Source organism: Sphingobium sp. FW305-3-2-15-F-TSA7, from assembly GCF_058787155.1.
In genome coordinates, this window is the sequence record NZ_JBYSZM010000026.1 from 54,750 (window position 1) to 97,754 (window position 43,005).

At 65.5% G+C, this 43,005-nt stretch carries 34 protein-coding genes (1 of these 34 cut by a window edge); 28 read left to right on the forward strand and 6 right to left on the reverse strand.

From position 1 onward, the window contains the following. The 4 genes from gap to AC3WN8_RS19945 form a co-directional block, all read left to right on the forward strand. A protein-coding gene (gap, locus tag AC3WN8_RS19930) for a type I glyceraldehyde-3-phosphate dehydrogenase (protein WP_492671222.1) crosses the window boundary here: on the forward strand, window positions 1-14 show its 3' end. Its footprint begins 997 nt before the window's first position; the window shows 14 of its 1,011 coding nt (coding positions 998-1,011); its start codon lies beyond the left edge, outside the window; its stop codon occupies window positions 12-14. A gap of 2 nt (window positions 15-16) precedes the next feature. Further along, window positions 17-484: an MOSC domain-containing protein gene (locus AC3WN8_RS19935; protein ID WP_492671223.1), complete on the forward strand. Its 468-nt coding sequence runs from the start codon at window positions 17-19 to the stop codon at window positions 482-484. Next, window positions 484-1,683 (forward strand): phosphoglycerate kinase, encoded by a 1,200-nt coding sequence (locus AC3WN8_RS19940; RefSeq protein ID WP_492671224.1) that lies wholly within the window; start codon window positions 484-486, stop codon window positions 1,681-1,683. Before AC3WN8_RS19935 ends, AC3WN8_RS19940 begins: the two co-directional genes overlap by 1 nt. A gap of 132 nt (window positions 1,684-1,815) precedes the next feature. Continuing rightward, window positions 1,816-2,721, forward strand: coding sequence for a fructose bisphosphate aldolase (locus AC3WN8_RS19945; protein ID WP_492671225.1), 906 nt, complete (start codon window positions 1,816-1,818; stop codon window positions 2,719-2,721). Between the two features lie 55 nt (window positions 2,722-2,776). Here the strand turns inward: AC3WN8_RS19945 and AC3WN8_RS19950 are convergent, their stop codons facing one another. Continuing rightward, complete coding sequence (locus AC3WN8_RS19950) at window positions 2,777-3,151, reverse strand: hypothetical protein (protein ID WP_492671226.1); 375 nt, start codon at window positions 3,149-3,151, stop codon at window positions 2,777-2,779. 85 nt (window positions 3,152-3,236) lie between these two features. On the opposite strand from AC3WN8_RS19950, the gene thiE reads away from it, so the two are divergent. Next, window positions 3,237-3,920 (forward strand): thiamine phosphate synthase, encoded by a 684-nt coding sequence (gene thiE, locus AC3WN8_RS19955; protein ID WP_492671227.1) that lies wholly within the window; start codon window positions 3,237-3,239, stop codon window positions 3,918-3,920. Window positions 3,921-3,965: 45 nt separating this feature from the next. Here the strand turns inward: thiE and AC3WN8_RS19960 are convergent, their stop codons facing one another. Then, entirely contained in the window at window positions 3,966-4,232 is a 267-nt protein-coding gene (locus tag AC3WN8_RS19960; protein ID WP_492671228.1) for a hypothetical protein, read from the reverse strand. A gap of 110 nt (window positions 4,233-4,342) precedes the next feature. Beyond that, on the reverse strand, window positions 4,343-4,825 hold the full coding sequence (locus AC3WN8_RS19965; protein WP_492671229.1) for a peroxiredoxin: 483 nt from the start codon (window positions 4,823-4,825) through the stop codon (window positions 4,343-4,345). Window positions 4,826-4,918: 93 nt separating this feature from the next. On the opposite strand from AC3WN8_RS19965, the gene AC3WN8_RS19970 reads away from it, so the two are divergent. The 22 genes from AC3WN8_RS19970 (at window position 4,919) to AC3WN8_RS20075 (ending at window position 35,980) form a co-directional block, all read left to right on the forward strand. Beyond that, window positions 4,919-5,479, forward strand: coding sequence for a YqgE/AlgH family protein (locus tag AC3WN8_RS19970; RefSeq protein ID WP_492671230.1), 561 nt, complete (start codon window positions 4,919-4,921; stop codon window positions 5,477-5,479). Window positions 5,480-5,588: 109 nt separating this feature from the next. Next, complete coding sequence (ahcY, locus tag AC3WN8_RS19975) at window positions 5,589-6,998, forward strand: adenosylhomocysteinase (RefSeq protein ID WP_492671231.1); 1,410 nt, start codon at window positions 5,589-5,591, stop codon at window positions 6,996-6,998. Window positions 6,999-7,191: 193 nt separating this feature from the next. Next, window positions 7,192-10,287, forward strand: a complete 3,096-nt coding sequence (locus tag AC3WN8_RS19980) for a TonB-dependent receptor domain-containing protein (protein ID WP_492671232.1) — start codon at window positions 7,192-7,194, stop codon at window positions 10,285-10,287. 111 nt (window positions 10,288-10,398) lie between these two features. Beyond that, window positions 10,399-12,204 (forward strand): tetratricopeptide repeat-containing sulfotransferase family protein, encoded by a 1,806-nt coding sequence (locus AC3WN8_RS19985; RefSeq protein ID WP_492671233.1) that lies wholly within the window; start codon window positions 10,399-10,401, stop codon window positions 12,202-12,204. A gap of 44 nt (window positions 12,205-12,248) precedes the next feature. Further along, a complete protein-coding gene (locus AC3WN8_RS19990) occupies window positions 12,249-15,476 on the forward strand; it encodes an amidohydrolase family protein (RefSeq protein WP_492671234.1) in 3,228 nt (1,075 codons plus the stop codon). A gap of 254 nt (window positions 15,477-15,730) precedes the next feature. Next, complete coding sequence (locus AC3WN8_RS19995) at window positions 15,731-18,079, forward strand: PAS domain-containing sensor histidine kinase (RefSeq protein WP_492671235.1); 2,349 nt, start codon at window positions 15,731-15,733, stop codon at window positions 18,077-18,079. Next, window positions 18,076-18,522 carry a tRNA (adenosine(37)-N6)-threonylcarbamoyltransferase complex ATPase subunit type 1 TsaE gene (gene tsaE / locus AC3WN8_RS20000; RefSeq protein ID WP_492671236.1) on the forward strand — a complete coding sequence of 149 codons (447 nt, stop codon included), beginning with the start codon at window positions 18,076-18,078 and terminating at the stop codon, window positions 18,520-18,522. Before AC3WN8_RS19995 ends, tsaE begins: the two co-directional genes overlap by 4 nt. After that, complete coding sequence (locus AC3WN8_RS20005; protein WP_492671256.1) at window positions 18,519-19,502, forward strand: aminoglycoside phosphotransferase family protein; 984 nt, start codon at window positions 18,519-18,521, stop codon at window positions 19,500-19,502. Before tsaE ends, AC3WN8_RS20005 begins: the two co-directional genes overlap by 4 nt. Next, on the forward strand, window positions 19,499-20,263 hold the full coding sequence (locus AC3WN8_RS20010) for a nucleotidyltransferase family protein (RefSeq protein WP_492671237.1): 765 nt from the start codon (window positions 19,499-19,501) through the stop codon (window positions 20,261-20,263). Before AC3WN8_RS20005 ends, AC3WN8_RS20010 begins: the two co-directional genes overlap by 4 nt. Further along, window positions 20,256-23,258: a double-strand break repair protein AddB gene (gene addB / locus AC3WN8_RS20015; RefSeq protein ID WP_492671238.1), complete on the forward strand. Its 3,003-nt coding sequence runs from the start codon at window positions 20,256-20,258 to the stop codon at window positions 23,256-23,258. Before AC3WN8_RS20010 ends, addB begins: the two co-directional genes overlap by 8 nt. Next, a complete protein-coding gene (addA, locus tag AC3WN8_RS20020) occupies window positions 23,259-26,648 on the forward strand; it encodes a double-strand break repair helicase AddA (protein WP_492671239.1) in 3,390 nt (1,129 codons plus the stop codon). A 50-nt stretch (window positions 26,649-26,698) separates the two neighbouring features. After that, window positions 26,699-27,049, forward strand: a complete 351-nt coding sequence (gene trxA, locus AC3WN8_RS20025; RefSeq protein WP_492671240.1) for a thioredoxin — start codon at window positions 26,699-26,701, stop codon at window positions 27,047-27,049. 38 nt (window positions 27,050-27,087) lie between these two features. Next, the gene (locus AC3WN8_RS20030) at window positions 27,088-27,630 is read left to right on the forward strand and encodes a GNAT family N-acetyltransferase (RefSeq protein ID WP_492671241.1); all 543 of its coding nucleotides are present in this window, start codon (window positions 27,088-27,090) and stop codon (window positions 27,628-27,630) included. Between the two features lie 76 nt (window positions 27,631-27,706). After that, window positions 27,707-28,030: a TrbC/VirB2 family protein gene (locus AC3WN8_RS20035; protein WP_492671242.1), complete on the forward strand. Its 324-nt coding sequence runs from the start codon at window positions 27,707-27,709 to the stop codon at window positions 28,028-28,030. A 3-nt stretch (window positions 28,031-28,033) separates the two neighbouring features. After that, window positions 28,034-28,318, forward strand: a complete 285-nt coding sequence (locus AC3WN8_RS20040; protein ID WP_492671243.1) for a VirB3 family type IV secretion system protein — start codon at window positions 28,034-28,036, stop codon at window positions 28,316-28,318. Further along, window positions 28,297-30,669, forward strand: a complete 2,373-nt coding sequence (locus AC3WN8_RS20045; protein WP_492671244.1) for a VirB4 family type IV secretion/conjugal transfer ATPase — start codon at window positions 28,297-28,299, stop codon at window positions 30,667-30,669. Before AC3WN8_RS20040 ends, AC3WN8_RS20045 begins: the two co-directional genes overlap by 22 nt. Then, window positions 30,669-31,931: a type IV secretion system protein gene (locus tag AC3WN8_RS20050; RefSeq protein WP_492671245.1), complete on the forward strand. Its 1,263-nt coding sequence runs from the start codon at window positions 30,669-30,671 to the stop codon at window positions 31,929-31,931. Before AC3WN8_RS20045 ends, AC3WN8_RS20050 begins: the two co-directional genes overlap by 1 nt. Next, window positions 31,928-32,662 carry a VirB8 family type IV secretion system protein gene (locus tag AC3WN8_RS20055; RefSeq protein ID WP_492671246.1) on the forward strand — a complete coding sequence of 245 codons (735 nt, stop codon included), beginning with the start codon at window positions 31,928-31,930 and terminating at the stop codon, window positions 32,660-32,662. Before AC3WN8_RS20050 ends, AC3WN8_RS20055 begins: the two co-directional genes overlap by 4 nt. Further along, on the forward strand, window positions 32,659-33,345 hold the full coding sequence (locus tag AC3WN8_RS20060) for a TrbG/VirB9 family P-type conjugative transfer protein (protein WP_492671247.1): 687 nt from the start codon (window positions 32,659-32,661) through the stop codon (window positions 33,343-33,345). The genes AC3WN8_RS20055 and AC3WN8_RS20060 overlap by 4 nt, the downstream gene beginning before the upstream one ends. Beyond that, window positions 33,345-34,445, forward strand: a complete 1,101-nt coding sequence (locus AC3WN8_RS20065; protein WP_492671248.1) for a TrbI/VirB10 family protein — start codon at window positions 33,345-33,347, stop codon at window positions 34,443-34,445. The genes AC3WN8_RS20060 and AC3WN8_RS20065 overlap by 1 nt, the downstream gene beginning before the upstream one ends. After that, window positions 34,442-35,446 carry a P-type DNA transfer ATPase VirB11 gene (gene virB11, locus AC3WN8_RS20070; RefSeq protein ID WP_492671249.1) on the forward strand — a complete coding sequence of 335 codons (1,005 nt, stop codon included), beginning with the start codon at window positions 34,442-34,444 and terminating at the stop codon, window positions 35,444-35,446. Before AC3WN8_RS20065 ends, virB11 begins: the two co-directional genes overlap by 4 nt. Before the next feature lie 84 nt (window positions 35,447-35,530). Then, entirely contained in the window at window positions 35,531-35,980 is a 450-nt protein-coding gene (locus AC3WN8_RS20075; protein WP_492671250.1) for a hypothetical protein, read from the forward strand. A 306-nt stretch (window positions 35,981-36,286) separates the two neighbouring features. Here the strand turns inward: AC3WN8_RS20075 and AC3WN8_RS20080 are convergent, their stop codons facing one another. The 3 genes from AC3WN8_RS20080 to AC3WN8_RS20090 are packed head-to-tail and all read right to left on the reverse strand — an operon-like array spanning window position 36,287 to window position 38,016. Beyond that, window positions 36,287-36,829: a phage tail protein gene (locus tag AC3WN8_RS20080; RefSeq protein ID WP_492671251.1), complete on the reverse strand. Its 543-nt coding sequence runs from the start codon at window positions 36,827-36,829 to the stop codon at window positions 36,287-36,289. 54 nt (window positions 36,830-36,883) lie between these two features. Then, on the reverse strand, window positions 36,884-37,429 hold the full coding sequence (locus tag AC3WN8_RS20085; RefSeq protein ID WP_492671252.1) for a phage tail protein: 546 nt from the start codon (window positions 37,427-37,429) through the stop codon (window positions 36,884-36,886). A 44-nt stretch (window positions 37,430-37,473) separates the two neighbouring features. Next, on the reverse strand, window positions 37,474-38,016 hold the full coding sequence (locus AC3WN8_RS20090; RefSeq protein ID WP_492671253.1) for a phage tail protein: 543 nt from the start codon (window positions 38,014-38,016) through the stop codon (window positions 37,474-37,476). 461 nt (window positions 38,017-38,477) lie between these two features. Here AC3WN8_RS20090 and AC3WN8_RS20095 point away from each other — a divergent pair. Then, window positions 38,478-43,005 (forward strand): beta strand repeat-containing protein (locus AC3WN8_RS20095; protein WP_492671254.1); only part of this gene is annotated, 4,528 nt, incomplete at its 3' end.

A 43,005-nucleotide genomic window follows, 5' to 3' on the forward strand; every position in this document is an offset into this window, starting at 1 on the left:
CGGCGCTGATCTGACGATGGCCGGCCGCCTGCTGGGCATTGCGCGCCATGGGCGGCCGCGCGGACCGATCGAGACTGTGGAATCCGTCCATGTCTCGATCGATGGCGGAATTGACGGCGATTTCCGCGGGACGGTGAAGCCGGGCGGCAAGGGACGGCGACAAGTCTCGCTGATCCGCAAGGACGACTGGGCGGCCGCCAATGCCGAACTTGGCACCGAGATCGACTGGTTCGCGCGCCGCGCCAATCTGCTGGTCGAAGGCATCGCGCTGTTCGAAGCCGAAGGCGCGATCGTGCGGATCGGCGATGATCTGAAGCTGCTGATCACACAGGAATGCGATCCGTGCAGCCGCATGGACGAGATATCGCCAGGCTTGAAAACGGCATTGACGCCGGGCTGGCGCGGTGGTGCGCTGGCGCGCGTGATCGTCCCCGGAGAGATCCGGGTCGGCGACCCAATTGAAATCGAAATCGGAGACACATGATGGCGGCGTATCGGACGATGGACGAGATGGGCGACATCGCCGGCAAGCGCGTGCTTGTGCGTGAGGATCTGAACGTGCCCGTGGCCGATGGCCGTGTGACCGACGATACCCGGATGCGTGCGACGCTGCCCACCGTGACTGAGCTTGCCGATCGCGGGGCGATCGTCCTGGTCCTGGCGCATTTCGGACGGCCCAAGGGGCAGATCCACCCGACCATGTCGTTGGCGCTGCTGACGCGCGCCTATGCTGGGGTGCTTGGCCGCGAAGTCCGCTTCATCCCCGATTGCCAGGGTGAGATCGCCCAGTCCGCCGTGGCGGGCATGAATCCGGGCGAGATCGCGATCCTCGAAAATACGCGCTTCCACGCCGGCGAAGAGAAGAACGATCCCGAGCTGGTCGCTGGCATGGCCGCGCTCGGCGACTTCTACGTCAACGACGCTTTCTCCGCGGCGCACCGCGCCCATGCCTCGACCGAGGGGCTGGCACGCGCCTTGCCCGCCTTTGCCGGACGCCAGATGGAGGCCGAGCTCGACGCGCTCGGCAAGGCGCTGGGCAATCCCGAGCATCCGGTGGCTGCGGTCGTCGGTGGCGCCAAGGTTTCGACCAAGCTCGACGTGCTGCGCCATCTGGTCGCCAAGGTCGATCACCTGATCATCGGCGGCGGCATGGCCAATACCTTCCTGGCCGCGCGCGGCGTCGATGTCGGCAAGTCGCTGTGCGAGCACGATCTGACCGGCACCGCTGAGGAGATCCTCGACGCGGCGGACAAGGCGAACTGCACCGTCCATCTGCCCTATGACGTCGTCGTCGCGACCCAGTTCGCACCCAATCCGCCGACGCGCACCGTCAATGTCCACGAAGTCGCTGCCGACGAGATGATCCTCGACGTCGGCCCTGCCGCGGTCGAGGCGCTCGCGGATGTGCTCAAGACCTGCCGGACCCTGGTGTGGAACGGCCCGATGGGCGCGTTCGAAACCCCGCCTTTCGACACCGCGACCGTCGCGCTGGCGCGTACCGCCGCCGCGCTCACCAAGGAAGGCTCGCTGGTGTCGGTCGCCGGGGGCGGGGACACCGTCGCCGCGCTCAACCATGCAGGCGTCGCCGGGGATTTCACATTCGTATCGACCGCCGGTGGCGCTTTCCTCGAATGGATGGAGGGCAAGGTGCTGCCCGGCGTGGCGGCGCTCTCGCCGCGTTGAGACTCTTTTCAGGCGTTCGTCGATAAGGCGAATGCCCGTGCTGGCGCGGCCGCTCGTCGCGCGGTCGTTGCCGATGCCGATTCGCGCGGCTATCAGCCGCGGCAGACTCGTTTGTACGATAGAGGATAATTCATGCAGACCTCCGAAATGACCACCCGGATCGCTCAGGGGCAGGGCTTTATCGCCGCGCTCGACCAGAGCGGCGGATCGACCCCCAAGGCACTGAAGGGCTATGGCGTCGAAGAGGGGGCGTGGTCGACCGACGAGGAGATGTTCGGCCTGATCCACGCCATGCGCAGCCGCATCATCACCTCGCCCTGCTTCAATGGTGAGAAGGTGCTCGGCGCGATCCTGTTCGAACGCACGATGGACGGCCAGGTCGATGGCAAGCCGACCCCTCAGGCGCTGATCGAGCGCGGCGTGGTGCCGTTCATCAAGATCGACAAGGGGCTGGAGGACGAGAAGAACGGCGTCCAGCTGATGAAGCCGATGCCCGAGCTCGACGTGCTGCTCGCCCGTGCCAAGAGCCTTGGCGTGTTCGGCACCAAGGAACGTTCGGTGATCAACCTCGCCAACCGCGAAGGCATCGCCGCAATCGTGGCGCAGCAGTTCGAAGTCGCGCAGCAGGTGCTCGCTGGCGGCCTCGTGCCGATGATCGAGCCCGAAGTGAACATCAAGAGCGCCGAGCGCGCGGGCGCCGACCAGATCCTGCTCGAGGAGACCCTCAAGGCGCTGGACGCGATGCCGGGCGACGACAAGGTGATGCTCAAGCTCTCGATCCCGGAAAAGGCCGGCCTGTTCGATCCGCTGGTCGATCATCCGCGCGTGCTGCGCGTCGTCGCGCTTTCGGGTGGCTTTGCGCGTCCCGAGGCATGCGTCGAGCTCGCGAAGAATCGCGGCATGATCGCGAGCTTCAGCCGCGCGCTGCTGCAGGATCTGCGCCACCAGATGAGCGACGACGAATTTGACGGCTCGCTGGGCGGCGCGATCGACGAGATCCACCGCGCCTCGACCGAGAAGTCGCTCGTCGCGGCCTGATGGGCCCCGGGCTCGCCGGCCTTATGCCGGCGGGCTCTCCCGGCGCGGGAATTGCTTAGAATCCGCCGTCGAATTTGAAGGTGAAGCGATAGTCGCGCGGCTTGATCCGCTTGATATATTTCCCCGGCGCGACCGAGACGAGCGTCAGCGCGCCGTCCGCCACCTGCACGGGTTTGCCCGGGACCAGGTCGAACGTGCGTTTCCATCGGCCGCCGCGCACCGTGGCGCGCAGCACCACGCGTCCGGCCCAGACACAGTCCGCATTTGCGGGACAGCGGCTGTCCTCGATCACGCGTTCGGGCCGTACCGTGATGCCGTCGACATAGACCGACTGCCCCAGCCGGGCCGGCCCTTCATGCGGTCGCGCGGATGCGCTGGTCGCGCAGAGGGCGAGCAGCGGCAGGACGGAGAGGCGAAGCATCATGGTCATGCCCCACTCTCTACAGCGCGTGCCTGAGCGGCATGTGAACGCGATACGGCTTCCGCAAAGCGCGCCGGCACGATAGGGCGGCGGGATGGAAGAAAACGACATCGTACTGGATCCCGGTTTTGCGTCGCGCTTCGAGCGCGATCAGCGGCGGCCGCCTTGCCAGCTCTATCTGATCTCGCCGCTCGATGTCGGCGGGAACTTCCCCGAACGCCTCGCGCGTGCACTGGATGCCGGGCCGGTTGCCGCCTTCCAGTTCCGCGTGAAGGATATCGATCAGCATGCGGCGACGCGCCTGGCCGAACCGCTGCAACGCATCTGCGCGGATCGCGACGTCGCTTTCATCGTCAATGACAGTGTCAGCCTGGCCAAGCGGATCGGCGCCGACGGTGTGCATCTGGGGCAGGGGGACGGCGATGCACGCGATGCGCGCACCGAACTCGGCCCATCGGTCCAGATCGGCGTGACCTGCCATGACAGCCGTCATCTGGCGATGGAGGCCGGAGAGGCGGGCGTCGACTATGTCGCGTTCGGGGCTTTCTATCCCACTGCGACCAAGGAGACGCGGCATCGCCCCGATCCGTCGATCCTGAGCTGGTGGACGACTCTGTTCGAGCTGCCATGCGTCGCGATCGGCGGAATCACCCCCGAAAATGCGCCTCCACTCATTGCGGCCGGCGCCGACTTCCTGGCCGTCAGCGGGGCAATCTGGAACGTCGCCGGCGGAGAAGCCGACGCGATCAAGGCATTTGAAGCGGTTCTGAAGCGGTAACGCGCTTACGAAGCCGGAGCTCGAACCCCGGCTTCGCACATCACGTCATTTGGTCGATTTTGGGGATTTGGCCGATGTGGAGCCGGCCCCGTTCGAGCGTTGGCTGAGCTTCGTCGCGCCATAGGCTGTCGCCGCCGCGGCAGCGACGACGCCTGCACCGACGGCCGCCGCGGTCCAGGGATTTTCCTTCGCGGCGTTCACGGCAGTGTCGAGATATTCCTTGCCCTTTTCGAGCACGGCATCGAACTGCGAATGATCTTGCGCAACCGCGCCGGAGGATGTGTCGAGCGTACCGGTTTCTATCGTCGCCATGGCGTGTCTCCCATCTGGAACTGCACCGGCCTCAACGCACCGGTTCGCTGAAATGTCCCTGCCGCGCGATGGGCGGTTGCCGATTTACGGCAGGGACCTTTCGGATGGAATTATAGCTGGCCGAGCATGTGTTCGGCGGAGCTCACCCGATATTCGCCGGGTGCTTCGATGTTCAGTTCCTCGACGACGCCGTCATTGACGATCATCGAGAAACGCTGGCCGCGCTGACCCAGGCCGAACTTGGAGCCGTCCATTTCGAGACCCACGGCCTTGGCGAAATCGCCATTGCCGTCGGCGAGCATCGTCACGGCATTGTCGGCGCCTGCCGACTTGCTCCACGCGCCCATCACGAACGCGTCGTTGACGGCGGTGCAGGCAATGGCGTCGACGCCCTTCGCCTTCAGCTCTTCGGCCTTTTCGACATAGCTCGGCAGGTGCCGGGCGGAGCAGGTCGGCGTGAAAGCGCCGGGAACCGAGAAGAGCGCGACCTTGCGGCCCTTGAAGAAGCCGTTGGTGTCGACCTGTTCCAGGCCCTGTTCGCCGGGAATGGTGAAGTTGACATCGGGAAGCGTGTCGCCGGGCTTGATCGTCATCGCATGTTCTCCTTGGCAAATAGGTTCCGAAAACCGGCGGGGCGTTCAGCACCCGCATTGGCCGGTCGCCGCCAGCGCTCTATAGGGTGCGACATGGATATGCCAGCCTATCTCTCGGGTCAGTTCCTGCTCGCGCTCCCCGGTATCGGCGATCCGCGATTCGAGCGGGCCGCGATCGCGATGTGCGCGCACGACGAAAACGGCGCGCTCGGAATCGGCCTTGGTGCGCTTGTCGAGGGGCTGGGCTTTCACGATCTGCTCCGCCAGTTCGAGATCGATCCCGGCGATGCGGAGGATCGGCCGATCCATCTGGGCGGGCCGGTCGAGCCTCGGCGCGGTTTCGTGCTGCACAGTCCCGATTGGGGCGGGCAGGACAGCGTCGACGTTGCCGGACAATGGGCGCTGTCGGGTACGATCGACGTGCTGCGCGCGATCGCCGAGGGCAGGGGGCCACGCCACTGGGTCGCAGCGCTCGGCTATGCCGGCTGGTCGCCCGGCCAGCTCGACGAGGAAATGACGCGCCATGGCTGGTTCGCGGTGCCGGCGACCGATGCGCTGCTGTTCGATCTGTCCGCCCGCCAGCGCTGGGCTGCGGGCTATGCATCGGCCGGCATCGACTCCAGCCTATTGTCTCCGATGAGCGGCCAGGCATGATATAAAGACATCTTTATATTTGCGTTTGAGGGGCGCCACGGCTATTTGGCCGGCGATCGGCCGCCTGTTTTCTTCGTACGCGCGGCCATATGACATCAGGAGATTTTTCGTGGCCACCGCACCTGTCGCCGACTTCAACGACTATGTCGTCAAGGACATCACGCTTGCCGATTTCGGCCGCGCGGAGATCAACATCGCCGAGACCGAGATGCCCGGACTGATGGCGCTGCGCTCGGAATATGGCGCCGCACAGCCGCTGAAGGGCGCGCGCATCACCGGCTCGCTGCACATGACGATCCAGACCGCCGTGCTGATCGAGACGCTGACCGCGCTCGGCGCCGACGTCCGCTGGGCGACCTGCAACATCTTCTCGACCCAGGATCACGCCGCCGCCGCCATCGCCGCGTCGGGCGTGCCGGTCTTCGCGATCAAGGGCGAGAGCCTGGCCGAATATTGGGACTATGTCGGCTCGATCTTCGATTGGGGCGACGAGACCTGCAACATGATCCTCGACGATGGCGGCGACGCCACCATGTTCGCGCTGTGGGGCGCGCGCATTGAGGCCGGCGCGACGCTGCCCGAGCCCGAGAATGACGAGGAAGTCGAGTTCCAGCGCGCATTGAAGGCGTTCGTCGTGCGCAAGCCCGGCTATCTGACCGCCACGGTCGAAGCGATCAAGGGCGTCTCGGAAGAGACCACGACCGGCGTCCATCGCCTCTACGCCATCGCCAAGAAGGGCGAACTGCCTTTCCCCGCGATCAACGTGAACGACAGCGTCACCAAGTCGAAGTTCGACAATCTCTATGGCTGCAAGGAATCGCTGGTCGACGCGATCCGTCGCGGCACCGACGTGATGCTGGCCGGCAAGGTCGCCTGCGTCGCCGGCTTCGGCGACGTCGGCAAGGGCTCGGCCGCGTCGCTGCGCAACGGCGGCGCGCGCGTGCTGGTGACCGAGGTCGATCCGATCTGCGCGCTGCAGGCCGCGATGGAAGGCTATGAGGTCGTGACGATGGAGGAAGCGGTGACCCGCGCCGACATCTTCTGCACCGCGACGGGCAATGCCGATGTGATCACCGCCGATCACATGAAGGGCATGAAGAACATGGCGATCGTCTGCAACATCGGCCATTTCGACAGCGAGATCCAGATCTCGGCGCTGTCCAACTATAAGTGGACCGAAGTGAAGCCGCAGGTCGACCTGGTCGAGTTCCCAGACGGCAAGCAGATCATCATCCTGTCCAAGGGCCGCCTGGTGAACCTGGGCAACGCCACCGGCCATCCCAGCTTCGTGATGTCGTCGAGCTTTACCAACCAGGTGCTCGCCCAGATCGAGCTGTGGAGCAACTCGAACGCGTATCAGAACGAAGTCTACGTCCTGCCCAAGCATCTCGACGAAAAGGTGGCGATGCTCCATCTGGAGAAGCTGGGCGTGAAGCTGACCACGCTGACCAAGAAGCAGGCCGACTATATCGGCGTGCCGGTCGAAGGTCCGTTCAAGCCGGATCACTACCGCTATTGATGGCAATACCGCCGTTCGCGGCGGGGCCTATTGCGCCGCAACAAAAAATGCCCGGCATGGCTTTCGCTATGCTGGGCATTTTTGTTGCAATTGAGCAACATGGTTTCCGCAATTGTGCGACCGGATCATTTTGTTGTTGGCGACGGCTTTTGGAGGACTAGTCTTTTCCTATCCTACTGGGAAGGATAACCATATGCTAAGCATTCATCAGCTTTCGCTGACTGCATCCGCTATTGCAATTGCACTCGTCGCTCAGCCGGTCCTCGCACAAGACTCGGCTCAGACACTTCCACAGACCGATCAAGAAGAAGCGAGCGGCGATAACGTCATCATCGTCACCGGTTCCCGTATCCGTCGCCCCAATTTCGACACCCCGTCGCCCGTGGCCGTCGTCACGCGTGATGAGCGGATCCTGGCCGGATCGACGTCCACGGCGGACGCGATCCAGGGTTCGACCGTCACGTCGGGCACGTCGCAGATCAACGGTTCCTTCCTCGGTTTCGTTTCCGAAGGCGGCCCGGCGGCCAACACGATCGGCCTTCGAGGCCTCAGTTCCTCACGGACATTGGTCCTGCTGAACGGCCGCCGGCTTGCACCGGCAGGCGCAGGGCCGCAACTCGTGTCCGCCGATCTGAACGTGCTGCCCAGCACGATCGTCGATCGAGTCGAAATATTGAAGGAAGGCGCTTCGGCGGTCTATGGTTCCGACGCCATCGCCGGTGTCGTGAACATCATCACCGATGCCAGGTTCGACGGTCTCTCGCTCGACGCCTTCACCAACCAGCCGATCCAGCATGGCGGCGGCGGCCGCAACTATCGTTTGTCGGCGACGGCCGGCAAGGTCTTCGATCGTGGCCATATCACCGCGGCGTTCGAATATCGCGAAACGACCGGCCTGCGCGTCGGCGACCGCAAGGCATTCGCATGCCCGCGCGATCTCTTCTTCAATCCGACGACGGGCGCGGAGGTCGGACAGAAGGATCCGGCAACCGGACAGCTTCAGTGCTTCCCCTACACGACCGGTGGCGGCACCGGCATCGCCAGCGGCTATGGCATCGCGCAGAGCTTCACCGTGCCCGCCAGTCGCCTCACCTATCGGAACGGCAACATCAACACGATCGCCGCCGTCAATGGCATCGATCGTGTCGGTCCGAGCCCGACTCAGTTGCGAGATCATCTCCTGTCGCCGATCCGGACCTATACCGGCTATCTGAATGCCGCGCATGAACTGGGTGTGCTCGGGGACGCCGAGATCTACGGCGAAGCGCTGTTCACTCGCCGCGAGTCCTTTCAGGACAACACTTATCAGCTCAATCTCAGCGGTGGTGGCCTTTCGGCGGACAACCAGATCTATGGTGGTAGCTATTACGGCACGCCGATCTCGGTCTATGGCTATCCGACCAGCCCGTTCTTCCCGAATTCGCTGGCGGCCGCGGGCTACAACATCTTTACGCCATTCATTGTCCCCACCCGGACGACGCGCAGTTCCCAGCGGGTCGACTTTGCCCGCGGCAATGTCGGCATCAAGGGCGATACGGGATTGGGGGATTGGCGCTACGACGCGAACTTCCAATATTCGTACACCCGTGCGCGTTACAGCGTGCAGCAGATCGACGTGACACGGTTGAACAACGTGCTTCAGACCGTCATCGCGCCGGCCGGCACGCCGGCGAACCTGATCACGATCGCGGAGCCGGGCCAGGCCGGCGCCGGCAATGCCTATACATGCGCGTCGAACGTCAGGAACGGGGCGATCATCGCCGGTGCGAGCTGCGTGCCGCTCAATCTCTACAGCCCCTCGATCCTGCTCAACGGACAGATTCCGGACAATGTGTTCGATTATCTGTGGACCCACCATGTCGGTCATACAACCTTCAAGCAGAAGACATTCTCGCTGAACTTCGATGGTACCTTGTTCGAGCTTCCGGCCGGCAAGGTCGGTGCGGCGATCGGCTACGAGCATCGCACCGATTTCATCAACGATCGTCCGTCCGCCGCGGCGCTGGCCGGTACGCTGTATAATTACAGCTCGGCGGGCAACACGCGCGGCAGCGACGTCGTCGATGAGGTCTATGGCGAGCTCAACATTCCGCTGCTCAAGGACAAGCCCTTCTTCTATCGTCTGGAGCTGGCGGCGTCGGGTCGTTATACCCACTACCGGTCGTACGGCGCGGAAACCACCTACCGCTTCAATGCGAACTGGGCGCCGATCGAAGAGATCCGGTTCCGCGGCAGCTATGGCACGTCATTCCGTGCGCCCAATCTCTACGAGCAGTTTGTTGCGGATCAGACGGGTTTCTATGGCGGTAACGTCGATCCGTGCAGCGGCTTCGGTGCGCTCGCTACGTCGTCCACGGTCTACAAGAATTGCCTGGCGGTGCTGACGCCCATTCTGGGCGCCAATGCGGTGGACTTCATCGCGACGTCCGGCCCGACGGTCACGACCAAGGGGGGCGCGGGCCTGTTGAAGGCGGAGCGTTCGCGCTCCTGGGGCGGTGGTGTGGTGCTGACTGCGCCGCGCACCGTCGCCGATCTCCAGCTTGCGGTCGATTATTTCGACGTGCTGGTGAGGGACGAAGTGACCGTGCTCAACAACCTCGTCCTGAACCGCTGCTATGAAGCCGACGATTTCGGGCCGAACAACCCCTATTGCGCGTTGATCAGTGCTCGCTTGCCCGCAAGCGATCCGCAGCGTGGCAATCTGGACGCGTTCGACAACCCGTATCTGAACGTGGCGCAGCAACGTGTGCGTGGCATCGATTTCGATCTGCGCTATGCGACCGATGCGTTTGGCGGCAAGTTCGTCGCGCACGCCCAGGCGACACGGATGATCAGGCAGATCTTCCAGCTGTTCGCCACCGACGATCCGGTGGACTATAACGGTACGCTCGGGGTTCAGGGGGCGGGTGCGGGGCCGAAATGGGTCGCTTCGCTCGATCTTCGCTACACATTGCCGTCTGACAAGGTGATCCTGCGTTACGGCGTGGATTATGTCGGACCGCAGGATTCGAGCGATGACGAACTGGCGGTGGCTCCGTTCCTAGGCCCGGTCGCGACCGATCTCCGCGCCGAAGCCTATTGGGAGCACAGCATTTCCGTCCAGTTCCGTTGGAAGGATATCGGCCAGGTGACCTTGGGCGTGACCAACCTGTTCAACACCAAGCCGCCGCGGATCAGTTCCTACCCGACGTCGGCGGGGCAGTTCACGCGCATCGGCAATTATTTCAACTCCAGCAATTACGATATTCTGGGACGGCAATTGTATATGAACGTCACCCGTACATTCTGATCGGGTCTTCGATCCGATACTTGCTCGGGCGGCGCCGATGCGCCGCCCGTCTTGTATGGAAACGATCAGGCTCTAGGATCGCCAGAGCTGTTCAATGGTACGGAGAGTGATGTGGCGGGTGTGCGGGGGCGAGCCGCTGTCGATGTCGATCTGGTTCTGAGAGACATTGTCGCGTCGATCGATCGCAATCCCGGCCAGGCGTCAGCGCGTATCCGTGCGCTGATCCGCGACTATCCCGATCTGGCCGTCGCGCATCGCGTGCTTGCCGCAGCGCTGCGGCGGCTTGGCAATGTGCGTGAGGCCGAGAGCGCAGAGCTCAAGGCGATCGCGATCGGGTTGCGCCATCCCGCGGTCGCCGCGGCCGAGCGTGCGATCGCCGACGCGCGGCTGGAAGAGGCCGAACGGTTGATCCGACCCTATCTGCGCGAAAATCCGGAGGATGCCGGCGGTGCGCTGATCCTGGGGACCATCGCCGAAAAATGCGGTGCGACGAAAGAGGCCGAAAATCTGTACCGGCGTGCCTTCGCGCTGGCGCCTGCCTATCTCGAAGCCCGCATCGCGCTGTTCAAGCTGCTTAATCAGACCGGCCGTCAGGACGAAGCCATGGCCGTGCTCGACGATGTGCTCGATCGCGATCCGAACCATCTCCCGGCCTTGTCGCTGAAGGGCAATCTGCTGCTCCAGTCGCGCCGGATGGACGAAGCGCAGACCGTCTATCGCCGGCTGGTCCGCGCACATCCGGACGATGGCCGGGGCTGGATGGGGCATGCCTTCGTCCTGAAGACGATCGGTCGGCTCGATGAGGCGATCGCCGCCTATCGCGAGGCGGTCCGGCTGGAGCCGCAGCGCGGCAATGCCTGGTTCGGGCTGGCGAACCTGAAGACGGTGAAGTTCGATCGCGACGATATCGATCGGATGAAGGGTGCGCTCGATCACGATGATCAGGACGATGACGATCTGCTTCACCTGCACTTCGCGCTGGGCAAGGCGCTTCACGATCATGGCGATTTCGACGAGGCATTTGCGCATTATGCGCGGGGCAGTGCGCTGCGCCGTGAAAAGACGCCCTATGATCCCGAAATATTGCACGCCAATGTGCTGAAGGCGGAGGCGGTGTTTACCCCCGAATTCTTCGCGGCGCGGACGGATGCCGGTTTTCCGGCGCGCGATCCGATCTTCATCGTCAGCCTGCCGCGATCGGGATCGACCCTGGTCGAACAGATATTGGCCAGCCACCCGGCGATCGAGGGCACCGAGGAATTGTTCGATCTGGAACGGATCGCGCGCGAACTGGCGCCCCGGGAGCCGGCGGGCGGCTATCTGGACAGGATCGCGGACCTTTCGCGCGTGGCGCTGCACGAGCGTGGCAAACATTATATCGAGGCGACGCGCCGCCACCGTCATACCGAACGGGCGCTCTTCACCGACAAGATGCCCAGCAACTGGGTGTTCACCGGGCTGATCCATAGCATCCTGCCCAATGCGAAGATCGTCGATGTTCGTCGTGATCCGCTGGGCTGCGGCTTCGCCAATTTCTCGCAGCATTATAATTGGGGGATCAACTTCTCCTACGATCTGACCGATATTGGCCGCTATTATGCCGATTATGTCCGCATGATGGATCATTTCGATCGAGTGCTGCCCGGCAGGATCCACCGGGTGATGTACGAGGATCTGGTCGACGATCTCGAAACCGAAGTCCGGCGGTTGCTCGACTATCTCGAGCTTCCGTTCGATGAAGCCTGTTTGCGCTTCTTCGAGAATAAGCGGGCGGTTCATACGCCCAGTTCGGAACAGGTGCGCAGGCCAATCAACACCGAAGGCCTTCACACCTGGCGCAATTATGAAAAATGGCTAGGTCCGCTGAAGGATGCATTGGGGCCGGCATTGCACGGATACCGGTCTCCGGCCTCTTAGACTTTGATCACCAGTCTTTCCCAAACCTCCCTAGGATGAAATCCATGCGCTACCCCCATATCCTGTTGGCCGCGACGGCGTTGTCGGCGCCGATCGCCTTGCTTGCCCAGCCGGCCGCCGCGCCACAGGAAGCGACGAAGAAATGGGACGTCGCCAATCCGCCCGGCCTGAAGGTGCGCCAGATCCCGATCGACGTGACCGAAGGCACATGGATGGACGTCGATGTCAGCCCCGACGGGAAGACCATCGCTTTCGATCTGCTCGGCGACATCTACACCATGCCGATCGCGGGCGGCGCGCCGACGCGCATCGCGGAGGGCCTGCCTTATGAGATGCATCCACGCTTCTCGCCCGATGGCCGGCGCATCGCCTTCACATCCGATCGCGGCGGCGGTGACAATATCTGGATCATGAATCTCGACGGATCGGACAAGCGCCAGCTGACCAAGGAGGATTTCCGCCTGCTCAGCCAGCCGAGCTGGAGCCCGGACGGCCGCTTCATCGCGGCGCGGAAGCATTTCACCACCAGCCGCTCGCTCGGCACCGGCGAGGTCTGGCTTTACCATGTTTCGGGCGGCAACGGCGTGCTGCTCGTCAAGCGCCCCAATGAGCAGCATCAGAAGGAACTGGGTGAGCCTATCTATTCGCGTGACGGCCGCTATGTCTATTATGCCCGCAACACCACGCCCGGCCCCATCTTCGAATATGCGCAGAATTCGAACGCACAGCTCTTCGCGATCGAGCGTTACGAACTGGCCACCGGCGAGGTCGAGACCGTCGTCTCGGGCGCCGGCGGATCGGTGCGGCCGACGCCGTCGCCCGACGGCAAGTCGATCGCCTTCGTCCGCCGCGAGCGCGCCCGCTCGAAGCTTTACGTCAAGGATCTGGAAACGGGCGCAGAACGCAAGATCTACGACGCGCTCGATCAGGATGTGCAGGAAACCTGGGCCGTTCATGGCGTCTATCCCAACATGGCCTGGACTCCGGATTCCGGGTCTCTGGTTTTCTGGGCCGGGGGCAAGATCCGCAGGGTGAATGCCGATGGCGGCGACGCGCGCGAGATTCCGTTCCACGTCGCGGATACGCGGAGCCTGATCGATCCGCCGCGCCCGCCGGTCGCGGTGGCGCCCGACAGCGTCGTGACCAAGATGCCGCGCTATGCCGCGGTCTCACCCGATGGCCGCCAGGTCGTTTTCGAAACGCTCGGCAAATTATGGGTGAAAGACATGGCGACGGGCCAGCCGCGCCGGCTGACGCGCGGCGAGGCGGGCGAGCGCGAATTGTGGCCGTCCTGGTCGCGCGACGGCAAGAGCATCGTGTTCGTCGCCTGGACCGATACGGGACTCGGCCAGATCCGCACCGTCGCGCCCGCGGGCGGTGCGGTGAAGACCGTGGTGGCGCAGGGCGGTCATTATGCGCGTCCGCGTTTCTCGCCGAGCGGCCGCACCATCGCGTTCGAAAAGAATGACGGCGGCCAGCTCACTTCGCCGCGCGGCGAGGTCGATCCCGGCATCTACCGCGTCGCCGCGGCAGGTGGCGCGGCGACGCGTGTCGTGAATGGTGCAAGCGGGCCGCAATTCGGCAGCGACGACGATCGGCTGTTCATGACCGAAGTGTCGCAGGGCAAGCGCCAGCTTGTCTCGACCGACCTGACGGGCGGCGGCAAGCGGGTCCATGCCACCGGCGAACTCGTCAATGCCTATGAAGTCTCGCCCGACGGCCGCTATTTCGCGTTTCGCGAGAATTACGAGGCCTTTGTGACGCCGATGATGCCGGGGACACAGGATGTCGGCACCAGCGCCAAGGGCGGCGCGCTGCCGGTCACGCGGGTCAGCGGCGACGGCGCGGATTACATGAACTGGAGCAATGGCGGCGAGCAGCTTCACTGGAGCCTGGGGCCGACGCTGTTCACCGCGCGCACCGATGCGCTGTTCGCGTCGGCTCCGCCCGCGGGCGATGCCAAGCCGCCCAAGTTCGAGCCACCCAGGACCGGTGTCTCGCTGTCGATGACGGTTCCCGCGGCGCGTCCGTCGGGCAGCGTCGCGATCACCGGCGCACGCATCGTCACGATGCGCGACGATGCCGGCGGGATTGTCGACGACGGCGTGATCGTGATCGAGCGTGATCGCATCGCGGCGATCGGCCCGCGCGGCCAGGTGCAGATCCCTGCGGAGGCGAAGATCGTCGATGCCGCGGGCAAGACGATCATTCCGGGGCTGGTCGATGCGCATGCCCATGGTCCCTATGGCGAGGACGAACTGACCCCGCAGCAAAACTGGTCGAGCCTCGTCAATCTGGCGCTGGGCGTCACAACGACGCACGATCCGTCGAGTGATGCCGCCTTGGTGTTTCCCGCCTCGGAGATGCAGCGTGCGGGCATGCTCGTCGCGCCGCACACTTTCTCGACCGCCGACGTCATCTATGGCGCGAAGAGCCCGACGGGTTATGCGCAGATCGACAGCCTCGACGATGCGCGTGCGCATGTCCGCCGGCTGAAGGCGCAGGGCGCGCACAGCGTCAAGAACTACAACCAGCCGCGCCGCGACCAGCGTCAGCAGGTCGTCGCCGCCGCACTCGAGGAGAATATGCGTTCGGTGGCGGAGGGCGGCTCGCTGTTCGGTTTCGACATGGCGCTGATCGCCGACGGCAACACCACGCTCGAGCATAATATTCCGCAGGCGGTGCTGTACGAGGATGTGCTGAGCTATTTCTCGCAATCCAAAGTGGGTTACACGCCCACTCTGGTCGTCACCTATGGCGGGCCGGCGGGTGATCCCTATTGGCGCGCGCATACCGACAATTGGAAACATCCGTTGCTGACCCGGCATGTGCCGCCGAGCCTTCTCGCCGCGAACAACGCGCGGCGGACATTGGCGCCCGAGGAGGACTATGTCGACGACGACAATGCCCGCGAGGCGCGCAAGCTCGCTGCGCGCGGCGTGCCAGTCGCGATCGGCGCGCATGGGCAAGAACCCGGCATCGCTGCGCATTGGGAGCTTTGGTCCTTCGTCCGCGGCGGCATGACTCCGGTCGAGGCGCTGAAGGCGGGCACCATCGGCTCGGCGCGTTCGCTCGGCTATGATCGCGATGTCGGGTCGCTCGAAGCCGGCAAGCTTGCCGATCTCGTCATCCTCGACGCCGATCCCACCGAGAATATCCGCAACAGCGACAAGGTGTCGAAGGTCATGATCGGCGGGCGGCTTTACGATGCCGCGACGATGAATGAGGAGGTCACGGGCAATATCCGGCGGCTGCCATATTTCTGGGAATAGTCATGGTTGTCGAGATTGCAGCGGTGCGTGGTTGTTCTAGACCAAGATCACTTCAGATTGAATCAATCTGAAGTGTGAATCTTGGTCTCAACCATTTGAATAGAGCCTGATTCACGCCATCGGTGGAAGCGCGTAGCGCTTCCACCTCAAGCGATCAGGCTCTAAGAAATTGTTTGGGAAAGCGTGCTCTCGCGCTTTTTCAAACAGGCTCTAAGAACAAGGGCGATGAGTGTGCCTGATTTCATGGACCGGCCTTGACCGAATCCGGCTTCGTGCCTGTCGTCGCCGGCATCGTGCTGGCGCTGTGGCTTGCTGCCTCCACATGGGCGGTGGTGACGGGGCTCGCGATGCGTCGGCGCGCGCGTCATGCCGGCATGCAGGCCAATCGGCTTCAGCAGCTTCTCGATTCCGCCCCCGCGCTGCCGATGATGGTGCGCCCCGATGGACGGATCGAAGCCCCCGAAAGATTGGCGGACTGGCTGGGGCTCGGCCGTATGCCCAATTTCCTGGCGGACCTCACCACGCCGGAGGGCGGCCTGAGCGAGGAGGATTCGGCGGGGTTGGTCCGCGAGGTCGCGATCGCGCAGAAATCGGCGCGCGGCTTCGTGCGTGCGGTGCGCGCGCGTGCTTCGTCGCGCACCTTGCTGATCCGTGGCGCGGTCGCGACCGCCGATCTGTCCGCGCCGGGCGGCGTGATCCTCTGGTTCTTCGATGCGACCGAAAGCCAGGCCGAGATTGGCCGGCTTGGCAGCGAAGCGGCGCGGCTCGCCAAGGCGTTCGAGGCGCTGTCCGGGTTGATCGAGGCGTCGCCCTTTCCGATGTGGCATCGCGGGCCGGATCTGCGGCTGACTCTGGTCAACAGCGCTTATGTGAAGGCCGTCGAAGGGATGAGCGCCGCCGATGTGGTCGAGCGCGGCCTGGAACTCGTCGAGGCGAGCGGTGGACGCACCCCGTTCGCGATGGCGGCGCAGGCGCGCGAGAAGAACGAGGTGCTGACGCGCACCGTGCCCGCGACGATCGGCGGTGCGCGGCGGACGATGCGCGTCGTCGATGTGCCGCTGGGCGATGCCGGGGTCGCGGGCTATGCCATCGACATCGAGGAGACCGAACAGGTGCGCGGCGCGTTCCGGCGTTTCCGCGATGCGCAGCGCAACATGCTCGACCTGCTGTCGGCCGGCGTCGCGCAATTCGGCCCCGACCGCGCGCTCGTCTTCTGCAACCAGCCTTTCCAGCGGATTTTCGCGATCAAGCCCGAATGGCTGATCGATCGTCCCGAATTCGACCGGATCCTCGAACGCATGCGCGAGGCCGACCGTGTGCCCGAGAGCCGCGATTTTCCCGGCTGGAAGGCGGAGCGGCGCGGATGGTTCACGTCGACCGAAGGCGCTGCCGAGGAAAGCTGGCTGCTGCCCGGCGGCACGCACCTTCGCGTCGTCGCCCAGCCTTTGCCCGATGGCGGATTGCTGCTGATCTTCGAGGATCGCACCGAACAGGTGCAGCTCGAAAGCGCGCGCGACACGCTGCTGCGGGTGCGCACCGCGACCTTTAACAATCTGTTCGAAGCGATCGGCGTATTCGCGGCCGATGGGCGCCTCAATCTCTGGAACAAGCGGTTCCGCGAGATCTGGGATTTCGAGGAGGAATTCCTCGCCACCCATCCGCGCATCGACGTGCTTGCGGATGTCGCGGCGGAACGGCTGGCCAACCCGAAGCGCGCCGGACTCATCCGCGAGCTGGTCCGCACAGCGACGGCGGAACGGCGCCAGCGCAGCGGACGCGTGTCGCTGTCCGACGGCCGGCATTTCGAATTCGCCGCGGTGCCGCTGCCCGACGGCAATGCGCTGTTCACGATGCTCGACATCTCCGACAGCCGAAAGGCTGAGCAGGCCTTGCGCGATCGTGCCGAGGCACTCGAACAGGCCGATCGGGTGAAGACCGCGTTCGTCGCCAATATGAGCTACGAATTGCGCACGCCGCTGACCTCGATCGGCGGCTTCGCCGAAATGCTGAACGAGGGTTATGCCGGCGAACTCGGCGATCAGGCGAAGGATTATGTGTCCGCCATCCTCGACTCGGTCGCACGGCTGGGCGTGCTGATCGACGGCGTGCTCGACCTGACCCAGAGCGAAGCAGATGCATTGTCGCTCGATATGGCCCCGGTCAATCTGATCGCCGTGGCGCAGCAGGCGGCCGACGAGGCGCGGCCGGCCATGGTCGCGAAGGGCATGGATTTCGCGGTCGAACTCGATCCGTCGCTGGGCGGGATCAAGGGCGATACGCGGCGCCTGCGTCAGGCGGTGGGGCATCTGCTCGCCCATGCGCTGGCGAACACCGGGACTGGCGGGCGCATCCTGCTGCATGGCGGCGGCGATGCCGCAGCGGCGCGGATCGTGGTGTCCGATGACGGACCGGGCATGACCTCCAGCGAGCAGGCGCGCGCCTTCGATCCGTTCAGCCGGGCGGAGCGGATGCGTGACGGCGACGATGCGCTGGGCATGGCGTTGCCGCTCGCGCGTCAGTTCGTCGAGGCGCATGGCGGCACGCTGACGCTCTATTCCGAGCCCGGCAGCGGCACGATGACGACGATCGAGCTGCCGCGATGATCCCGCTCGCCGACGAGGCCGCGACGCTTGCGCTGGGCGCGGCGCTGGCGCGGGTTGCGCGACCCGGTGACGTGATCGCGCTGTCGGGCGATCTCGGCGCCGGCAAGACGACACTCGCGCGCGGGCTGCTCGCGGCGCTGGGACTGGAAGAGGAAGCGCCGAGCCCGACCTTCGCGATCGTCCAGCCCTATGGCCCGCCCGAAACCCGCTTTCCGGTCGCGCATGTCGATCTCTACCGGATCGAGGATCCCGACGATATCGAGGAACTCGGCCTCGACGATCTGCTGCAGGATTCGCTGCTGCTGGTCGAATGGCCGGAGCGGATGGGCGGGCAGTCATGGCCGCAGGCATTGCAACTCGCCTTGGAGAGGACCGCGGACGGCGCGCGCGTCTTGACAGCCACCGTGCCCGCGTCTTGGGAGAGCCGATGGCCGCCGATATGATTCCGCCCGAGGCAGCACCTGCCTTTCTCGATGCGCATGGCTGGGGAGGGGCGGAGATCCGCCCGCTCGCCGGTGATGCGTCGTTCCGACGCTATTTTCGCGTGCATGCGCCCGGGCGCCAGGCCGTGCTGATGGATGCGCCCCCGCCGCACGAGGATCCGCGCCCCTTCATCCAGGTCGCCGAGCATCTGGCGAGCCTCGGCTTTCGCGCGCCGGAGATCCTGGCGAGGGACATGGCGAACGGCCTCGTCCTGCTCGAGGATTTCGGCGACGCACGCATGCGCGAAGTGATCGACGCCGCGCCCGAGGCCGAACATCGCATCTATGCCGATACCATGCGGCTGCTCGCGCAGCTTCATCGTCATGAGGCCATGGATGTGCCGCCATATGACCGGGCGCAATATCTACGCGAAGCGAAGCTGCTGACCGAATGGTATTGCGGAGCGATCGGCATCGTGCCCGACGAAGCGGGATATGAAGCCGCGTGGGACGCCGTGATGGGCGATCTCTATCTCGATCGGCAAGTGACGGTGCTGCGCGACTATCATGCCGAGAATATCATGCTGATCGAGGGGGTTGAGGGGCTCGACGGGCTCGGCCTGCTCGATTTCCAGGACGCGCTGGCGGGCCATCCGGCTTATGACGTCGTCTCGATGCTTCAGGATGCGCGCCGCGACGTGGCCGAGCCGCTCGAAGCGCAGATGCTGGCGCTCTATAAATATGAAGCGGGGGCAGGGGCTGAATTCGACACCGCCTATGCCCTGCTCGGTGCGCAGCGCAACGCCAAGATCATCGGCATCTTCACCCGGTTGTGGCAGCGCGACGGCAAGCCGCGCTATCTCGATTATCTGCCGCGCGTCTGGGGCTATCTCGAACGCGATCTGGCCCATCCAGCGCTTGCGCCGGTGCGAGACTGGTTCGATGCGAATATTCCGCCGGAAAAGCGCGGCGGCGCGCTGATGGAGATGGCAGCGCAATGAACCGCGCCAAGAAGACATTGTCGCTGCGGCCCGACACCAGCGCGCCGCGGCTGGACACCGCGATGGTCATGGCCGCCGGGCTGGGCAAGCGTATGCGTCCGTTGACTGCGACGCGCCCCAAGCCGTTGGTCGAGGTGGCGGGCAGGAGCCTGCTCGACCGCACCTTCGACCGGCTGCGCTCGGCCGGGGTGACGCGTGCCGTGGTCAACGTCCATTATCTCGCCGACGCCCTCGAAGCGCACCTGCGCAACGCGGTGAAGGACATCGAGATCACGCTCTCGGACGAGCGTGACCTGTTGATGGAAACCGGCGGTGGCCTCGTCAAGGCGCTGCCGCTGATCCCGCAGGATCCCTTTCTCTGCGTCAACAGCGACAATCTCTGGATCGACGGGCCGACCGACGCGATCCGGCTGCTCGAACAGCGCTGGAACCCCGACGAGATGGACGCGCTGCTGCTACTGGTGCCGCTGGCGCGCGCCAATTGCCATGGCGGTCAGGGCGATTTCCATATGGATCCCGACGGCCGGATCACCAGCAGGCGCAAGCGCGGCAAGGTGGCGCCCTTCGTCTATACCGGCGTTCAGATCGTCTCGCACCGGCTGTTGCGCGATCCGCCCGAGGGGCCGTTCTCGACGATGATCTTCTGGGAACGCGCCATCGCCGAAGGACGGCTTTACGGGCTGGTCCATCAGGGGCTGTGGTTCGACGTGGGCACGCCCGGCGCGGTCAAGAAGACGGAGGCGATGCTCGCCGATGGGTGAGCGGACCAAGCCGGCCGTCTTCACTATCCCGCATCACCGGGCCTTTGCCGACGCGCTGGCGGAGGGGCTGTTGCGGAGCCACGCCGAAGGCCCGCTGGGCCTGGCGCAAGGCATTGTCCTCGTTCCCAACAACCGCGCCGCGCGCGCGGTGACCGAAGCGTTCGTCCGCCGATCCGAGGGCGGACTGCTGCTGCCGCGGCTCGTGCCGATCGGCGACGATGCGCTCGACGAGCGGCTGGGCAGCGCGCTCGATCCGATCGGCAGCGCCGAACCTATCCCGCCAGCGGTCGAACCGATGCAGCGCCGCATGATGCTGGCGCGACTGGTCCAACAGGAACGGGCGCGGGCCGGTGAGCCGGTGGACGCGGCGGAGGCGCTGCGGCTGGCGACCGATCTTGCGCGCACGCTCGACCAGATGCTGGTCGAGGGCGTCGCGCCGCGCGAACTGCGGACCTTGGAAGTCGCGGGCGAACTGTCGTCGCATTGGCAGAAATCGCTGACATTGCTCACCATCATCCTCGATCATTGGCCTGGGGCACTGGCGCGGATCGGCAGGATCGATCTGGCCGATCGTCGCAATCGCCTGCTCCAGCACGTCGCCGCGCGCTGGCGGGATGCGCCGCCGCCGGGTTTTGTCGTCGCCGCCGGCATGACCAATCCGCCGCCCGCCGCCGCGACGCTGCTACGCGTGATCGCGCGGATGGAGCGAGGCATGGTCGTGCTGCCGGGGCTCAGCCTGGACGACGAGATGCCCGATCTGGAATGGGACGCGCTCGGCCCCTTCGAACGCGATCCGGTGACGGAATTCCGGCGTCGGTCGATCGAGACGCATCCGCAATTCCATTTGAAGCTGCTGCTCGACCGGATGGGTATGGCGCGCGGCGAAGTCGAGACCTGGCGCTGGGGTGGCGGGCATGACGCGCGCGCGCCGCGCAGCAAGGCGATCGCCAATGCGCTGACCCCGGCCGAATTCTCGGACAAATGGGGCGATGCGGAAACGGTGCGCAACCTGCCCGGCATCCGTGCGCTCGAAGCGGCGACGCCCGCCGAAGAGGCACAGTCGATCGCGATCGCGCTGCGCGAGGCGCTGGAGACTCCGGCACGGACGGCAGCACTGGTGACGCCGGATCGCGCGCTGGCAACGCGGGTCTCCGCGCATCTCAAGCGCTGGGGCATCGATGCCGACGATTCGGCGGGGCAGCCATTGTCGGTCAAACCCGAAGGCGCGCTGCTGCTCGCGATCGTCGAGGCGGCGGCGGAGCGCTTCGCGCCGGTACCGCTGCTCGCTCTGCTTAAACATCCGCTGGTGCGCAGCGGCGAGGATCGGCTGGTCTGGCTCGATTGGGTCCGTCTGCTCGATCTGGCGCTCAGGGGACCGCGGCCGCCAGCCGGATTGAGCGGGATCGACGATTTCCTGGCGGGGGGCACCGAACGCGAGCGACGGGTGCGCGCGCGTGCGCAGCCTGGCTGGGCGGAGATCCGGGCGCTGCTCGCGCCGCTCGAAGCCGGCTTCGGCGCGGCGGCCAGCCTGTCGGCGGCGGTCGAGGCCATCCGCGAGGCGGCGACACGGCTTGCCGGCGATGCGGCCTGGTCGGGCAGCGCGGGGCGCGAGGCGGCCGATCTGCTTGCCGATCTCGAAACCCATGCGCCCGATGGACCGGAGGGTGTGCGCGCCGATGCGATCGCGCCGATGCTGCGGCGGATGATGGACGAGGTCGCGGTGCGCCCGCCCCAGGGCGGCCATCCGCGCATCTCGATCTGGGGCGCGATCGAAGCGCGGCTGCAACAGCCCGATCTGATGATCCTCGGCGGATTGAACGAAGGCGTCTGGCCGGGCCTGCCCAGCCCCGATCCCTGGCTGGCGCCGCGCGCGCGCCATGAACTGGGACTGCCCAGCCTGGAACGGCGGATCGGCATCGCCGCGCACGACCTTGCCGGCGCGCTCGGCGCGCCGCAGGTGATCGTGACGCGCGCGCGGCGCGACGCCACCGCGCCGACGATCGCCTCGCGCTTCTGGTTGCGGATGGAGGCCATGGCGGGCGAGATGACCCGGCTGGAAGAGGCTGGCGCATGGGCGCGCGCGATCGACCGGCCCGACGATTTCACGCCGGCCGCGCAGCCCGCGCCGACGCCCCCCGTCAAGGATCGCCCGACCGCGCTCAGCGTGACCCAGGTCGATCGGTTGAAGGCCGATCCCTATGCCTTCTACGCGCTCAAGATGCTCGGGCTGCGCGCGCTCGATTCGATCGATGCCGATCCCAGCGCGGCTTGGCGCGGCACCGCGATCCATGCGGTGCTGGAGGATTGGGCGAAGCAGGGGTGGGCGCCGGGCGCGTTGCTGCCCATCGCCGAGGCACTGTTCGCGCGCGCCGAAGTGCATCCCTTGCTCCGTGCGCTCTGGCAGCCGCGCGTGATGGAGGCGCTCGACTGGATCGCGCGCGAGATCGAGACCGGGCGCGGCGAAGGGCGTGAGCCGTGGAAAGCGGAGGCCTGGGGCAAGGCGGAGATTGCCGGCATCGATCTTGACGGACGCGCCGATCGCGTCGACCGGCTGGCCGATGGCGGCTTTGCGGTTATCGACTACAAGACCGGCAAGCCACCATCGGACACTGCGGTGGCGGAGGGGTTCGCGATGCAGCTCGGCCTGCTCGGCCTGATCGCGGAGCGTGGCGGCTTCGACGGCATTTCGGGCAAGGCGGGGGCGTTCGAATATTGGTCCCTGGCCAAGGATCGCGGCCAGTTCGGATCGCGGCGTTCGCCGGTGCATCCCGAAGCCAAGGGCGGCAAGGTCGCGACCGCCGATTTCACCGCTTTGGCGGAGCGGACCTTTGCCGCCGCCGCCGCGCGCTGGTTGACCGGCAGCGAACCGTTCACCGCGAAGCTGCATCCCGAGCATGCCCCCTATGGCGACTATGATCAGCTGATGCGGCTGGACGAATGGTATGGGCGCGAAAGGACGACGGCATCGCCGGCCGTCGCAGGGGGAGAGGGCTAGATGGCGTCTCCCGTCGCGCTCAAGGGCAATCAGAAGCTGGCGTCCGAACCGCGCGAGAATGTCTGGCTGTCGGCATCGGCCGGCACCGGCAAGACCCAGGTGCTATCCGCGCGCGTCATGCGGCTGTTGCTGAGCGGCGCCGATCCGTCGTCGATCCTGTGCCTGACCTTCACCAAGGCGGGCGCGACCGAAATGGCCGATCGCATCCATGCCCGGCTTGCCTCCTGGGTGCGGATGAAGGGGCCGGAACTGTTCGCGGAACTGGAGGCGCTGGGCGAAACCGGCACGCCCGAATTGATGGCGACGGCGCGCAAGCTGTTCGCGCGCGTGCTCGATGCCAGCGGCGCCGGGCTGCGCATCCAGACCATCCACAGTTTCTGCCAGACCCTGTTGTCGGGCTTTCCGGTCGAGGCGGGCTTGATCCCCGGATTCAGGCCGATGGAGGGGCGCGAGGAAGCCACGCTGGCGCGTCAGACCATGGCCGACATGCTGGTCGCGGCCGAAGCGCGCGGCGAGACCGGCCTGACCGACGCCCTGCGGGTGCTGAGCCTCAGGCTGGGGGAGGGGGGCGCCGAAAGCTTCCTCGCCAATTGCGCGCGCGCGCCCGATGCGATGGAGGCGCTGGGCGACGATATCGGCGACGCGGTGCGCACCGCCCTCGACGTGCCCGATGGCGATGTCGAGGCGATCATCGCCGATGCGTGCGCCGGTTTCGAGGACGAGCTGGAGTTCGTCGCGGAAGCAAACGAGGTTTGGGCGACCAAGAACGGGCAGGCGCGCGCAACGATCGTCCGCGGCTGGATCGGGCTCGATCCGGCCGAACGCGCCGAACGGCTGGGGGAGCTTCATCTGGTCTGGGCCAAGGCGGATGGCGATCCGCGTTCGTTCAAACCGGGGCAGGCACCGCAGGTTGCGGGCTATGAGGATGCGGCGATGGCGCTGCACGGCCAATGCGCTGAACTGCTCGGCCTGCGTGCACGCGCCGGACTGGCCGCATTGCTGGCACAGGGGCTGGAGGCGGGGCGGACCTATGCGCGTGCTTATGCCGAGGCCAAGCGCGCCACGGGCGTGGTCGATTTCGACGATCTGATCCGGCGCACCGTCTCGCTGCTCGGCCAGTCGCATATGGCAGAATGGATCCGCTACAAGCTCGATCAGGCGACCGATCATGTCCTGGTCGACGAAGCGCAGGACACCAATCTCAATCAGTGGACGATCATCCGGGCATTGGCCGAGGAGTTCTTCGTCGACGATCCCGACGACCAGAACCGGGTACGGACGATCTTTTCGGTTGGCGATTTCAAACAGGCGATCTTCGGTTTCCAGGGCACCGATCCCGTCTTCTTTCGCGCTGCACAGGACTATTTCTCGGCGCGCGCGCGCGAGGGCGGGCGTGAGGTCCATAGGCTCTCGCTGACCGAATCCTTCCGGTCTACCGCACCGGTCCTCTCGCTTGTTGATCGGGTCCTCGCGGAACTTGGTGAGGGCGCGCTCAGCGGCATGATCGATCTCGAGCCGCATCGCAGCGCCGTCCCGGGGCCGGGACGGGTGACCCTGTGGAGCCCGGTCTCGCCGGAAGCCGCGGCGGAAAGCGATATCGACGGCGACGAAAGCTGGCTGTCGGATTCGACGCGCAATTTCGCGACGCTGTTGGCGCGACAGATCAAGGCCTGGCTCGATGCCGGGCTCTGGATCAACAATCGCGGCCGGCCCAAACGGCTCGAACCGCAGGATATCCTGATCCTCGTACGCCGGCGCAGCGAACTCGCCTCGCTGATCGTCGCGCGCCTCCATGCCGAAGGTGTGCCGGTGGCGGGCGTCGACCGGTTGCGGCTCAATGCACCGCTCGCCGTTCGCGACCTGCTTGCCGCCGTGCGCTTCGCGACCCAGCCCCAGGACGATCTCAACCTTGCCGCACTGCTGGTATCGCCGCTGGTCGGCTGGTCGCAGGACGATCTCTATGTCGCGGCGCATGGGCGCAGGGGATCGCTTTGGGGGCATCTCGGCGATCGTCAGCCCGCCGCTTTGCGTGAGATGCTGCGCCGCGCCGATTTCACGACGCCTTACCGTTTTCTCGAAGAGATATTGTCGGGGCCGCTCGACGGACGGCGCAAGCTGCTGCGGCGGCTGGGGCAGGAGGCGCGCGACCCGATCGAGGAACTGATGAATGCCGCACTCGGCTTCGAGCGCGATGCGACACCGACATTGCAGGCGTTCCTCGATCGGTTCGAACGCGAGACCGAGGATATCAAGCGTGATCCCTCGCAGCCGCTCGACGCCGTCCGCGTGATGACCGCGCATGGCGCCAAGGGATTGCAGGCGCCTTTGGTCGTGCTGGCCGATGCGACGGTCGATCCGGGATCGAGCCCGCGCGGCCGGCTCGACTGGCCGGTGATCGACGGCGCCGATCCTGTGCCGGTGTTCCGGCCGCGCAAGGATGAATTGACCGGCAGCCTCGCCGACGCGGCGGCGCTCGCCGATGCGCGCGAGATGGAGGAACATTGGCGGCTGCTTTATGTCGCGCTGACCCGCGCCGAGGAATGGCTGGTCGTCGGTGGTGCGCTCGGTCCGCGCGCCAAGGGTGTCGCGCCCGAGAAAAGCTGGCATGCCGCGGTCGAGCGGGCCATGGCCTCGCTCGAGGTCGAGGCGGTGGAGGAAGCGCCCTGGGGCATGGTCCGCCATTTCGCCGGCGGCGATGCGGTGACGGGCAGGGAGGTTTCGGGGGCGCGGATGATCGAGCCCGCGCTTCCCGATTGGCTGCGCCGGCCCGCACCGGTCGAAGCGCGTCCGCCGCGTCCGCTGGCGCCCTCGTCGCTGGGCGACGATGATGCGGCGAGCCCACCGCCCGGCATCGGCATGCGTGCCGCCGCCGAGCGCGGCCGGCATCTCCATGCGCTGTTCGAACGTCTGCCCGAAGTCGCGCCCGCCGATCGCGAGGCCGGGGCGCTGCGCTGGCTGGAACTCAATGCCGGCGTGGCCGATGCCGGCGAACGCGGCGCGATCGTCGCGGCCGCACTGGCGGTCATCGATCGCCATCCCGACCTGTTCGCGCCCGGCGCGCTTGCCGAAGCGCCGATCGCGGCAGTGGTCGGCGGCGATGTGATCGCGGGCACGGTCGACCGGCTGATCGTCGGCGACGACGTCGTCCGCCTCGTCGATTTCAAGACGGGGCGGCGCGTTCCATCATCCGCCGATGCCGCGCCGGTCCATCATCTGCGGCAGATGTCGGCCTATGCCGAGGCGCTGCGCGTGATCTTTCCGGGGCGGCGGATCGAGGCGGCCCTGCTCTATACGGCAGGGCCGACGCTGATGCCGCTCGATCCGGCGCTGCTTGCGCGCCACAAGCCCGGCTTGCAGGACATGGAGCAAAGCTTGGGTCAAAGCCGTTGAGCGAACGGTACAGTGTTCCTAGATAGGGTCCGACAGAAGGAGTCCGGCAAATGGCCACCAAAGCGATCAGCGATTCGAGTTTCCACGACGATGTCATTGCGTCCGACCGACCAGTGCTGGTCGATTTCTGGGCGGAATGGTGCGGTCCGTGCAAGATGATTGGCCCTTCGCTCGAGGAGATCGCCGAGGAATTGGGTGAGCAGGTGACGATCGCCAAGATCAACATCGATGACAATCCCGATGCGCCGGCCCGTTACGGCGTGCGCGGCATTCCGACGATGATCCTCTTCAAGAATGGCGAACCCGCCGCCACCAAGGTCGGCGCGGCGCCCAAGAGCGCGCTCAAGGGCTGGCTCGAAGGTGAGCTGCAGTCGGACGGCGGCGATCGTCAAGCGCTGTGACACATGGTCCCGCGTCGCGGGATTGATATCGTGTTGCGATGACTGAGCCCTCACCGGTCCTGTTTTCCGGCGCATTGCCCAAGGCATTGCGCCGGCAGGACGTCACGTTTCGTCCGGAAACGGCCGACGACACGGCGTTCCTGCGTCGGCTCTATGCGCATCACCGCGCCGAGGAATTGGCGCACACGAACTGGCCCGTCGAAATGCGCGAGCGTTTTCTCGACAGCCAGTTCGACCTGCAGCGTACCCATTTCACCACCCAGTTTCCCGATTGCGACTGGCTGATCGTGATGCGCGGCCGATCCGGCGCAACGGCGCGGCCGGTCGGCCGGCTTTATCTCGATCGCACGGCCACCCCCTGGCATCTCGTCGACATCTCGCTCGTCCCCGAACTGCGCGGCAAGGGCGTCGGTTCGGCGCTGTTGGCATGGATCATGGCGTCGGCGCCCGCGATCGATCTGCATGTCGCGCGCGACAATCCGCGCGCCGAGGCGCTGTATCGGCGGCTGGGGTTCACCGAACAGATGGCGACATCGGCCACGCACAAGCGCATGGGATGGCGGCGGCCGGCCAGTCTCTGATCGGGCTTGGCAAGGTCGGGGCGAGCGCGCACTGTGGCCGACGGGCGAATCGCGGAAAATGGGGGAAAGCCGCTTGATGCTTCGTAAGATCAAGGCGTTGATGATGTGGGTTGTCGCGGCATGCTGCGCGCTGCCGGGCCATGCGTTCGCGCAGGATTCGCTTGCCGACCCCGCAGGCTCCGGCGTGCTGGTGGCGGCGGTCAACTGGCTGCAGGGCACCTTGCTCGGCACCGTCGCGACCGTGGTTGCCGTCATTGCGGTGGCGTCGGTCGGCTTCCTGATGCTGACCGGGCGGATCAACTGGCGCTATGGCGCGACGGTGATCCTCGGCTGCTTCATCCTGTTCGGGGCGGCAAGCATCGTCGCGGGTATCCAGTCCACCGCCAGCCTGGCGAACTGAACCATGAACGGCGTGGCTCAGGATCCGGTCTTCGTTGCGTTGACGAGGCCGCAGATGTTCGCCGGCGTCACTTATAGCTATTTCATCCTCAACGCGGTGCTCGCGACCGAGTTGCTGCTGATCTTCCATTCGCTCTGGGCGTTGGTGCTGGCGGTGGTCGTGCATCTCGTCGGGGTTCTGCTCTGCCTGCGCGAGCCGCGTTTCTTCGATCTCTGGCTCGTCCGGGTCGGCCGCTGCCCGCGCGTACGCAACTATGCGATCTGGCGATGCAACTCCTACCGCCCCTGACGCGGGACAAGCGCGCGATCGCCAACGAGAAACCGGCGGGGCATCACCTCCCTTATGCCCGGCACGTCGACGATCATACGCTGGAGACGCGCGACGGCCTGCTGATGCAGGTGATCCATCTGCGCGGGCTGCTGTTCGAGACCGCCGACACCGATGAGATCAATTATCGCAAGATGCTGCGCGATGCGATGCTGCAGGCGATCGGATCGTCGCGCTTCGCGCTCTATCATCACGTCATCCGCCGCCGTGCCGATGTCGCGCTGACCGCCAAATTCCCCGACGAATTCTCGGCCGCACTCGATGCGGCGTGGCGCAAGCGGCTCGACGACAAGCGGCTTTACGTCAACGATCTGTTCCTGACTTTGGTGCGCCGCCCGCTTCAGGGGCGGATCGGCATCGCCGATCGCGTCCGCGGCTGGATGGGCCGGGCCACGACCGAGCCCGATCTCGCCATCGGCCATGAACTGCGCCAGCTCGACAGCGCCCGCGACAATCTGCTCGCCCAGCTCGGCAGCTATGCGCCCCGCCTGTTGAGCGCCTACGAAACGCCGCAGGGGCCATGTTCCGAGCCGCTCGAATTCCTGTCGTCGCTCTACAATGCGGAGATGCGGCCGGTGCTGCTGCCGATGCAGGATGCCGGCGCTTATCTTCCCTATCGCCGGATCAGTTTCGGTCAGGATACCGCTGAACTCGGGCCGGCGGGCAAGACGCCGCGCAGTTTCGTCAGCCTGGTCTCGATCAAGGATTATCCCGCCCAGACCGCGCCGGGCATGCTCGACGAATTGCTGCGCCTGCCCTTCGAGATCACGGTCTCCCAATCCTTCGGCTTCGTCGATCGCCAGGCGGCGCTCGGGCGGATGAATCTGGCGTTGCGCCGGATGCGATCGGCCGAGGACGAAGCGCTCAGCCTGCGCGCCGAACTCTCGACGGCGAAGGACGAAGTCGCCGCCGGCCGCGCGGGGTTCGGCGAGCATCACATGACCGTCGCGGTCCATGGCGAGACGCCGGAGATCGTCGATGCGGGCGTTGCCGAGGTCCAGGCGTCGCTCGCCGATCTCGGCATCATCGCGGTGCGTGAGGATATCGCGCTCGAACCCGCCTTCTGGGCGCAGTTTCCCGGCAATTTCAAATATATCGCGCGGCGCGGACTGGTTTCGACCGGAAATTTCGCGGGCTTTGCGAGCAGCCATAATTTCCCGCTCGGCCGTCCCGACGCCAATCATTGGGGTGAAGCGGTCAGCCTGCTCGAGACCACGGCGGCCGGCCCCTATTTCTTCAATTTCCATCAGGGCGATCTCGGCAATTTCACGGTGATCGGCCCGTCGGGCTCGGGCAAGACCGTCGCGCTCAATTTCCTGCTCGCCCAGGCGCGCAAATTCCGTCCGCGCATCATCTTCTTCGACAAGGATCGCGGCGCCGAGCTGTTCATCCGCGCGATCGGCGGACGCTATGATCTGTTGCGCCCTGGAACGAGCGCCGGCCTCAATCCCCTGCAGCTGGAGGACAATCCCGCCAATCGCCAGTTCCTGATCGATTGGCTGGCCCAGATTTCCGGTGCCGCCGATGTCGACGAGATGGCGAGCATCCGCGACGCGGTGGACGCCAATTTCGCGCAGCCGATCGAGCATCGCCGGCTGCGCCATCTGGCCGAGCTGTTCCGTGGCGGCCACCGTCCCCATGCCGCCGATCTCTGGTCGCGGCTGCGGCCCTGGTGGGGCGATGGGGAGCGCGCCTGGCTGTTCGACAATCCGGCGGACCTGACCGACCTGTCGGCCGAGGCGGTGGGCTTCGACATGACCGCGATCCTCGACGATCCCGCAGTGCGCACGCCGGCGATGATGTACCTGTTCCACCGCGTCGAGGAGCGGTTGGACGGCAGTGCGGCGATCATCGTGGTGGACGAGGGCTGGAAAGCGCTCGACGACGATGTATTCGTCCGGCGGATCAAGGATTGGGAAAAGACCATCCGCAAGCGCAACGGCATTGTCGGCTTCGCGACGCAGAGCGCGCAGGATGCGCTGGAAAGCCGGATCGCGAGCGCGATCATCGAACAGGCCGCCACCCAGATCTTCATGGCCAATCCCAAGGCGCGCGCGGACGATTATGTCGGCGGCTTCGGCCTGACCGCGCATGAGCATGAAATCGTACGGACCTTGCCCGACGACGCGCATTGTTTCCTGATCAAGCATGGCGCCGACAGCGTCGTGGCGCGGCTCAACCTGTCGGGTGAGCGGGACCTGCTCACCATCCTTTCGGGCCGCGAGCGCACCGTGCGGCTGCTCGACGAGATTCGGGAGACGAGCGGCGACGATCCCGCCGACTGGATTCCGCGCTTGCTGGAGCGCGTGTGATGGCCTGTCCCGCGCTGTCCGACACCGAGTTCCTGAGCAGCCTGCTCGCCCATATCGATTGCCAGGCTCAGGCGATCGGCGCCGGCGGATATCAGGCGCTGAGCGCATCGGGATCGGGCGTGTCGCTGATCCTGACCGGCGCGCTGACGATCTTCGTCGCGCTGTTCGGCGTCCGCATGCTGTTCGGCGAGACGCCGGGCGTGCGCGAGGCGGTGATGGCGGCGGTGAAGCTCGGCGCCGTGCTGCTGCTTGCCACGAGTTGGCCGGCCTTTCGTACGCTTGCCTATAATGTGACGCTGCACGGGCCGGCCGAGCTGGCCGCGGGCATCGGTGGCCCGGCGGGCGTGCCGGGGGCAGGGGGCAGCCTCGTCGCCTATCTCCAGGGGCTCGACGATCAGATGGCCGAACTCAACCGGCTGGGCGCGGGCAAGCCGGTGGATGCCGATATCATTGTCGGTCCGACCGAGACGCAGTCGCCGCAGCAACAGCAACAGCAGATGCAGCGGCTCAACCAGCTCCAGCAAAAGCCGCGCTGGGATCCCGCGCGCGATGCGAAGCTGCTCGGCCAGGCGCGCACCGTCTATCTCACAGCGACCGTCGCGGCCTTCTCCTCGGTGCGGCTGATCGCCGGGCTGATGCTGGCGCTTGGGCCGTTCTTCGCGCTTTTCCTGCTGTTTGGCGGCACGCGCGGCATTTTCGAGGGCTGGGTGCGCGCGCTCGGCGGGGCGGCGCTGGGCGCGGTCTCGACCGCGATCATCCTCGGCGTCCAGGTGGCGCTGGTCATGCCCTGGCTTGCCGGCATCCTTGCGCAGCGCCGCGACGGCATCGCGACGCCCGCCGCGCCGATCGAACTGCTGGTGGTCGCGCTCATCTTCGCGCTCGTCCTGCTCGCGGCACTTGTCGCGACGGCGCGGGTTGCGATGGGATTCCGCTTTCCGCCGCAACTGCTCAGCCTGCCGGGCCGTCTGGTTCAGGCGCTTTCGTTTGCGGGCGCGCGCAGCGTCACCGCCGATGGCGCGATCAATGTCGCGCCCGGCCAGCGCGATCGCGCCTTTGCGATCGCCGATGCGGTGGCCGCGACCCAGCGTCGCGAGGCCGCGATGCCGCCGCCCCAGACCGCGTATCTCGGCCGATCGGCGCCGACGCCGTCACGGGCGCGCGAGGATGCCGTGCCGGTTGCGGTGCGGCTCGGCCAAAGCTTTCGACGCAGCGCCCATAGCCGTGTATCGGCGGCCGCGGCCCGGCGGGATGGAACGGCATGAAGAAAAGCTCACGAGAAGCGCTCGACGCCTATTATCAGGAAGCGGACAGCTGGGCGAAGGATCGTCGCGACACGCTCGATCGTTCGCGGCGTATCGCCTGGATCGTCGCGATCGCCGCGATGATCGTCGCGGTGTTCGAGGCGGCGGCGCTGATCTTCCTGCTGCCGCTAAAGACCGTCGTGCCTTATACGCTGCTGGTCGATCGCCAGACCGGCTATGTCCAGGCGCTCAAGCCCGTCGATGCCGAGAAGATCGCGCCCGATGCGGCGCTCACCCAATCCTTCCTCGTCCAATATGTCGTGGCGCGTGAGAGCTTCGATATCGATGCGCTCCAGTCCAATTACCGCAAGACCGCCCTGTGGTCCGCCGACGCCGCGCGCAGCGACTATCTTGCCGGGGTGCAGGTCTCCAATCCGGATAGTCCGCTTGCGCGCTATCCGCGTTCGACCCTGGTCGAGACCCGGGTGAAGAGCGTGTCTCCGCTCGGCGGCAATGCCGCGTTGGTGCGTTTCGACACGCAGCGCCGCGACGCCAACGGTCGTACCGAGCCCGCGCGCCCCTGGGTCGCGGTCATTCGCTACCGTTTCTCGAGCGAGCCGCTGTCGACCGAGGATCGTTTCGTCAATCCGCTGGGTTTCCAGGTGGTGCGTTATCGCCGCGACGCCGAAACGCTGCCGCCGCCTGCCGCCCCCGCGCCGCCACCCGTCGCAACCGTTGTGGCAGCGCCGTGAAGGTCTTGCTGTTCCCGATCGCGCTGCTGGCGCCGACACTGGCACTGGCGCAGATCCGGCCCGAGCCGGGGCCGGGCGATCCGCGCATCCAGTCGGTGCTCTACGACCCCGATCAGGTCGTCCAGCTTCAGGTCGCCAATGGTTATCAGCTGACCGTCGAGTTCGCACCCGACGAGCGGATCGAGAATGTCGCGGTCGGCGATAGCGGGACATGGCAGGCGACACCCAACAAGCGCGGCGACCGGCTGTTCATCAAGCTCGCCCAGCCCGGCGGGCAGACCAACATGACCGTGGTGACCGACGCGCGCAGCTATGTGTTCGAGCTGATGCCCGCCTATGGCGGCCTCGCGCCCTATACGGTGCGCTTCCGCTATCCGGCGGCGGCCGTTGCGAGCGTCGCCGAAACCGCCGCGATCGAGGAGGGGCGCTACCGGCTGGGTGGCGCGAAACCGCTGCGGCCCAATGCGATCAGCGACGATGGCGCGAAGACCTATGTCACCTGGGATGCCGATGCGACGTTGCCGGCGGTGTTCGCGATCGACGCACAGGGCAAGGAAGTCGTCGTCGATGGCGGGGTGCGCGACGGCCGTTATGTCATCGACGATGTGGTCAACCGGCTGGTGTTCCGCCGCGGCAAGCAGTTCGCCACCGCGACCCGCGTGCCGCAAAGGGCGCCGCGCTGATGGCGGGCCCCGAGGGCCTCGATCCACGCACCATCGGCCAGGCCGATGTGCGGCCGGTCGTGGCACTTCCCGGCACCGGCCTGCCGCGCTGGGCGATCGCGGGCGGTATCCTGCTCGCCGCGCTGCTGCTGTTCAGCGTGCTCGACGCGCGGCGCCGCGCGGCGACGGCGCCCGCGGTGAAGCCGCGCAACGCCGATCTGGTCGCGGCACCCGCATCGCTGCCGAGCCTATTCATTCCGCCCGAGCCGCAGTTGGCGCCGCGCGCGACATTGCCCGTTGCGCCGTTGAAACCGACGGTGCCGGTCATCCTGCCCGTACCGCCCTCGGCGCCGCCGGCGCGGATCTATTCTCCCCCGCAAATGCCGATCATGCAGGCGCCGATGCCGCCTCCGGCCGCGCCCAAGGCACGCTCGGCGGATGAAACCGTTCTGGTCTATGACGTGACGATCGGCGACCCCGACGAAGCGGTTGCGACGGCCGGCGCAGCCGGGGCCGCGGCGCCGGCGGGGGCGACCGCGGTTGCGGGCGGCCGCTCGCGCGCGACGGTGATGCGCAACCGGCCGACCACGGTGCCGCAGGGCACGTTGATCCCGGCGGTGCTCGAAACCGCGTTCGATTCGACCCGGCCGGGTCTCGCGCGTGCCCTGGTCTCGCGCGATGTGCGCGGCTTCGACGGCAGCCGTGTGCTCATCCCGCGCGGCAGCCGGCTGATCGGCCAGTATCAGGCCGATCTCCAGCCCGGGCAGAACCGCGCCCTGGTCAACTGGACCCGGCTGGTACGGCCCGACGGCGTGACGATCGCGATCGGCTCGCCCGCCGCCGATCCGCTCGGACGCGTCGGCGTGCGTGGCAAGGTGAACAGCCATTTCTTCGAGCGCTTCGGTTCGGCGATCCTGCAGACCGCGCTCGATATCGGCGTCAATCTGGCGCGCGACAACAGTAGCGGACGCGACGTCATCGTGGCACTGCCCGGCACGATGCTGTTCGGCCAACAGAATAATGCGCCGATCCAGCCGACGCTGAAGATCCGGCAGGGGGCGGCGATCACCGTGTTCGTTGCGCGCGATCTCGATTTCACGGGCGTCGAAGCGCGCCGATGAGTGAGGTCGCGGCCGACGGCGCGATCTATCTGCGCAGCTATCTCGCGCCGCTGGCCGGGCTGCTCGATCGCGCCGACGTGACCGATATCTATATCAACCGGCCGGGCGAGGTCTGGGTCGAGAGCCTGGCGGGCGCGATCGAACGGCATGAGGCGCCGTCATTGGACGAAGCGACGCTGGCGCGGCTTGCCCGCCAGATCGCGGCCTTGTCCAACCAGGGGATCAGCCGTGCGCATCCCTTGCTGTCGGCTGCATTGCCCGACGGCGCGCGCGTGCAGATCGTCGCTCCGCCGGCCACGCGCGGGCCGATCGCGCTCGCCATCCGCAAACATGTCTCCGCCGATCTGACGCTGGCCGACTATGTCGCGAGCGGCGCCTTTGCGGCGACACGGCGGGACGGGCAGGGCGCGGCCTCGGACATCGATGCCCGGCTGGCGGCCTTGCTCGACGCCGGCGACATTGCCGGCTTGCTTGGCGAAGCGGTACGCGCGCGCCGGAATATCCTGGTTTCGGGCGGAACCTCGACGGGCAAGACGACTTTCCTCAACGCGCTGATCCGCGAGATCCCGGCCGGGGAGCGACTGATCCTGATCGAGGACACGCCCGAACTGCATTTGCGCCATGCCAATGCGGTCGGGCTGCTTGCGGCGCGCAGCGAACTGGGCGAAGCGCGGGTGACGGCGGAGGACCTGCTTGCCGCATCGCTGCGCATGCGGCCCGACCGGATCGTCGTCGGTGAGTTGCGCGGGCCCGAGGCGTTCACGTTCCTGCGCGCGGTCAACACCGGCCATCCCGGATCGATGACCACCGTCCATGCAGACAGTGCGGCGCGCGCGATCGAGCAGATCACCTTGCTCGTGCTCCAGGCCGGTGCCGGGTTGAATCGCGAGGACATCCATCATTATGTCCGCAGCACCGTCGATGTGTATGTGCATCTGGAACGCACCGGCGGGCGCCGCCATGTTGCGGAGATTGTGCTGGGGCATCAACTGGCGCGCTGAACCGAAACGCTCGCTTGTGTGGCGTGGCACGGCGCGGTAGGCTGCGATATGCGCCGCGGGGGACGGCGCGGGGAGGCCCGACTCATGACCGATCAAGACGAAACGTTCGAAACGCCGTTTGCGGCCGCCGTGACGCGTCGTGGCGCGATCGGCGGCGCGGTTGGCGGCGCCGCGGCGCTGTCGATCGCCGGAACCGCACTGCCCGCGATTGCCGCTGTTTCGGATACGGGCGAGGGCGGCGTGCGGGTGTTCACCGGCCGCTATCCGATCGATGCCACCAGAGAGGTCGAGGGCTATTTCGCGGCGCCTGCCGGCGGGCGTCAGCTCGAAGTGGTCGTGCTGGTGCCGAATGCCGGAACGACGACGGCAGCGGCGCAGGATGCCGCGCGCACCTTCGCTGCCAGGGGCGTGATGGCCGTTGTGCCGAGCCTGCCTGCCGAGCGCGAGGCGATGATCGCCGAGCTGCGCGATGTGGCGCCCGGGATGACCGGCATGGCGCATGGCAACGGAATTGTGCGGATCGTCGGGGTCTGACGACAAGACGAGCGCCCAATCGATTTTGCCGTACAAAATGGGCGGACGCGTAAAGCGTGTCCGCCTTTGCCTGCTCGCAATTGGCGAAAGCGAACTAAAAGATTCAGGAGTGAGACAAAATCCGTTGGGACTGAGCCTGTCGAAGTCCTGTTCTTCTTCAGTTCTGGGCCCAGAAAAGGGCAGGGCTTCGACAAGCTCAGCCCGAACGGTATGTCGGGCATATCTGAGTTGATGGCGTGTGCTTCAAGTCAGATGGATCTGATTGGATCTCGTCACAACCCGTTCTGAGTCATGGCCCGTCGCGCTTCAATTGCGCGACGGAAAAACCCCGACCAATGCGACGATCCAGTTCAGGACAAGGAAGGGCTGGCGGTTTTCGTGCGGCTGGCTACCGCCGACACTGCTGACGATACCGGGCGCCATCGACCCGGCCGGCACCGCCGTATCATAGACGCTTACCGCAAAATTGGCACCCTGGCTCGGAACCCCGATCGACTGCCCGAGCGACCGGCCGGCGGCCGGCGTATTGACATTGCTGAGCGCGGCCGTGGCGGCGTCCGCGGTCAGGAAATGGGTATGCTGGGGCATTTCGTTCAGGGTGAGGGTGTGAAACTCCTGACCACCCGCCTGGCCTTCAGTAAAGCCGCTGCCCATATGGATCGGCACCCTGCCGCGCAGATCGGGCAGTGCAAAGGTGGTCTGGCCGTTCCCGCCATACATGGTGCCGAACAGCGAAAATAATGCCTGGTTCTGGTTGATCGGCAGAAATTGGCCATTGCAAAAGGCCCAGCCTTTCGGCGCGAAATTCCAGCTGATCATTTTCAGCTCACCCAGAAATGGCGTGCCCATATTCGAACTCCTAAAATATCGGGCCGGCATGCACCGGCAGCAATGACGACGATTTTAGTTCCGCGCCGGGAAAATCCCCTGCAAGGCGATGCAGAAATTGAGCGTCAGATACGGCATCATATTATTGTGTGGCAGGCCGCCTCCCGCCAGCGCGAGGCCAAAGGGGCTCATCGGCGTGGCTGGGGTGGCGATATTGCTGTACATCCTACCGGTATTCGATACCTGGATATTGCCCTTGATCGCCTTCGCGAGCTGGCCGTTGGCGGCGGTGGGGCTGTTGGCGTTCACCGTTGTTGCGCTCAGGACATGCTGGTGCGCCGGCATCTCGCTCTGAAGCAAGGTGACGAACTCCGACCCCTGGATCTGGCCCTGGTCCCAGAGCTGCAATCCGTTGCCCTGGCCCCAAAAGGTGGCGCAGGAGCCCTGGAGATCGGGGAGGGCGAAGGTTGATTTGCCGTCGCCGCCATACATGGTGCCGAGCAGCGAGAAAAGCGCGGTGTTCTGCGAGATCGGCAGCAACTGGCCGTTGCAAAAGGCCCAGCCGCGGGGGGGGAAGTTGAACCCGAACACGCGGATCTCGGCGACGAATGGACTGCTCATAAGCGGCTCCAAAAAAAGTGCGGCGCACGCGCCGGATGGATTGCTTAGTTCTGGCTCGGGAAAATGCCGAACAGCGAAATGATGTAGCTGATCGCCAATGTCGGCTGGAAATTGTCGTGCGGCTGGCTGCCGCCTGCCGGGCCGATGCTGGCACTGTTCAGCACCACTTGGCCGTTCGCGATGTCCGCCGGGGTCTTGTAGGTGTTGACGCTGCCCGAACTGCAATTGGCGAGTACGGTGTTGTTCGCCGGCGTGCTGGTGGATCCCGGGGCGTTGGACACTTGCGGGGTGTGCGTGTGGTTCGGAATCTGCTGCGTGGTCAGCGTCACGCTTTCGACGCCGGCCGCCTCGCCCAACTGATAGTTCTGCGAGAGGCCAGGCCCCTGGCCGGCATGGAGCGGTATGCGCCCCTGCAGATTGGGAAGCGCGAAGGTTTCCTGGCCGTCGCCGCCATAGGTGGTGCCGATCAGGTTGAAGAGCGCATCATTTTCCGAGATGGGCATAAGCTGACCCCGGCAGAACGCCCATCCGGCAGGTGCGAAATTGCCCCCGAACATGCGAATCTCGCCGATATAAGGCTGCGACATCGGCCCTGACTCCCCGTTGATGGGGCAGCCGCAAGCTGCCCGTTCAGAAACCGGTCGGGTAATGCGGCCCCGCGCTCGATATCATCGGCGCTTTTCGTTCCCCCACCGAATAGCGCTATTTTGTTCCCGCGGGCGGGCGCTGTCAAACAATCACTTCAGTGTGGCGACAGTTTTCTGTGCCGGAGGTCGATATGCAGGCTTCCCTCCGTTTCGGTGGGGCGGGGTGTTTCACCTGCATCCTTTGTGCTGGTGAGATTCACAATCCTGTGTCATTAAGCACCGCTATTTAAGGATGCAAAGCCAATGGGGTGGCTTGTCCGCGTCCGTTCAAGGGGTTGAACGGGTGGGCTGTCCGGGCGGTGCTCCGTCGACGTGACGAAATATAAGATCGATTTTATTCGTTGGATGGTCACAAGGGGCGATTAGTGCGTCTTGCGGCCCGACATTTGGGGGTGGATGCCATGTCGTTTCTCGTGACGAATCCGGACAATGAAACCGACGGCGGGTCGCTGGAACTCGACGGGCTTTCGTCGATCGTCTCGGCCGATGTCGGCGGTACCACCTATGTCTTCGCCGCGGGCGGCGTCGACAACGGCATCAGCGTCTTCAGCCTGGGGCTGAATGGTGCGCTGACCAATGTCTCGAACGTCACCGATTCTGGTGCTCTCAACCTCGTAGGCGCTCGGGGGCTATCCATCGGGGTGACCGACGGCAACACCTATCTGTTCGCGGCGGGCGCCGGCGACAATGGCGTCAGCGTCTTTCGCGTCAGCGCGGCTGGAGCGCTGACTCCCGTTGCTGACATCAACGATGCCGGCGCGCTTAATCTGGGCGGAGTCGCGGATACGGCCACCGTGCGCGTCAGCGGCAATACCTATATGGTGGCGGCTGGCGCGAATGACGATGGTCTCAGCGTTTTCCGGGTGGCGGGCGACGGCGCGCTGACCAGCGTCTACAATCTCGGCGACAACGGCACGCTCGAACTCGACGGCGCGAACTCGCTTGCGACCGCGATGATCGGCGGCACCGCTTATCTGTTCGCGGCCGGTGGCGTCGATGACGGCGTCAGCGTCTTCAGCGTGGCCGCGAATGGCACTTTGGCCAGCACCAGCAACGTCACCGACGATGCCACGCTGAAGCTGGACGGTGTCAGCGACCTAGCGACCGCCGTGGTTGGCGGCGTGACCTATCTGTTCGTCACCGGCGCCGCGGACAATGGCGTCAGCGTCTTCTCCGTCAACGCGTCGGGCATTCTCACCAATGTCGCCAATGTCACCGACGATGTGTCGCTCCGGCTGGCTGGAGCGAACAGCGTCAGCGTCACGACGATCGGCCAGACCAGCTATCTCACCGTCGGCGGCACGGAGAATGGCATCAGCCTGTTCCGCGTTAACGCCGGCGGCTCATTGACGCATGTCGAGAATATCGATGACGCTGGTTCGCGCGAGCTTGCCGGCACGAGCACCACTGCTGTCGCCAGCGTCGGCGGCGCCAATTATCTGCTAGCCGGCGCCACGATCGACGATGGCGTCAGCGTGTTCGGCAGCAAGCCCAGCGGGCAGCTTTTCTTCTTCGGCCAGGGCAATCCCACCGACGCGCGGCTGAGCTATGTCAACAATGATGGCGGCAACCAGACCGTCATCGTCGACAACAGTCCAACCCTCGATCTCATCACCAGCACACCGCAGGAAATGGGCGTCGATACCGCGGCGGGCTTCTATTTCGCGATCGTCAATGGCGGTAATCTGGGCACCGACGCGAGGCTGGTGCGCGGTTCGCTGACCGGTGGCGCCGTTACCACAGTTGTGACCTACGACAGTGTCGGCGACATCGTCAACGCACTCTATGTCGATGTCATCGGCCACAAAATCTATGTCGGCATACAGGATGCTTTCGGGGGTGCTCCCACGCTTACCGGCATTCGGGAATATTCATATGACCCGCTGACCGGCGCCACAACCGATCTGGGTTTCCTGGTGACGAGCGCTACGGACTCGCGCGGGCAGGAAAGCGGCTTTGATATACTCGATCCGCGCGATTTCGCGTTCGACGCCTCGATCGGGCGACTTTTTTATACGGAGTTTCTGACCGGCGGTGTAAATGCCGTCGGTATCTTCCGGCTCGATGTTGCCAATCCCACCGCAACGACACAGCTGGTCAGCCAGGCGCAGTTCGCCGATGACGGTTCGAACGGATTCATCATCGATGTCGAAGTCGATATCACGACCGACCTCGTCTATTTCACCACCGAATCCCGTCGACCGTTCGATCCGGGCGATCCGGCCAATCCGGACTATGTCGCTTCGCAAAACGCGATCTGGTACATTTCCGAGAATGCCAGCAACGGCACCGCGACCAAGGTCACGCTGGTCGGCTTGCCAGGCGGGCATCCTTTCTACCCGGGCAATATGGTCTTCGATCAGGGGACCCGCCAGATCTATGTGACCTCGGAGGGTAACGGGATCAGCGGCACGCCGGTCGACGATGTCATCTTCGTCTTCCAGCTCGACGGCGCTGGCACCACCGCGACGCTGATCAACACGATCTCCGCCCTGCCGCAATTCACGGAGGATCAGGCCAATCTGGGTGGCCTGACCTTCAACAATCTTCCGGTCCTGACCGGCGTCAGCGGCACAGCCAGCGTGATAAACGAGCAGCAGGTGGCCGCGACGACTTTGTTGACCGGCGCGCCGAGCATCACCGATGTCGATGGCGATCATCTGTCTTCCGCGACGGTGCAGGTCACCGGTGGCACGTTCAGCTCGAACGAGAGCAGCTCCAGCGACGACCATCTCGGTTATGGCGCGGGCAAGGTGATTTCCGGCCTGATCGCGGGCACCAACATCACCGTGTCGTGGAATGCGGCCACCGAGACGCTGACGCTGACGGGCTATGATACGATCGCCAATTACCAGGCGGTGCTCAGCGGGATCACGTTCTGGTCGACGGGCGACAACCCGACCAATTACGGGCTCAACACCACCCGCACCATCACCTGGACGGTCAGCGACGGTGCGCTCAACGTGCCGGGGGGATCGCAGAACAGCGCGAACACCCAGATCACGATCGCCGCGGTCAACGACGCGCCGGTCAACAGCGTCGGCGGCACGCTGACGCTTGCCGAGGATGCGACCGGCGTCGTCGTCACCGGCGTTTCCATCTCCGATCCTGACGCCAATCCGGCGCTCGACAATATCTCGGTCACGCTGAGCGTACAGCGTGGTACGATTTCGCTGCTCACCAATGTCGCAGGCGGCCTCTCCGCCGGCGATATCGTCAGCGGCAACGGGACCGGCACGATCGTCATCAGCGCGCCGCTGAACGAGATCAACGCGACGCTCGCCGCGAGCGGCCTCACCTACACGCCCAATGCCAATTTCCACGGCTCGGACCTGCTCCATGTCGTTACCAATGACGGTGGCGCCACCGGAAGTGGCGGCGCGCTGTCCGATACCGATGACAAGGCGATCACGATCAACCCGGTGAACGACGCGCCGGTGGTATCCGGCGACGGTACCGAGAGCAGCGTGACGATCCTCGAGGATACGCCTTCGGCAGTGGGCCAGACCGTCAGCAGCCTGTTCGCGGCGAGCCAATATTCCGACCTGACCGACGATCAGCGGCCCAATGGCGGCAACAGCTCGACGGCGATGGCGGGTGTCGCGGTGGTCGCCAACGCGGCCACCGGGGCCACCGGCAATTGGGAATATTTTAGCGTTGGAGTCTGGAATGTCATTCCGACCTCCGCATCGTCATCATCGGCGTTCGTGCTCAGCGGCAGTACCGCCATCCGCTTCAATCCAGCGCTCAATTATAATGGCGCGGAACCGACGCTGACCGTTCATCTGATCGATGGTTCGATAGGCGCTCTTGGCAGCGGCGGCACGGTCAATCTTTCCGGCGTCGGCGCAACCGGCGGAACCACCGCCTATTCGACGGGAACGGTCGCGCTGAGCGGCACGATCACGCCGGTGAACGACGCGCCGACCTCGACGAACCTGTCGGGGAACAGCGTGACCTTCACCGAAGGCAATTCGCCGGTTCTGCTCGATCTCGGCAGCAATGCGACGATCGCAGACATCGACAGTGCCGATTTTGACGGCGGCACGCTGACCGTCGCGATCTCCGCCGGACTGGTTTCGGGACAGGATCAGCTCGGAATCGACACGTCGGGTACCGTCTCGGTCGTCGGCAATGCGGTGTCGGTCGGCGGCATTCAGATTGCCACCTTCACTGGTGGCGGCGCGGGCGGTGCGGCGTTGGTCTTCACCTTCGATCCGGATGCGACCCCGGCAGCGGTGCAGACACTGGTTCGCGCGATCAGTTACAATAACAGCGATAATCAGGATCCGACGACGGCGACGCGTACGATCACCTGGACCTTGGTGGACGGTGACGGCACCGCGAACGGCGGTGTGGATACGCTGACGTTCACGAGCAGCGTCAATGTGATCGGTGTGAACGACGCGCCGTCGGGGACGGACAAGACGGCGACCCTGGTGGAGGATGGCAGCTACACCTTTGCGGGCACGGATTTCGGGTACAGCGATGTCGATGGCGACAGCTATATCGGGGTGCGTTTCACGACCTTGCCGGGTGTGGGCACGATCTTCATCGACACCAATGGCGGCGACAAGAGTGATGCGACCGCGGTCAGCCTGGGCGATATCGTCGCATTGTCGGAGATCAATGCGGGGCATGTCTATTATGTGCCGGCGGCGAACGGCAACGGCACGGGCTATTCGAGCTTCGCCTTCCAGGTGCGCGACGATGGCGGCACCGCCAATGGCGGGCTCGACCTCGACCAGACGCCCAACACTTTCACCTTCGATGTGACCGCGGTGAACGATGCGCCGACGGGGACGAACCTGTCGGGTGATGCGGCGACCTGGATCGAGGGTCAGGCGCCGGCGAAGCTGGACGTGGGCAGCAACGGCACGATCGCGGATGTGGACAGCACGAACTTCGACGGCGGCACGCTGACGGTTG

What these genes read in the sequence shown, in the direction of transcription:
- AC3WN8_RS19935 (WP_492671223.1), top strand. Translation starts at nt 17, where the DNA reads ATGGCCGGCCGCCTGCTGGGCATTGCGCGCCATGGGCGGCCGCGCGGA.
- AC3WN8_RS19940 (WP_492671224.1), top strand. Translation starts at nt 484, where the DNA reads ATGGCGGCGTATCGGACGATGGACGAGATGGGCGACATCGCCGGCAAG.
- AC3WN8_RS19945 (WP_492671225.1), top strand. Translation starts at nt 1,816, where the DNA reads ATGCAGACCTCCGAAATGACCACCCGGATCGCTCAGGGGCAGGGCTTT.
- AC3WN8_RS19950 (WP_492671226.1), bottom strand. Translation starts at nt 3,151, where the DNA reads ATGACCATGATGCTTCGCCTCTCCGTCCTGCCGCTGCTCGCCCTCTGC.
- thiE (WP_492671227.1), top strand. Translation starts at nt 3,237, where the DNA reads ATGGAAGAAAACGACATCGTACTGGATCCCGGTTTTGCGTCGCGCTTC.
- AC3WN8_RS19960 (WP_492671228.1), bottom strand. Translation starts at nt 4,232, where the DNA reads ATGGCGACGATAGAAACCGGTACGCTCGACACATCCTCCGGCGCGGTT.
- AC3WN8_RS19965 (WP_492671229.1), bottom strand. Translation starts at nt 4,825, where the DNA reads ATGACGATCAAGCCCGGCGACACGCTTCCCGATGTCAACTTCACCATT.
- AC3WN8_RS19970 (WP_492671230.1), top strand. Translation starts at nt 4,919, where the DNA reads ATGGATATGCCAGCCTATCTCTCGGGTCAGTTCCTGCTCGCGCTCCCC.
- AC3WN8_RS19980 (WP_492671232.1), top strand. Translation starts at nt 7,192, where the DNA reads ATGCTAAGCATTCATCAGCTTTCGCTGACTGCATCCGCTATTGCAATT.
- AC3WN8_RS19990 (WP_492671234.1), top strand. Translation starts at nt 12,249, where the DNA reads ATGCGCTACCCCCATATCCTGTTGGCCGCGACGGCGTTGTCGGCGCCG.
- tsaE (WP_492671236.1), top strand. Translation starts at nt 18,076, where the DNA reads ATGATCCCGCTCGCCGACGAGGCCGCGACGCTTGCGCTGGGCGCGGCG.
- AC3WN8_RS20005 (WP_492671256.1), top strand. Translation starts at nt 18,519, where the DNA reads ATGATTCCGCCCGAGGCAGCACCTGCCTTTCTCGATGCGCATGGCTGG.
- AC3WN8_RS20010 (WP_492671237.1), top strand. Translation starts at nt 19,499, where the DNA reads ATGAACCGCGCCAAGAAGACATTGTCGCTGCGGCCCGACACCAGCGCG.
- addB (WP_492671238.1), top strand. Translation starts at nt 20,256, where the DNA reads ATGGGTGAGCGGACCAAGCCGGCCGTCTTCACTATCCCGCATCACCGG.
- addA (WP_492671239.1), top strand. Translation starts at nt 23,259, where the DNA reads ATGGCGTCTCCCGTCGCGCTCAAGGGCAATCAGAAGCTGGCGTCCGAA.
- trxA (WP_492671240.1), top strand. Translation starts at nt 26,699, where the DNA reads ATGGCCACCAAAGCGATCAGCGATTCGAGTTTCCACGACGATGTCATT.
- AC3WN8_RS20030 (WP_492671241.1), top strand. Translation starts at nt 27,088, where the DNA reads ATGACTGAGCCCTCACCGGTCCTGTTTTCCGGCGCATTGCCCAAGGCA.
- AC3WN8_RS20035 (WP_492671242.1), top strand. Translation starts at nt 27,707, where the DNA reads ATGCTTCGTAAGATCAAGGCGTTGATGATGTGGGTTGTCGCGGCATGC.
- AC3WN8_RS20040 (WP_492671243.1), top strand. Translation starts at nt 28,034, where the DNA reads ATGAACGGCGTGGCTCAGGATCCGGTCTTCGTTGCGTTGACGAGGCCG.
- AC3WN8_RS20045 (WP_492671244.1), top strand. Translation starts at nt 28,297, where the DNA reads ATGCAACTCCTACCGCCCCTGACGCGGGACAAGCGCGCGATCGCCAAC.
- AC3WN8_RS20050 (WP_492671245.1), top strand. Translation starts at nt 30,669, where the DNA reads ATGGCCTGTCCCGCGCTGTCCGACACCGAGTTCCTGAGCAGCCTGCTC.
- AC3WN8_RS20055 (WP_492671246.1), top strand. Translation starts at nt 31,928, where the DNA reads ATGAAGAAAAGCTCACGAGAAGCGCTCGACGCCTATTATCAGGAAGCG.
- AC3WN8_RS20065 (WP_492671248.1), top strand. Translation starts at nt 33,345, where the DNA reads ATGGCGGGCCCCGAGGGCCTCGATCCACGCACCATCGGCCAGGCCGAT.
- virB11 (WP_492671249.1), top strand. Translation starts at nt 34,442, where the DNA reads ATGAGTGAGGTCGCGGCCGACGGCGCGATCTATCTGCGCAGCTATCTC.
- AC3WN8_RS20075 (WP_492671250.1), top strand. Translation starts at nt 35,531, where the DNA reads ATGACCGATCAAGACGAAACGTTCGAAACGCCGTTTGCGGCCGCCGTG.
- AC3WN8_RS20080 (WP_492671251.1), bottom strand. Translation starts at nt 36,829, where the DNA reads ATGGGCACGCCATTTCTGGGTGAGCTGAAAATGATCAGCTGGAATTTC.
- AC3WN8_RS20085 (WP_492671252.1), bottom strand. Translation starts at nt 37,429, where the DNA reads ATGAGCAGTCCATTCGTCGCCGAGATCCGCGTGTTCGGGTTCAACTTC.
- AC3WN8_RS20090 (WP_492671253.1), bottom strand. Translation starts at nt 38,016, where the DNA reads ATGTCGCAGCCTTATATCGGCGAGATTCGCATGTTCGGGGGCAATTTC.